A 57,671-nucleotide genomic window follows, 5' to 3' on the forward strand; every position below is an offset into this window, starting at 1 on the left:
GACGAACGCGCCTGAGCGTGCACGCCGGTCGCGTCAGGGCAGGCCGTGGCGGCGAGCCCGCAGCAGCAGGGCATCGGCGCGCTTCATGACTGGTGCTCGTAGCGCTGGCCCAAGGCCAGCAGTTCGGGCGTGCCGATCAGCGCGTTGAGCTGATCGAAGTCCAGCATGCTTTCGCGCCACGGCGCCGTGGTGCCGTGCTCGTGCAGGCTGCCGTAGTAGCGTTGCAGCATGTGAGAGACGGCGCGCGCCGTCCCGCCGGGGAAGATGACGATGGCGAACCCCTTGGCGGCCAATTCGCGCGCGCTCTTCACCGGCGTCATCCCGCCTTCCACCATGTTCGCCAGCAGCGGCACGCGGCCGGCGAAACGGCGGCAGGCCGTTTCCATTTGCGCGTCGGTGCGCAGGGCCTCGACGAAGATCGCATCCACGCCGCATTCCAGGTATTGCTCCGCGCGGTCCAGCGCGGCATCCAGGCCTTCCACGGCAAGCGCGTCGGTGCGCGCCAGGATCAAGGTGTCGGCGCTGCCGCGCGCGTCCAGCGCGGCGCGCAGCTTGCCGCACATCTCGGCGGCCGGAACCACGTTCTTGCCCGCGAGGTGCCCGCATCGTTTCGGAAAGCCCTGGTCCTCCAGCTGGATCATCGCCGCGCCCGCGCGCTCGAAGCCGCGCACCGTGCGCTGCACGTTCAGCGCGTTGCCGAAGCCGGTGTCGCCGTCCACAATGACCGGGCACGAGACGCGTTCGGTGATGCGGGCAAGCGTCTGCTCGACTTCGGTATAGGTGGTAAGGCCGACATCGGAGCGGCCCAGACGCGTGTACGCGATGGAGGCGCCGGACAGGTACAGCGCATCGAAGCCCGACTGCTCGGCGATCAGCGCGGACAAGGCGTCGTAGACACCGGGCGCGAGCACGGTATGGCCGGCGGCGAGCTTCTGTTTCAGGGAATTCGGCATCTCATGCTCTCATCGGATTGGGTTTCAGCGTGCCGTCGGCCAGACGGCGCTTGAGCAGATTCAACAAGCCGCCGGCGTCCACCATGTCGCGCAGGAAGCCGGGGATGGGTTCGCAGGGCAAGGCCGCGCCATCGCCCGTGATGATGCGGTCCCCCAATAGATCGATGCGGATGCGCTCGCCTTCCTGGATGCGTTCGGCCTGGGGGCAGGTCAGCAGCAGCAAGCCGACATTGAACGCGTTGCGAAAGTAGAGGCCGCTGAAGCTTGGCGCGATGACGGCGCGCAGGCCCAGCGTCACCAGGGCCTGCGCGGCCTGTTCGCGTGAAGAACCGATGCCGAAGTTGGGGCCGGCAACGATGACGTCCCCAGGCTGCACCCCACCGGCAAAGTCGGGCCGCACGCGTTCCAGGCAGTGGCGCGCGATCTCGTCGATGCCGTACTTCATGTAGGCGCCGGGGGCCAGTTGATCGGTATCGACGTCGGCGCCCAGCCGCCAGACCCGATGCGAGGTTTGCGGATCGCGCGTCATTGCAGCATCTCCCGAGGATCGACAATGTGGCCCGCCACCGCGGCGGCCGCGACGGTATAGGGCGAGGCCAGGTAGACCTCGGCGGTGCGCGGCCCCATGCGGCCTTTGAAGTTGCGCGCCGTTGTTGCGATGACGTTGGCGCCTTCCGGTATCGAACCGCCGTAGCCCGAACAGGCGCCGCAGGAATTCGGCAGTACGGTCGCCCCGGCCTCCACCAGCGCAGCCATGACCCCTTCGCTTTCGGCCTGGCGCTGGTCGCGCGCGCTCGCGGGCGCGACCATCAAAGACACGCCCGCGGCGACGCGGCGGCCCTTCAGCACCCGCGCGGCGGCGCGCAGGTCCTCCAGCTTGGCGCCGGTGCAGGCGCCGATGTACGCCACCTGCATGGCGGTGCGGCCGTAGTCGCCGACGGGGCGCGAATTGGCGGGGCTGTGCGGCGCCGCGACGTGCGGGGCCAGGGACGCCGCGTCGAAGCGATAGCGTTCGGCGCAGGCGCCGGCGTCCGAATGCCAGGGCGCGATATCGACGCCCGGAACGCCGGCCGCCTCCAGCCAGGCCACGGTTTTCTCGTCGGGCGCGACCAGGCCCACTTGCGAGCCGATTTCCGCCGACATGTTCGACAGCGTCATGCGTTCCTGCATGGACAGCGCGCGCACCGCTTCGCCGCAGAACTCCATGGCCTGGTAGCGGCCGCCGTTCATCCCGAACCGGCCGATCATGTGCAGCATCATGTCCTTGGCGGTGACGCCGGGCGACAGCACGCCATCCCACTGCATCATCAGCGTTTCGGGCACGCGCACCCAGATCTCGCCGCTGGCCACCACGCCCAGCATCTCGGTGCTGCCCACGCCGAACATGTAGGCGCCGAAGGCCCCGCCGGTCGGCGAGTGCGAGTCGCCGCCGACGCAGAGCATGCCGGGACGGATGTGGCCGTGCTCGGGCACGACCACGTGGCAGATCCCCATCGAGTCATAGACGTGCGGCAAGGCTTGTTCGGCCGCCCATTCCCGCGCGATGCGCACGATCCTGCGCGATTCGTCGTCTGCCTCCGGCACGTAGTGATCCATGACCAGCACGACCTTATCGCGGTCCCAGATGCCGGTGCCCAGCGCCTCGAGCATGGGCTTGAGGCGGCGCGGGCCGCTGGAATCGTGGAACATCGCGAGATCGACCCGGCACGTCACGATGTCGCCGGGCGCTACGCTGGCGCGGCCGCTGGCGGCGGCGAGCAGCTTCTGGGCCAAGGTTTGGGCAGGCATGGAAACCTCTACAGGGTTGCGGGGGGCGTTCCCGCCGGATCATGGCCGGCTCAGGAGGCGGCCCGGCCGGCTGGCAGCCACACCGGCGTGCCGGCCGTCTCGTGCGCCGCCATGTCCAGCCGATACTCGAAACGGTCCGGGCGATAGCGGGCATCCAGGAACTCCACCGGCTGGCCGGCGGCGTCCCGGACCAGGCGCTTGATGTTCAACAGCGCCGAGGCGATGGGCACGCCCAGCGCCTCGGCGGCGGGCGGGTCCGCCAGCACCGCGGTCATGCTCTGTTCGGCGCCCGACACGCGCACCCCCAGTTCGCCGAAGATCTGCAGCAGCGGCTTGCTCGCCAGCGCCTTGCGTGGAATGCGCCGGCCGATCGCGTCGGGCACATAAGTCTTCAGATAGGAGAACGGCTCGCCCTGATGGCTTCTGACGCGGATGGACCGGTGCACGGGCGCGCCGGGCGCCACGCCAAGGCGCTCGGCCACCGCGGCCGGCGCCGGCTCCACGGAAAGCTCCAGCAGCTGCACCTGCGTCTGCATCCCCATGCGCTCCAGATGCGCGACGAGCGCGTCGATGCCGGCGCCATGAGGGCCGCCGGATGCGTCCGCGCGGGCCTGGGCGAAGGTGCCGCGCCCCTGGCGCCGCCAGATCAGCCCCTCTTCCGTCAGTGTCTCGAGCGCGCGGCGGACGGTCAGGCGCGAGACGCCGAACTCTTCCGCCAGCCCGTGCTCGCCCGGCAAAGGGACGTCGGCGTCGTAAACGCCATCCAGCAGGCGCTGGCGCAAAAGCAGATAAACCTTGTGGTAAAGCGGCAGGGGACTGTTCATGCCATCGGAATGCGTGGACGTTGACGGGAAGGGATCACTCGACCGTGGCGCCAGTGAACTTCACCACTTCCGCGTAGCGGTCGATGTCCTCGCTGACGAATTTCTTCAATTCGTCCGGCGTGCTGCTGACCGCCTGCGCCGACTCCTGTTCGAGCAGTCTCCGGAACTCGGGGGCAGCCACCGCCTTGCGGGCGGCGTCGTTCAGCGTCGCCAGTGTATCCGCGGGCAGGTTGGCGGGGCCGAACAGCGCGAACCAGGCGTTGGATTCGAAGCCCTTGATCGTGTCGCCGATGGGCGGGACCCCGGGCAGAGATTCGAGCGGTCTGGCGCTCGTGACGCCCAGCGCTTTCAAGGCCCCGCTCTTGACGTGCGGCATCACGTTGAGCGTGCTGCCGAACATCATGTCGACCTGTCCGCCCAGCAGATCCGTCACCGCGGGCGTGGTGCCTTTGTACGGCACGTTGACGATCTCCAGGCCGGCCATCATCTTCATCCGTTCGCCGGCCATGTGCAGGGACGAGCCGATGCCGCCCAGCGCCATCGTGTACTTGCCGGGATTGGCCTTGGCAAGCTTGATGAAGTCCGCCATGTTGGACGCCGGAAAATCCTTGCGCGCGACCAGCACGCTGGGCACGCTGGCCAGCATGCTGATGGGCGTGAAGTCCTTGCGCGGATCGAACGGCAGGTTCTTGTACAGCGTGGCGTTGATCGAGAAGCTGTTGAAGCTGACCAGCAGGGTGTTGCCGTCCGCAGCGCTCTTGGCCACGTAATCCGCGGCGATATTGCCGCCCGCGCCCGGACGGTTTTCGACGATGACGCTGCGTTTGAGCCGCTTGCTCATGCTGGCGCCGATGTTGCGCGCGACCGTATCGGTCGTGCCGCCGGGCGGCGCACCCACGACGAGTTTGATGGGACCGGACTGGGAAAAGGCAGGCAAGGCCACGGCGCCCAGGGCGAGAGCGGCGGCCAGCGCAAAGGCGCGGCGGGTGGGCTGCATGATGTCTCCTGTGTACTTGTACGTAGAAGCATACAAGTGCCTCTCGCCTTTGTCGAGCGCATCAAAACGCCCCCACCTCAAACCCTCCAGCGCCGCGACCGACCCTCCTCTTTCATGCGAGGCAAGTCCCCCCGGGGCGCCGCGGATCCGGCTCCGCCGGTCCGCAGGCGCGCCCCCTCGAGGGGGAAGCGCGGAGCGCTTCGGGGGTGGGCTTTCCTGGCAGGAATTGACGGTTCGTTGTCACCCGCGCAGCGGGGCTTGCCGATACGCTGCGATGGCAGGGTCGCCATGGTGGCGGCCCGCCCATGCACCGACCCGCACGATGTCCGCATTTCTCGATCAAGGGCGCCGCAACGCCGCCGTCCTGGCCATCTGCCAGGGCCTGTACACCTGTGCAATCTCCATCGACCTGACGCTGACCGGACTGACCGGCTATCAGCTGGCGCCGGACAAGGCGCTTGCCACGCTGCCTTTCGCCTTGATCACGGTGTCGGGCGCCGTCACGACCTGGTTTGCTTCTTTCCTGCTGCAACGCTGGGGACGGCGCGCCGGATTCGTGCTGGGCGCGCTGACGGGCGCGATGGGCGGACTGGTTTCCGTGTGGGCGGTGTTCCACGCCAATTTCTGGGTCTTTTGCGCGGGCACCGCCGCGGTGGGCGTATTCCAGTCCTTCGCCCAGTACTACCGGCTGGCCGCCGCCGACGCCGTGCCCGACAACGCCAAGGGCCGGGCCATCTCGCTGGTGCTTGCCGGCGGCGTGATCGCGGCCGTTGCCGGCCCCGCCCTGGCGTCGTGGAGCAAGGACCTGTTCCAGCCGGTGCTGTTTGCGGGCGCCTACCTGATGGTGGCCGTGCTGGGAGGCCTGTCGGCGCTGATCCTGCTGGCGGGCCTGCGGGAAGCGCCCGCCGCCGCCCGGAAGGATGGGTCGTCGCAGGCCGCAATGCCGGAAACGGCGCGGCCGCTCGGCGAGATCGTGCGGCAGCCGGTCTTCGTCGCCGCCGCGGCCAACAATGTGGTGGGCTCGGTGTCCATGATGGCGGTGATGACGGCCGCGCCACTGGCGGCGGTGGCCTGTTCGCACAGCATGGAGCAGGGCGCCGGCATCATCCAATGGCATCTGGTGGGCATGTATGCGCCCTCTTTCTTCGCCGGCGCTCTGATTGCGCGCATCGGGCTGGCGCCGGTGCTCTATGCCGGCATGGCGCTGAACGTCCTGAGCGCCGTGGCGGCAATGGCATCCACCGGTCTGGCGGCGTTTCACGTATCGCTCTTCGCGCTGGGCGTGGGCTGGAATTTCATGTTCGTGGGCGGCACCACCCTGCTTGCGCGCGCTTACCGTCCGTCCGAGCGCGCCGCCACGCAAGGCTGCGCGGAGCTATTGCGCTATGTCGCCACCGCCTGCGCCACCCTGGCCGCCGGACCGGCGCTGGAGCGCCTGGGCTGGTTCGCGCTGAATGCCGCCATGCTGCCGGTCATTGCGCTGGCCGCGGTCATGACGCTATGGTGGCACCTCGACGCGAGGCGCTTGCAGGCGCCTTGCGCCGCAGCCTGATGCGGACCAAACAATGAAAAGCGAGGCCGACATGCAACCGCAAGAGCAAGGCGGGGAGGACGCCATATCGCCGCGCGCCGGCCGGCGGGTCGTCGTACTGAGCTACCCCGGCGGCAATCTTCTGGACGTCGCCGGTCCGGTACAGACGTTCGAAACCGCGAACCGGCAGGCACTGGCCTCCGGGCACTGGCGCGAGCGTCCGTATGAGGTAATCGTGGCTTCGGAACACGGCGGCGCCGTGGCGAGCGGCGCCGGTCTGTCAGTGTCGACGCGGCCCATTTCGGCCCTGGCCGCGGCTTCCATCGATACCCTGATCGTGCCCGGCGGCAGTCCCGACGATCGTCCGGCGGCATTGCCGGGGCTGGTGCGCTGGGTGAACCGGCACGCCGGCCGCGTGCGGCGCGTCTGCTCCGTCTGCACCGGCGCCTTCATTCTGGCCGAGGCCGGCGTGCTGGATGGTCTGCGAGTGACCACGCACTGGAAGTGGGCGGCGCGGCTGCAGGCCATGTATCCCGCCCTGACGGTGGATGCCGATCCTATTTTCATCCGGCAGGGCCGCGTATGGACGTCCGCGGGGGTAACGGCCGGCATCGATTTGACGCTGGCGCTTGTGGAGGCCGACCTGGGACACCGGATCGCCCTGGCCGTTGCGCGGGAATTGGTTGTATTCATCAAGCGCCCCGGCGGCCAGTCGCAGTTCAGCATTCCGCTGAATGCGCAGCACGATTGCGGCGCATCCGGCTTTGCCGAATTGCATGCCTGGATGGCGGCGCATCTGCGCGACGACCTGCGCGTGGCGCGCCTGGCCGAGCGTGCGGGCATGTCGGCGCGCACTTTCGCCCGGGCGTACGCGGCCGCGGTGGGCCGCACGCCGGCCAGGACGGTCGAATCCATGCGGTTCGAGGCGGCCTGCCGCGCGCTGGAGGAAAGCCACGCGCCGCTGAAACGCATTGCGGCCGATACCGGCCATGGCACCGAACAGAATCTGCGTCGGGTGTTTCTCAGGCGCCTGCGCATTACGCCGCAACAGTATCGCGCGCGTTTCGCGCCGCGCGACGGTGCGCTCGCCCCCTATGCCGCCGTCCCCGCCGGCGAGGACGCGGTCGCGCTGGAGGGGTAAGGCGCCGGCGCGGTGCGGGCGACCAGGTGGCGGCGGGCGTCCAGCTGCGTCAGGTCGGTAATGCCCAGCATGGCCATGTCGCGTGAGACTTCCCGCGTCAGCAAGCCGATGGCGTGTCGCAGCCCTTCCGGTCCCGCTGCCGCCGCGGCGTAGCCGAAGGGGCGCCCAACGAAAACCATTTTCGCGCCCAGCGCCATGGCCTTCAGAATGTCGGTGCCCCGGCGCACGCCGCCGTCCAGCATCACGGGAATGTCCGGGCATGCCTGCACGATGGCGGGCAAGGCGCGCAGCGGCGCGATCGCGCCGTCCAGCTGGCGGCCGCCATGGTTGGAAACGATGATGCCGTCGGCGCCCGCATCGCGCGCGGTGCGCGCGTCGTCGGCCCGCAGGATCCCCTTCACGATGAGGCGGCCGCGCCACTGGCGGCGAATGGCGCGCAGGTCATCCCAGTTCAGATGCCCGCGTTCCGAAAAATCGCGCAGCACGGAGGGCGACAGGATAGGCGCGCCGCGCGTCGCGTAGTTGTTCTCGAAGTGCGGCATGCCGTGCTGGGCCATCGTGCGCAGGAATGCGCCGAAGGTCCAGCGCGGATGCGTCAGGCCCTGCCACAGCAGGCCCAGGCTGGGGCGCAGGGGCGCGGAGAAACCGCTGCGCGCCGTGTTCTCGGTGTTGGGCGGCACCGGCGTATCGACCGTGACGACCATGGTCTCGAAATTCGTGCGCGCCACGCGATCGATCAGCTTGACGATGGCGGCGCGATCGCCCGGCAGATAAGCCTGGAACCAGGCGCCAGGATGCGCTTCGGCGACTTCCTCCAGCCGGATCAGGGACGATCCGCTCATGATCATCGGCAGGCGCGCCTGGGCGGCCGCACGCGCCATGACCAGGTCGCCGCGATACGTCGACAGCGCCGTCAGGCCCAGCGGCGCGAACCCGAAAGGCGCGGCGTAATCCTGGCCGAACAGGCGCACGGCGGTGCTGCGGCGGGAGACGTCGACCATGACCTGTGGAAGAAACGCGTAGTCGCCGAACGCCGCGCGATTGTCGTCGAAGGCGGCGCCGCTTTCGGCATAGCCGGCCATGTAGCCGTAGACGGGCCGGGGCAGGCGGCGCCGCGCGAGCGCCTCGAAGTCGTCCAGGCACAACACCCGCCGCAGGCGGCGCGGCACGGCGGGGCGTGCGGTGGGCGTTTGCGGGATGACGGGTGGCGCCAGGCGGGCCTGCGGATCGGGGGCATTCATGGTTGGGGGTGCTTCGTGTTGCATGGTGATTGCCGGAAAGGCGCCGGCTCGCTTATTCCGGCTTGATGCCGGCCTTTTGGATCAGGTCGCCCCATTTCCTGCTTTCCGCCACCATGTACTCGCGGAAGGCGCTGCTGCCGCTGCCAACCAGCGTCATGCCCTGGTCATGCAGTTTGGCGCGCAGGCCGGGATCCTGCAGGCCCGCGCGCACGCCCTGCTCCAGCCGCGCCACCGCGGCTTGCGGCGTCCCGGCGGGCCCGTACAGGCCGAACCAGGTCAGGGCTTCGAAACCGGGCAGGCCCGATTCGGCAACGGTGGGAATCTCCGGCGCGCTATCGGCGCGCTGCAGGCTCGATACGGCGATGGCGCGAAGCTTGCCGGCGCGAATGTGAGGCAGAAGCGTGGGCAGATTGCTGAACATCAGTGGAACCTGGTTGCCCAGTAGATCGGAGATGGCGTTCGCCTCGCCCTTGTACGGCACGTGCACCATCTTCACGCCTGCCATCGCGCAGAACAGTTCCATGGAGACATGCTGCGGTCCGCCCAGGCCTGACGAGGCGTAGACCAGATCGCCCTTTTTCTCGCGCGCGTACTGGATGACGTCTTTCACCGTCTTCAGGGGCAGCGCGGGGTTGACGACCAGCACCAGCGGGACGGAGGCGATCAGCGATATCGGAACGAAGTCCTTCAGCGGATCGAAGCGCAGGCCGGGATACAGGCTGGGCGCGACCACCATCGTCGATTGCGTGCCGAGCAGCAGCGTGTAGCCGTCCGGCTTGGCGCGGGCCACCGCTTCCGCCGCGATGGTGCCGGTGGCGCCGGGCCGGTTTTCGATGACATAGGTCTGTCCGAATTGCTTGCCCAGACTTTCGCCCATCTGCCGCGCCACCAGGTCGACCGCTCCGCCCGCCGAAAATCCAACCATCAGTGTCGTCGGACGGGATGGGTAGGCGTCTTCGGCGTGGACGGCGCGCGCCAGCGGCGCGAGGCCCGCAGCGATCAGGCCGGCCAGCGCCTGGCGGCGGGTCAGCGTCGGATGATGCATGGTTGTCTCCATAGGGTCTCGTTATGTTTGTCCGCACGGCGGGGACGCCATGCGCCGGCGCGTCAGGCCTTGCTCCCGCCGTTGCGCTGCGCGCGCCAGGCCTGATAGCGCGCCTGGTTTTCGGCGTTGGGCGGATAGAGGCCGGGCAGCTGCGCACCGCCTTCCACCTGTTCCATGATCCAGGCTTCCTGCTGCTCCTGTTCGACCGCGGCCTGCACCACTTCTTCCAGCATGGCGTCGGGAATCAGCACGGCGCCGTCCGCGTCCAGCACGATGACATCGTTGGGGAAGACGGCCACGCCGCCGCAGCTGACCGGTTCCTGCCAGCCCACGAAGGTCAGCCCGGCCACCGAGGGCGGCGCCGCCGCGCCGCGGCACCATACGGGCAGGCCCGTGCCCAGCACGCCGGCAAGATCTCGCACCACGCCATCGCTGACGAGCGCGGCTACGCCGCGCTTGCGCATGCGCGCGCACAGGATGTCGCCGAAGATGCCGGCGTCGGTCACGCCCAGGGCATCGACCACCGCCACACATCCTTGCGGCATGGCCTCGATGGCCGCGCGGGTTGAAATGGGCGAAGCCCAGGACGCCGGCGTGGCCAGATCTTCGCGCGCGGGCACGAAGCGCAGGGTAAAGGCGCGGCCGACGATGCGCGGGCTGTCGTCGCGCAGCGGGGCGGCGCCGCGGATCCAGACGTTGCGCAGCCCCTTTTTCAGCAGCACGGTTGTGAGCGTGGCGGTGGTCACCTGAGAAAGGGCCTGGACGATGCGCGGGTCCAGGGGGGCCGGTTGTGTGGTCATGTATCGCTCCGAATGGGCAGGAAAGGAGGCGGCGCACCCGCGGCGGGAGGCGGGCTGGCCTGAAAGGGGCCGGCGCCGCGCGCGTGACGGCGGGGCGTCCACGAGACAGGCGCCGTAAACGGGAATTGTTGTGCCCGCGACGCTCAAGCACAATTGGTTTTTTGAATATTGAAAATCAACAAAAAGTGGATTCTGGAGGCGCCAATGGACACCCGGTTCCTGGACAGTTTCGTGATGGTGGCCGAGTGCGGGTCGATGGCCGAAGCGGCCCGGCGCATGAACATCACGCCCACCGCGCTTGCGCAGCGCATCCGGTCGCTGGAACGGGAGTTCGGATTGCCGCTCTTCACGCGATCCGGGCGCTTCGTGCGCATTACCGAAGGCGGCGCGCGCCTGCTGGCGCGGGCCGGGCATTTCCAGCGGGAGCTGCGGCAACTGAAGGCCGCCACGCTGGCCGACGGCTTTCCAGGCGGATTGCGCATCGGGACCATCCGCACGGCATTGACCAACGTGCTGCCCGAATGGCTGACGCTGCTGGCCAAGCGGCATCCCGACCTGGATGCCAGCCTGGAGATCGGCGCCTCGCACGAGCTGTATCACCAAGTGGCCAGCGGCAAGCTGGACGCCGCGGTGCTGGTCGAACCGCCTTTCCGGGTGCCGAAATCCTTCCGCTGGCAGCCCATGCGCGTGGAACCGCTGATCCTGCTGGCGCCGGCGCGGCTGGTGAAAACCGAGCCCGACGCGCTGCTCGCCGCGCAACCCTTTCTGCGCTATGACCGCCGGACCTGGGGCGGCATGCTGGCGGACCAGTATCTGCGCCAGCGCGGCCTGACGCCGCGCGAGCGTTTCGAAATGGATTCTCCGGACGGCATCGCGATCCTGGTGGGACGCGGGCTGGGAGTGTCGCTGGTGCCGGACTGCTACCGGCCGGGGAGCCTGCCGCGCAGCGTCGCCGCGGTGCCCGTGGGCGGCAGCCGGCTGGCGCGCAGGCTCGGCATGCTGTGGCCGGCCAGGTCGCCATACGGACGCCTGTTCGAAGCGCTGATGGACGAGGCGCCGCGGGAAGCCGCGTGAAACAGCGGCCGCAGCGCCGCGCGATCAGCTCGTACCCTTCAGGCAGCTGCTCATGAACGTTTTGCGTTTTTCGCCGCTGAGCGACTGCTTGCCTGCCTGCGCGTTGCAGTCCTTCATGCGCTGCTGCTGCGGCGTCAGCGTTGCGGCGGGTTTTTCGCCCTTCAGGCAGGCGCTCATCGCCGACTTGTATTCATCGCCATGTTTGCCTTTGTTGGCGGCGCTGCATTCCGCCATGCGCTTCTGCTGGGGCGTTTGCGATTTGGCGGGCGGGTCTTGCGCCAGGGCGGCCGATGCGCAGAAGGCCAGGGTCGATGCGACGATCAAGGTGCGGGTACGAAAAAGCATGATGTCCTCCGGACAGGAGGGCCGGCGACCTGGCCGTCTTGCATGCCCGGCAACCGCTTCCGGCCCTGCATACGCCGGCGCGTTTCGCCGGTGCCGGGATGATCTGCCAAACCGGCGTGCACGGCAAGAGGCCGGGATTTCCCCGGTTGTGGCGATTCGAGCCGCGCCCGTAGCATTGAAAATTACAAGAACATGAAAATTTCACGGCCATGACTCTTGCCGCTTCCGCGCGCAAAGCCCGCACGACGCCCGACATCGACGCCTCGCCCCGCCGCGCGGGTGTGCCGGCGCGGCCGGCCGGACGGCCGGTGAAGCGGGCGCATTCCCTGGTGGATCTCTGGCTCGGCGAACAGTTGCGCCAATTGCGCAAGGAACAGGGCCGGTCGCTGACCGACGTCGCGCGGGCCTGCGGCATGTCGGTGGGCTTGTTGAGCCAGATCGAGCGCGGCATGAGTTCGATTTCCGTCAACATGCTACGCGCGGTTGCGCGCGAACTTCATGTGTCGCCCGATGCCCTGCTGCGCAACGCGGAACATGACGATGGCTCTTCCGGCGGCCATGTGGCGCGCGCCGGCACGCATCGCGTCATCCGCATAGACGAGAAGGGCATCGCCAAGGAGGTGGTCACGCCGCCGGCGGCGCGGGCCATGGATTTGTGCCGCATCACCATCGCGCCGGGCGGCTCCACGGGCGACGCGCTTTTCGTCACGGACAAGGGCGAGCAGGTGGGCATCGTCCTCACGGGTCAGCTGGAGCTGCGCATCGAAGACCGGGTCCTGCTGCTGCGGGCCGGCGACAGCTTCTGCTATGCCAGCCGCACGCCGCGGCGCTGGCGCAATCCCGGCGACACCGACACGGAAGTGGTATGGGCCATCAGCAACATCGCGGATGACGGCGTGGCTGCCGGTCCGGCGGCCGCGGCGCGGCCTGGGCGCCGGCCAAAGCAAGGTGGCGGTTGAAGGCGATGAAAGTAACGAAGCAGAATCCCGGCGCGAATCGCGGGTTGCGCCACACGCGTGTTTTCACATAGGAAGAGGACGACCATGAAACTCAGATCCATTGCCGTATCCGCATTCGCCGCCCTCTCGGTGGCGGCCGTTGGCGCCGCCGGCGCACAGACCGTGGTGAAGGTCGGATCCACGCCGACGGGCAGCCCGTTCACGTTCCTGGACACCAAGACCAACACCATCGAAGGCGTGATGGTCGACATCATGAAGGCGGTAGGAAAGGAAGCCGGCTTCCAGGTGCAAATCGAACCGATGGCGTTTTCCGCGCTGATCGGCTCGCTTACCTCCAAGCGCATCGATGCCATTTCCGCCGCCATGTTCATCACGCCCGAGCGGCAGAAGGTGGTCAGTTTCTCCGATCCGGTCTACACCTACGGCGAAGGGCTGATGGTGCCCAAGAGCGATACCAAGGAATACAAGAGCTTCGCCGACATGAAGGGGATGACGGTGGGCGTTCAGGTGGGCACGGCCTTCGTCAAGCCGATCCAGGAAAGCGGCGTGTTCAAGGAGGTGAAGCTGTATGACAACCCGCCGGATATGATGCGCGACGCCAATGCCGGGCGCATCCAGGGCGGTTTCATGGATTATCCGATTGCCGCCTACACCATCAGCCAGAACCGCAACGCCTACGGCAACCTGCGCATGGTGAGCAGCTATAAGCCCAGCGTGACAGGAAGCGTCGGCATCGCCACCCGCAAGGACGACGCCGAGCTGCTGAACAAAATCAACACCGCGCTCAAGAAGCTCAAGGGTGACGGCACCATCGACACCATCCTGAAGAAGTGGGGCCTGGATGGCGGTTGAGCGGCGCGGCAACCGTCGGGGGACGAAGCAATGAGGGAATTTCTTCAGGACGCGGCGGAGTACCTGCCCATCCTGCTGCAGGGGGCGAAGCTGACGATCCTGGTGACGGCGGGATCGCTGGCGCTATCGACCGTGCTGGGCCTGGTCTGGGCATTGATGCGGGTATCGGGCATCAAGCCCCTGGCCAAGTTCAGCGCGGGACTGATCAATGTCCTGCGCGGCATTCCCATCATCGTCCTGCTGTTCTACATCTACTTCGTGATGCCGGATATCGGCATTTCGCTGACCGCCGTGCAGGCCGGCATCATCGGCCTGGGCATCGCGTACTCGGCCTACCAAGCCGAGAATTTCCGCGCCGGCATCGAAGCCATCGATCGCGGCCAGATCGAGGCCGCCATGGCGATGGGCATGAGCTGGAGCCTGACCATGCGCCGCGTGGTGCTGCCGCAGGCGGTGCGCATCGTGCTGCCGCCGTATGGAAACATCATGATCATGATGCTCAAGGACTCGTCGCAAGCGTCGACGATCACGGTGGCGGAGCTTGCGCTGCAGGGCAAGCTCATCGCCGTGTCGACCTTCAAGAATGCGACGGTGTTCAGCCTGGTGGCTCTGATGTACCTGGTCATGTGCGTGCCGCTCATTCTCTTCGTGCGGCACCTGGAAAGAAAGAATGCCGCGAAGTGAAAGCGGCAGGCCATGCCGCCGCCCTTATGGTGCCGCGGCGGCGTTGGCAACACAGGGGAACCGATTGAATAGGAAGCTTGCCTCATGATTGTCATGCGCGGCGTGCACAAGCGCTTCGGCGCGCTGGAAGTTCTGAAAGGCATCGACGCCGAGATCAGCAAAGGCGAGGTGGTGTGCATCATCGGGCCGTCGGGATCCGGGAAGTCGACCATCCTGCGTTGCATCAACGGGCTTGAACGCTACGAGGAAGGAGACATCACCATCGACGGCCAGCGCGTCGATTGCGACGCCGATTCCATCGTGTCGATCCGCACGCAGGTGGCCATGGTGTTCCAGCGCTTCAACCTTTTCCCGCACCGTACCGCCCTGGAGAACGTGATCGAAGGGCCGATCTACGTCAAGGGCGAGCCGCGCAAGCAGGCCACGGAGCGCGGGCGCGAATTGCTGGCCAGCGTGGGGCTGGCGGACAAGGAAAACGCCCATCCGCCCCAGCTTTCGGGCGGGCAGCAACAGCGCGTGGCGATTGCCCGCGCCCTGGCCATGCAGCCCAAGGCCATTCTGTTCGACGAACCGACGTCGGCGCTGGATCCGGAGCTGGTGGGCGACGTCCTGGGCGTCATGCGCAAGCTCGCCGAAGCCGGAATGACCATGGTTGTGGTCACGCATGAAATGAGCTTCGCCCGCGAGGTGGCCGACCGCGTGCTGTTTTTCGACGGCGGCGTGGTGGTGGAACAGGGGCCTGCCCGGGAAGTGCTGAACCACCCCAATCATCCGCGCACGCAGGACTTCCTGCGGCGCGTGCTGCACCCGATGTAAGCGCGTATTCGAGCGCTCCCGTAAGCGCACGCGCGCGCCGACACGCCGGTTTCCAGAAGGACGAACGCCATGCCGCAAGAACCTTTTCCCCTGTCGCCATCGCTGTGGGCGGCCACCGCCGTGCCGCCCCCGCCGACGCAACCGCTGACGGAGTCGGTCCAAGCCGACGTGCTGGTCATTGGCGGCGGCTATGCCGGTCTGAGTACCGCGCTGCATCTGGCCGAACGCGGTGTCAACGTCGTGGTGCTGGAGGCCCGGGAAATCGGGTTCGGCGGCTCGGGCCGCAATGGCGGCCAGGTCATTCCGGGGTTGAAGTATGACCCGGACGAGCTGCTGCAGCGATATGGACCCGAACAGGGCGAGCGGGTCATCGATTTCGCGGGCGGCACCGCGGATGCGGTGTTCGACCTGATCGAGCGGCATGGCATGAATGTGCCGCGGGTGCGGGCGGGCTGGATACAGGGCGCCCATACACCCGAGGCGCTGGACGTGGCGCATCGCCGGGCGGCGCAGTGGGCGCGGCGCGGCGTGAACGCCCAGCCGCTGGACAAGGGCGAGGTCAGCGAGCTGCTCGGTACGGACAAATACCTGGGCGGCTGGGTGGACCGCCGCGCGGGCACGATACAGCCCTTGAGTTATGCGCGGGAATTGGCCCGTACGGCCATCGCCGCCGGCGCCCGGGTGCATACGGACAGTCCCGTCTCCGCTTTGCAGCGCCAGGGCGGACGTTGGGCGGCCGTTACCGCGGCCGGCGCCACCGTCACCGCCGATCGGGTGGTGATGTGCACCAATGCCTATGGCGCCGGCCTGTGGCCCGGCCTGAAGCCCACCATCATCGACGCGAATACCTTCCAGGTGGCGACGCGCCCGCTGCCCGCCGACGTGCGCGCCGCCATTCTCCCGCAGGGGCATGTCTCGTCGGATACCCGCAACCTGCTGCTGTACTTCCGCCAGGACCACGAGGGCCGCCTGCTGATGGGCGGACGCGGCCCGTTCCGCGAGCCGAAGGGGCCGGCGGACTGGCGCCATCTGGAACGCGTGATGGTGAAGATGTTTCCCGCGGTGGCGGGCATCCCCTTCGAGTACCGTTGGTGCGGGCGCGTCGCCATCACGCGCGATTTCCTGCCCCACCTGCACGAACCCGAACCGGGTCTTTTGATCGACATCGGCTGCCAGGGCCGGGGCGTGGGGCTGCAGACCGCCATGGGCAAGGCCATGGCCGCCTATACCGCCAACGGCGACCGCAACGCTTTGCCGGTGCCGCCGTCGCCCATCAAGCCGTTTCCACTTTATGGACTACGGCGCATCTACGTGAATGCCGTGGTCACCTGGTACCGCATGACCGACGGCGGCGTATAGAACCGGCTGCCGTAAAGGTTCGTCGCACTTAAATACATGTCCCCGGGTTAACGGAGGTTTGCCGCATCCGCCTGCGCGAGTAGAGTTTCATCGATCTTCCTTGGCTACCACCCCAGACGGCCGCGCGCCGGGGTAAAGGATCTTGGGATGGCGATGTCTCTGGCTCTCAATGGCGCATTGGAAAACCTGAGCCTGCTTTCCGGGACGCCGTTCGCGGTGCAGCTTCCGGGCGGCGCCAAGCACAAGATGGGTGGCGGGGACCCCGCCTTCACCCTTGTCTTCCACACCAAATCGGCGCTGGTCGCGACGGCGGCGCGAGGTCATATGGGCCTGCTTGAGTCGTTCTTCGACCAGGAGGTCGACGTCGATGACCTGGGCGCCGCGCTTGCCGCGGCGATGTCGGGCGGCTTCGAAAAGCGTTCTTCGCTGCTGAATGCGAGCGAGAATCGTCTTCACGAGTTGCGCTACTCCAACCACAGCATCGCGCAAGCCAAGGCCAACGCGCGCTTCCACTACGGCCTGGGCACACGCTTCTACAAGCTGTGGCTGGACGATCCGCTGATGATGTACACGTGCGGCTACTGGGACGAGAACACCCGTACGCTTGAAGAGGCGCAGCGCAACAAGGTCGAACATGTATGCCGCAAAATCCTGCTGTCCCCGGGCGACCGCTTCATCGACATTGGCTGCGGATTCGGCGGATTCATGTTTCACGCCGTCGAGCGCCACCAGGCGGTTGGCGTCGGCCTGAACAACACCACCGAGCAAGTGGATTGGCTGCGCGACGAAATCGGCCGCCGCGGCCTGGGCGACAAGCTGCAGGTGCGCGAGGCCGACTTCCGCGAGGTGGACGGCCAGTACGACAAGGTGGTGTCGATCGGCGTGCTCGAGCATGCCGGGCGCGACCAGCTTGCCGAGGTGGTTCGCGCGCACGCCGATTTCCTGAAGCCGGGCGGGCTGGGCATGCTGCATTTCATCGGGCATGTGGGGCGTTTCGAGACGGAGCTGTTCATACGCAAGCACGTTTTCCCCGGCGGATGGATCCCCAGCCTGGCGGACGTGATCGTGGAAATGGAGCGCAGCGGGCTGGAGGTCGTGGATATCGAGAACCTGCGCCGGCATTACGCGCCCACGCTCGACGCCTGGGCCAGCCGGTTCGACAGCCGCTGGGAGGAGATCCACGCCATCGATCCGAAGCGTTTTGACGAACGCTTCCGGCGCATCTGGCGCACCTATCTGCTGGGCTGCGCGGAGATGTTCCGGCTGGCGAATGGCTACACGCACCTGTTCCAGATCGTGTTCAGCAAGGGCAACATCACGCGGTCCAACTACCCGATGTCGCGGGCGCATCTGTATGCCCGGTGAACGCCTCCAAGATGCGGTCCGCGAACGGCCCGGCGCCGGCCAGTCCGGCGGCCATGCCGCCCGCGTGGACGCCTTGCGCGCGCAACTGCGCGCCATGGGCGCGGAAACACGGACGTCCGCCGCCGCGCCAGGCCCGCACGCGCAAAGCGAGTCCGGCCAGAGCCAGGCGCCGCTGGGCCTTGCCAAGCGCACGTCGAATCTGTTCCGCGACCGCACCGAAGGCGCCAAGCGCCGCCTGGACCTGAGCGACTTCACGCACGTCAATGGCGTGGACACGGAGGCGGGCACGGTCGACGTGGAAGGCCTGACGACGTACGAGGCCCTGGTCGATGCGACGCTGCCGCATGGGGTGATGCCGGCGGTGGTGCCGCAACTGAAAACGATCACGGTCGGCGGCGCGGTGGCCGGCGTGGGGATCGAGGCGACTTCGTTCCGTCACGGGCTGGTGCACGATACGGTGACATCCATCGATGTGCTGCTGCCGGATGGCGATATCGTGACGTGCGCGCCCGACAATGACTACCGGGATCTTTTCTACGGCTTTCCGAACTCGTACGGGACACTCGGGTACGCGCTGCGGCTGGTGATGCGGACGATCCCGGTCAAGCCCTTCGTACGGGTGACTCATGATCGCTATTCGTCGCCGCGCGCATTTTTCGATGCGGTGGCGTCGGCCTGCGATGGCGATGTGGATTTCGTCGATGGCGTGGTGTTCGACGGGAACACGATGGTGTTGAGCACCGGGCGTTTCACTGCGTCGGCGGAGGCGGCCAGCGACTATACCTACGAGCAGATCTACTACCGGTCCTTGCTGGCGAAGCCGCGGGATGTGTTGACCGCGAAGGGCTATATCTGGCGCTGGGATACCGACTGGTTCTGGTGTTCCCGCAATCTCGGGGCACAGCATCCGCTGTTGCGGCGGCTGTATGGCCGGTCGCGTCTGAACTCGCGCACCTATACCGGGCTGATGCGATGGAATTCGCGCTGGGGCCTGACCCGGAGGCTGGCGCGCTGGCGCGGGCTGCACCCGGAGTCGGTGATACAGGATGTGGATCTGCCGATCGAGGAAGCGCCGGCGTTTCTGGATTTCCTGCTGCGGGAGATCGGGGTGCTGCCGATCTGGATCTGCCCGATACGCGTGCCGGCGTCGCAGCCGTCGTTCACGCTGTATCCGGTCAGGCCGGGGAGGCTTTATGTGAATTTCGGGTTTTGGGATGTGGTGTATAGCCGTCAGGCGTTGCCGGCGGGGCATTACAACCGGCTGATCGAACTTGAAGTGATGCGGCGCGGGGGGATCAAGTCGCTGTATTCGGATTCCTATTTTTCGCGGGAGGAATTCGATGGGGCTTACAACATGGCGGCGTATGAGGCGTTGAAGCGGCGATACGATCCTAATGGGCGGATGTTGGGGGTGTATGAGAAGTGCGTGGGGAAGGGGTAGGCGGGTATTGTCGTGTTCGGTTTTTTTGGGAGTGGTTGTTTTGCGGGGGTGTTGTGTTTTGGGCCGTCCGGCGGGGTTGGCGTTCGCCTCGGACGGCCCGATCGCCCGGTCCGGCGCCCTGCGCGCCGGACACCGCTGCGCTGACCTCGTCCGGCGGCCGCTGTCTTGCCGTTTTCTGCTTGATACCCGTGCGGCTCGCCTCCCTACGGTGCCCGCTTGCTCGGGCTCAACGTGCCGTCCGAGGCGAACGCCAACCCCGGCGGACTCCGGGATGTCTCAACGACCGGCATCTGGGGCGGGTGGTGTTCTTGCGCTTCGTTGGCCGCACCGGTTTTGGGGGGAAGAGTTTGTGCTGCCCGACGAAAGCGGCCGCCCTGCGCGGCCGCTTTCGTCATACGCCTTGTGCATGGCGATGGGTGGGCGCTGCGCGCACCGCGGGCCGGGGTGTCACGACCAGAGAGGGTCGAGGGTGTCAGGAATTTCGTGTGCGGGCCGTTACCTCAATAGTCCAAGACAAAGCGCCCTTCGAATTGGATGGCAACCCGCCCTTCTGCGTTGGCCCAGCATACAAGCCGTCCAACGCCGATCACCGCCCTCTGCAAGCCGCTGCGGCGTAAGCCCATTGCGCCCGCGCAGGGCGGGCGCAATGGGCGGGCACTTCACTCTCTTCCACCCCCCCTGTCGGTCCCAACGAAGCGCAAAGAACCCCACCCGCCCCAGACGCCGGTCGTTGAGACATCCCGGAGTCCGCCGGGGTTGGCATTCGCACCGGACGGCACGTTGAGCCCGAGCAAGCGGGCACCGTAGGAAGGCGAGCCGCACGGGTATTCACAAGAACGCAACCACCCAGCGGCCGCCGGACGAGGTCAGCGCAGCGGTGTCCGGCGCGCTGGGCGCCGGACCGGGCGATCGGGCCGGCCGGGGCGAATGCCAACCCCGGCGGACGGACCAGGAAACCAACAACCCCGCGACCGACAACCCCCACCCCTTAAGCCCGCACTTCCTGCCGCTGAAACACCACGTACGTCACCGCGAACAGCAGGATCACCGCAGCGATAAGCCCGACAGCCTCCGGCCAGACGATTGCCAGGCTCTGGCTAAGGGCCAATGGCGTGCCCATCACCGCGCCTTCCAACTGATCCAGGAAGATCGGCCCGAGCGTTCGCGTCATCGGGCTCAGCACCGCGATCACCGACTCGTTGAACAGCTGTGTCGGCGACAGACGCTGCAGCGCCTGGGTCCACTGCAGCGTCTGCAGATCGGGCTGTCCGAGCAGCTGCGAGGCCAGGCTGGGCGGCGAGATGGCCTGAGCGATCGCCGGCGCCAGCATCGGCCACAGCAGCGCCATGAAGAGCCAGATGCCCAGCGCCACCAGCGCCGAGGTGGCGGCCGACCGGAAGGCCACCGACAGCAGCATCGAAACGGCCAGCCACACGCCGGCGTACAGCAGCGCGAACAGCAGGAAGACCAGCGACCGCGCGATCTCCTCGCCGCTTGGCGGGACGCCGAGCAACAGCAGGCCCAGGCCGATCACCAGCAGCCACAGGCACAGCAGGCAGATCGCCAGCGTCCCCATTCCCGCTGCGAACTTGCCGAGCAGCAGCGCGTCGCGGTAGATCGGCTGGGCCAGGATGCGGCTCATCGTGCGGCGGTTGTATTCGCCGTTGATCGCGTCGAAGCCCAGGCCGATTGCCACCAATGGGATCAGGAACCCCAGGATCGCGGCGAAGGACGGCATTGGCGGGCGCGACAGGGTGAACAGCCGCAGGAAAACGAACGGGTCTTCCGCGGTCGTGCTGCGTATCTGGGCAAAGGCGCCATACAACGCCGCTGCGGCCGTCAGGATGATGAGCCATTCCAGTACCCGCATGCGGGCGCTGGACAAGTGGTCCGACAGTTCCTTCAAGGCGACGGTGCCGACGCCCGTCCACGGTGAACCTTCACGCTGCCGCATGCGCGTTCTCCTTGGCTTGCGCCGCTTCCTGCTGGAAGAAGCGGTTGTAGATGGCATCCAGGCTGGGGATATCGACGGATAGCCGGCGCAGCGCCCCGCCCGCCTGCACCACGGCGCGCGCGGCATCGGGACGGACATCGCTTTGCGCCAACAGGCGGTAGCGGCCCGGGCCGGCGAGCTGCACGGATTGGACGCCCGGCACAGCCTGCAGGTGGCCTGCCAGGTCGTCACCCTGCGCCTCCACTTCCACGGTATAGCCGCCGCCCAGCACTTGCGTGGCAAGTTCCGGGACGGTGCCCATGAGCGCAATGCGGCCGCCGCGAAACAGCGCCACGCGATCGCAGATGCGCTGCATGTGATCGAGCAGGTGCGAGGACAGCAGGACGGTAACGCCGTCGGCCTTCAGGGATCGGATCAGCTCCAGGAATTCCTCGGTGGCCTGCGGATCCAGCCCGGACGTGGGTTCGTCCAGAATGGCGACGCGCGCCTGCTTGACGACGATCTCCGCCAACCCCAGCCGCTGCCGCATGCCGCGCGAGTACGTGGCGACACGGCGGTCCGCCACGTCGGAAAGCCGCATGCGGGCGAGCGCCGCGTCGATGCGGCGATGCCTTTCGGCGGGCGGCAATCCCAGCAGGCGGGCGGTGTAGGCAAGGTTGTCGCGCGCCGAAAGCTGGTCGTAGAAGCCGACGGCGTCGGGCAGATAGCCGAGTTCGCGTTTGACAGCCAGCGGCTCGCGCTGCGGGTCGCGGCCCATGACGCGCACCTGGCCCGCGCTGACCTCCGTCAGGCCGAGCAGCATGAGGATGGTGGTGGTCTTGCCGGCGCCGTTCGGCCCCAGCAGGCCGAAGATTTCGCCTTGTCCCACCGAGAAGGAGATGCCGTTGACGGCCGCCGCGGCGCCGTAGCGCTTGGTCAGCCCGGCGGCTTCGATGATTGCGCCGCTCATCGCCGTCCGAACCTCGCGACCGCCCCGACCAGGATCAGCACCGCAATGGCGACGATGACGGCGCCGGCAATGCCCCAAAGGCTGGACGTGGAAACCGTGATGCGGAAATCGCCCGACGCATTTTGCCCGCCGGCGCTGGCGTCCAGCGTGGCCATGTAGTCGCCGGCCAGCGAGCGCGCGGAAGGCGTGATGCGGGCCTGCGCTTCCACCTGTTGTCCGGCGGCGATATGGGGGATGGTCTTGGGCTCGAAATCGATGCGCCATCCGGAGGGCGCGGTGGCGCTCAGGTTGACCGCATCGGCGTCCGCGCCGCCGTCGTTCACGACGATGATCGGCAGGGTGGACGTCTTGCCGGCTTCGGCGGCGCCGCTCATCAGGCCGTCGCGTCCGGAGATCCGCAGCGAAGGCTGTCCGGTGATTTGCAATTGCAGCGCGGCGGAGGCTCGCACGCCTTCGGCGGAGGCCGTGACCTCGATCGGGTAGTCGCCCGGCTTGGCGTTGCCGGGCGGGCGCACGGTGAGTTTCACATCCTTCGACTGACCGGCCTTGATCGGCAAGGTGCTGATCTGCTGGGTGCCGTACCCTTCGGTGAAACTGGGTTCGAAGAACTTTGGCGTTTTCGCGTCGAAGCTGACAGTCAGGTCCTTGCCGCTGTCATTCTTGACGGTGAACTGGTAGTCGAAGGACGAGCGCGCACCGCCCTTGATCGACGGCAGTGGCGTCTCCAGCGTGAGCTTGGCCGGCAATTCCTTGGCGAGCATCACCTGCAGGGGCAGTACGGCACGCTGGCCATTGCCCTGCGCGACCACGTTCAGCATATGCGGCTGCGTGCCGGCGTCCGCGGGCACCTTCAGGCGCAACTGCAGGGATACGCTATCGTCGGTCGCCGCCATGGCGGCGCCTACCGGCTGGCCGCCCCCGAGCAGGGTCGCGGTCCACCCCTTCGGCACGTCTTCCACCTGCAGGTCCAGGCGCGCCGGCGGCAGGCCGAAATTGCGCAGCCGCATGTCGATGGTGGACGTCGTGCCGGGCTGCACGGTGACCGCGGGGTAGTCCGTCAGCAGGTACAAGCCCTTGACGTCGCGGGCGTTCTGCGCGGAAGCGGCGCAGGAGAACAACAACAGGGCGGCCATGCAGGCCAGACGGGATAACGTTTTTCGCATAGTGGTCTGGAGCACGAAAAGCCCGCGAACCCGGCCTGCGACAGGGGCATGGCGGCACGACGCACGGCATCGGCGGCGGGCGGGTCAACATAAGGCCCGCGTGGGAGCGCCCTGCCGGCCGTGCCCGAAGGCGCCTCCTTTGCCCGCCGGTGTCCCATCGCGCGATGTAAAAGTCCGTCTGTGTCCCCGAAAGTTCCCTGCGTAAATGCGACAAAAAGAAACTAGTTGAGACGGCGGCATGCGCGCCGGCCGGGTTGGCTGCGAGGCAGTCCGGCAGGCGGCGCCGGCGCCTCAAAGCGCCGCTGCGTTGCCCAGGACGACCGTGCTTTGGCTCGACAACGTGCCGCCGTTGCCATGAACCAGCGCCGTGCGGCAGCCGGCCACCTGGCGTGCGCCGCACTCGCCGCGCAGCTGCCGCACGGCTTCGATCAGCGCGAAGATGCCGTACATACCCGGATGGCAATACGACAGTCCGCCGCCACTGGTGTTGACCGCCAGCGCGCCGCCGGGCGCGATGCGGCCGCCCTGGACGAAGCGGCCGCCTTCCCCCTTGGGGCAAAAGCCCAGGTCTTCCAGGAACAGCAGCGTCGTAATGGTGAATGCGTCGTACAGCTGCAGCACGTCCATGTCCTGCGGCGCCAGTCCGGCCATGCGGTAAGCCAGTGCGCCGGACCGCGCCGCCGCGGTGGCCGTCAGATCGGGCATGGCGGAAATCGAATAGTGGCTCAGCGCTTCGCCGTGCCCCAGCACATAGGCGGGCGGCCGGCGCAGATCGCGCGCGCGGTCCGACCCCGTCAGGACGAGCGCGCCGCCGCCGTCGGTCACCAGGCAGCAATCGCGCAAGGTCAGCGGATCGCTGATCATGGGCGAGGCCAGGACTTCGGCTACGGTGAGCGGCTTTTTCTCCCAGGCCGCGGGATTGCGCAGCGCCCATTGCCGGGCCGCGACGGCGACTTCGGCAAGCTGTTCGCGCGTGGTGCCGTACACATGCATATGCCGCGACGCCGCCAGGGCATACGAACTGGCGGTGTAGAGCGGCCGGTAGGGCGCCTCGTGCGGATTCGGATCGGGCGCCGCCACGTTCGCGCGCCCCATGCTGCGCTGCGTGCTGCCGTAGGCGATTACCGCCACCTGGCACAGGCCTGCCTCGATGGCGGCGTGGGCGCGCGCCACCATGGAAAGAAACGATGCGCCGCCAATGTTCGTGCCGTCGTGATGGCGCGGCTGGATGCCAAGGGTCTCGCACAACGCCAGCGTCGGCATGCGGCTTTGCGAGGTCGTGGCGAAGACGCCGTCGACGTCGCCAAGCGTCAAGCCGCAGTCGTCCAGCGCGCGGCCGACGGCCTGGGCCATGAGGTCCAGCGGGCCGAGGCCGGGCGCGACCTTGCCCAGGTCCGATTCGGCGGCGCCGACAATGGCGACGGCGCCGCGGCGCAGCGGGAGCGGCGCGGTGCCGCGCGCCGCCTCGTGTTGCAGCGCTGCATGCGATGCCAGGCCGGGCCCGACCGCGATGGCCCGCGGCTGCGCCGGTGCGGGCGTGTCCGGCGCGGCCGCCGCAACGTCATGGCCAGTGGCGGCCTCGAAGACCGGAAAAGGGTCGCCATCCTCTTGGGCCGCCTGCGCTCTCAGGCGCACGCGCATGCCGATGACCGGCGCGGCCCCGCCGGCCGTTTCGACACGGCTCATCAGGCGAAAGCCTTCATCCATGTCCACCAGCACGACGTTGTAGGGCGCGCCGTCGCGCGGCCGCACGACGGTGACGGCATGAACGGCGCCCAGCCCCGCGCTGATGCGCCACTGCAGCGCGCCGTTGCCGGAACCGGGGCCGAGCACGCGCGGCGGAAATACGGGGCGCCGGGTCTGCGGATCGTATTGATAGGCGAGCTGGCCCTGCGCCAGATGACGGCGATAGATCGCCAGCGGCGATTCGTACATGTCGGTGTGCTCCGATAGGCGCTTGGAGGATCGGTGAACCGGAGGCGGCCCTGCTTACAGGATGCGCCGGTTGCGCAACCCGGCGATGCGGTCGGCGTCGTAGCCCAGCAGGCGGGCCAGGACCTCGTCGGTGCTGTCGCCCAGCCTGGGCGGCGGCCGGTCGTGGCACGGCGGCGTATCGCGCAGGCGCAGGGGGCTGGCGATGGTCGATACGACGCTTTGCGGATCGTCGGCGCGGGCGATGTCGACCCGCAGGCCGCGATGGCGCACCTGCGGATCCTCGAACACCTGCGCGTAATCGTTGATACGTCCGCACGGCACGCCATGGGCTTCCAGCAGCGCGATCCATGCCTGAGCGGGGCGGGTCAGCATCGTGCGCGCCAGCTCGGGGACCAGCGCATCGCGGCCCTGGATGCGGCCGGTCACCTTATGCCAGCGCGGATCCGCCGCCAGGTCGTGCCGGCCGATCGCGGCGCAATAGCGCTGCCACTGGTCGTCATTGCCCACCGCCACGACGATTTCGCCGTCGGCCACGGCAAACACCTGATAGGGCACCAGGCTGGCATGCGCGTTGCCATAGCGGTGCGGCGGCTTGCCGGTGACGAAGTAGCCGGTGACCTGATTGCCGCCGAGCGCGACGATGCAATCGAGCAGCGCCATGTCGATGTACTGTCCCTTGCCGGAGACCTGGCGGTGATTGAGCGCCGCGAGGATGGCGATGGTGGCGTACATGCCGGTGATGACGTCGGCGATGGCAATGCCTGCCTTCTGCGGACCGCCGCCGGGCAGGTCGTCGCGTTCGCCCGTAATGCTCATGAACCCGCCGATGGCCTGGAAGACGAAGTCGTACCCCGGCTTGTGCGCGCTGGGTCCGTCCTGGCCGTAGCCGGTGATGGAGCAATACACCAGCCGCGGATTGACGGCCTTCAGGCTCTCGTAGTCGAGCCCGTAGCGCTTCAGGTCGCCGATCTTGTAGTTCTCGATGACAACGTCGCTCTGCGCCGCCAATTCGCGGGCGATGCGTTGTCCCTCGGGCTTGGAAATGTCCAGGGTCAGGGACTTCTTGCCGCGGTTGGCGGCGGCGTAATAGGTGGAATCATGCGTGTCGGCGCCGTTGCCGTCGCGCACCCACGGCGGTCCCCAGGCCCGCGTATCGTCGCCGATTCCGGGACGTTCGATCTTGATGACTTCGGCGCCCATGTCGGCCAGGTTCTGGGTGCACCAGGGGCCGGCGAGGATGCGGGAAAGGTCCAGCACCCGGATGTGGGACAGCGCGCCGCGCCGGCCGTCGCCTGCCGCGGCCGGGTTTTCCAAACTTTCCGTCATGCCCGCCCCTATTGAATGACGACCTGGGCGTCGGCGATCACCTTGGCCCACTTGTCCATTTCCGCATTCACGAACCGCGCGAATTCCGGCTGCGTCATGGCGCCAGGCTCGGCGCCCTGTTCGGCGAACTGCTGCCTGATCGCCGGCGTGCGCAACGCGGCCAGCACGTCGCGCGATATTCTTTCGGACAGCGCCTGGGGCATATGGCCGGGCGCGTACATGCCGAACCAGGCGGTGGCCTCGAAGCCCTTCACGCCGGCCTCATCGAGCGTGGGCACGTCCGGCAGCGCGGGCGAGCGCTTGAGCGACGTGACCCCCAGCGCACGCAGCTTGCCGGCCTTGATGTGCTGCAGGACCCCCGGAACGGAATCGAACATCACCGGTATCTGTCCGCCGAGCAGATCGTTCAGCGCCGGCGCGGCGCCCTTGTACGGGATATGCACCATGCTGACGCCGGTCATGGACTTGAACAGCTCGCCCGACAGATGATTGGCGCCCCCGGTGCCCGCCGAGCCGAAGTTGACCTTGCCCGGATTGGCCTTGGCGTAGGCGATCAGGTCGCTTACCGAGCCGATGTGATTGCGCTGCGCGAAGTCGGCATTCACGACCAGCACGTTGGGCACCGCCGCCACTTGCGCGATGGGCGTGAAATCGGTCCTGCTGTCGTAGCGCAGGTTTTTGTACAGCGCGGGATTGATGACGTGATGGGTGGCGGTGACCATCAGCGTGTAGCCGTCGGGCGCGGTGCGGGCGAGCTGCTCGGAAAAGATCGTGCCGCTGGCGCCGGGCTTGTTTTCCACGACGACGGGCTGCTTCCATTCCGCACCGAGGGCGTTGGCCAGCATGCGCGCCAGGATGTCAGTCGTGCCGCCCGGCGGAAACGGCACCACCACGCGCACGGCGTGGTCGGGAAAGTTCTGCGCGTGCGCCGATAGCGGCGCCATGGTGGCGGCGCCTGCGAACAGGGCGGCCGCGATACGCAACCAGGTTCTCATGTCTTGTCTCCTTCGTTCTCTTCGCTCTGGCGGTTCAAGCCGCCCGATGCGGGGCAGGCGCCGGCCGGCGCGGCGCTCGTCACCGGGCCGGCGCGGCGCTCCTTTTGGCCTGACGCCGGCGCCCGGGCGTTGCCGGCCGCGGTTTCAGTGCGGAAATTCCACCATCGCTTCGCCGACGGCGACGGTTTCGCCGCGCTGGTTCAGCACCTGGACGTCCAGCGTGGCCCAGCGGCTCTTTTCCGTGCGGCGCGTCGCCGTGACGACGGCTTCCGGACGGATGGTGTCGCCCGGTTTGACCGGCGCCTTCCAGCGCGTCTCCAGCCTGCGCTGCACGCCGCCGTGCTCGTAGAGCCAGTCGGTGAGCATCTTCGTGATCACGCCGAAGTTGTTCATGCCGTGCATGATGATGCCGCCGAAGTTCGTCTTGCCGAAGTTCCCCTTCATGTAGTCGTCGTCCCAATGAAGAGGGTTGTAGTCCAGCGAAGCCTCGCAGAACGCGCGGATGGATTCCCGTGTGGGCGCGAACGGCGCGCCCTCGATTTTGTGGCCGGGCGCGAGGGTATCGAAAGCGTGGGTCATGATCGGTGCTCCTTACATCGGGCGGATCGTCCAGCCGCGGCCGGCGCAGATCACTTCATCGTTCTGGTTGAAAAACACGTTGTCGTGCACCACGAACAAGCGGTCCTTGCGGATGAACTTGTCCAGCGCGCGCGCCTGCAGCCGGATGACGTCGCCCGGCCGGGCGGGCACGTTGTACGTCCAGCACTGCCCGGCGTTGACCGTGCCGGGACTGCGCATCCAGTCGTCGGCGGGCGTGCAGGCGAACATCAGCAGGATGTGGATGGCCGGCGGCGCGATCAGGCCTTGGTACGGCGATTTGCGCGCGTATTCCTCGTCGAAGTACAGCGGGTGCATGTCGCCCACGACGCGGCAGTACTTCTGGATGGCTTCCAGCGTCAGGGTGTAGGGGATGGTCTTGCGGGGCTCGCCCGGAACGATGTCGTCCCAGATCTTGCGAGCCTGGGCGTCTTTCCAGAAGTCTGTCTCGAATGTCGTTTGTGTCATGGCCTTTCCAGGGGCGGTTGGAGGACGGGGGCGCGCGCCCGGGCCCGGACTTGCGCGCGGCGGCCGTTCTGTTTAGAATGTCCGCTAAGCGGTTATGAATAACCGCTGTATGGTCATTGTGGGGAGGGCTGGCGGGCGTGTCAAGCACGTTCCGCGGGAGTACGCATGGCAACACCGGAAAGCGAATCGTTTGTCCGCACCTTCGCGCGCGGCTTGAAGATCATCGAGGCCATGGGCCAGGGCGATGCGCGCCAGACTTTGGCGGACGTCGCATCCGCTGTGGATCTGCCGCGCACCGCCGTGCGGCGTTTCCTGCTGACGCTGATCGAGCTTTCCTTCGTGAAGACGGACGGCAAGCACTATTGGCTGACGCCGAAAGTGCTGCGGCTCGGGCTGTCCTATCTGTATACGCTGCCCTACTGGCGGCAATCCCAGCTGGCGCTGGAGGAGCTGGGCGCGCGCATCGGCCAGTCCTGCGCGGTGTCGGTGCTGGACGAAGAAGACATCGTGTACGTGCAGCGCCTGCACACGAAAAGGATCCTGCCCATGAGCCCTTCGCTGGGCAGCCGCCTGCCCGCGCACGCGATCTCGATGGGGCGAGTGTTGCTATCGGGGCTGGACGACGCGGCCTTGCAGGCCTATCTCGAAACGGCAAGGCTGAAGAAGCTGACCGCGGCCACGGTGGTGGACCGGGCGCAATTGCAGGCGCGGATTGCGCAAGTGCGCGAGCAGGGTTACGCGTGGGTCGATGGCGAGCTGGACGATTCCATCGCCGGGCTCGCGGTGCCGGTACGCGACCAGGACGGCGCCATCGTCGCGGCGGTCAATGTCAGCCTGACCGCCGGCGAATACGACGAAGCGCGGGCGACGGCGGAATTCCTGCAGCCGCTGCGGCAGACCGCGTCGCAACTGCGGGCGACGATGGTGGGCTACCGGTAAGCATGGCGCTCGGGGGCCTCATGCCTGGACGTCGTCGCCGATTTCGCGACGAACGCCGCACGGCACCCGCAAAAAAGCCGGCGCGATGGCCGGCTCGGTTCGCATCGCTGACCGCGGGTCCTCGCCCTGCGCGCAGGGCGAGGACGACCACGCGGTTCAGGATCAGGCGTTCAGCTGCTTCAGCGCTTCGTTGAAGGTGGCGCTCGGGCGCATGGCCTGGCTGGTCTTCTCCGGGTTCGGGCGATAGTAGCCGCCGATGTCGGCCGGCTTGCCCTGCACCGCGCCCAGCTCCTGCACGATCTTGGACTCGTTTTCGGTCAAGGTCTTGGCCAGGCCGGCGAACTTGGCCTGCAGGGCCTTGTCCTCGGTCTGCGCGGCCAGGGCCTGGGCCCAGTACAGCGCCAGATAGAAATGGCTGCCCCGGTTGTCCAGGCCGCCCACCTTGCGCGCGGGCGACTTGTCGTTGTCCAGGAACTTGCCGGTGGCTTCGTCCAGCGTCTTGGCCAGCACGCGCGCGCCCGGATTCTTGTACACGTCGGCCAGGTGCTCCAGCGACGCGGCCAGGGCCAGGAATTCGCCGAGGGAATCCCAGCGCAGGAAGTTCTCTTCCACGAACTGCTGCACGTGCTTGGGCGCCGAACCGCCCGCGCCCGTTTCGAACAGGCCGCCGCCCGCCATCAGCGGAACGATGGAGAGCATCTTGGCGCTGGTGCCCAGTTCCATGATGGGGAAAAGGTCGGTCAGGTAGTCCCGCAGCACGTTGCCGGTCACCGAAATGGTGTCCTTGCCGGCGCGGATACGCTCCAGCGAGAAGCGGGTGGCGTCGGTCGGCTTCATGATGCGGATGTCCAGCCCGCTGGTGTCGTGGTCCTTCAGGTAGCGCTCGACCTTGGCGATGATCTGGGCATCGTGCGCGCGATCCTTGTCCAGCCAGAACACGGCAGGCGCGCCGGTGGCGCGGGCGCGGTTGACGGCCAGTTTGACCCAGTCCTGGATGGGCGCGTCCTTGGTCTGGCACATGCGCCAGATGTCGCCCGCCTGCACCGGCTGCTCCAGCAGCACCTTGCCGCCTTCGTCCACGACACGCACCACGCCGTCGGCGGGCACCTGGAAGGTCTTGTCGTGCGAACCGTATTCCTCGGCAGCCTGCGCCATCAGGCCCACGTTCGGCACGCTGCCCATGGTCACGGGGTCGAAGGGACCGTTCTTCTTGCAGTCGTCGATCACGACCTGGTAGACGTCGGCATAGCAGCGGTCCGGGATCACGGCCTTGGTGTCGTACAGCTGGCCGTCCGGGCCCCACATCTTGCCGCCTTCGCGGATCATGGCCGGCATGGACGCGTCCACGATCACGTCGCTGGGCACGTGCAGATTGGTGATGCCCTTGTCCGAGTTGACCATCGCCAGCTGCGGGCGCTTCTCGTATTCGGCCTTGATGTCGGCCTCGATCTCGGCGCGCTTGTCGGCGGGCAGGCTGCCCAGCTTGGCGTACAGGTCCCCGATACCGTTGTTGGGGTCGAAGCCGATCTGCTTCAGCGTATCGGCATGCTTGGCCAGCACGTCCTTGTAGTACACGGACACCACGTGGCCGAAGATGATGGGGTCCGAGACCTTCATCATGGTGGCCTTCACGTGCACGGAGAACAGCACGCCCTGCTTCTTGGCGTCTTCGATCTGCGCATCCAGGAAGGTGCGCAGCTTGTTCTTGCTGAGGACGGCGGCGTCGATGATCTCGCCGGCCTTGACGTTGGTCTTTTCCTTCAGCACCTTGGTCGTGCCGTCCGCGGCGGCCAGCTCGATGCGCAGGGTGCCGGCATTGGCGACCACCGTGGATTTTTCGCTGCCGTAGAAGTCGCCGCCGTCCATATGCGCGACGTGGGTCTTCGAGTCCGCTGCCCAGGCGCCCATCTTGTGGGGATGCTTGCGAGCGTAGTTCTTGACCGACAGGGGCGCGCGGCGGTCGGAGTTGCCTTCGCGCAGGACGGGGTTCACGGCGCTGCCCTTGATCTTGTCGTAGCGCGCCTTGACGTCCTTTTCCTTGTCGTTGGTGACTTCATCGGGATAGTCGGGCAGGTTGTAGCCCTGCTGCTGCAGTTCCTTGATGGCCGCCTTCAATTGCGGAATCGAGGCGCTGATGTTGGGCAGCTTGATGATGTTGGCTTCCGGCGTGGTCGCCAGGCGGCCGAGTTCCGCCAGATCGTCGGAAATCTTCTGGGCGTCGGTCAGGTAGTCGGGGAAGGCGGCGATGATGCGGCCGGACAGCGAGATATCGCGAGTCTCGACGGCGACGCCCGACGAACGGGTAAAGGCCTGGACGATGGGCAACAGCGAATACGTGGCCAGGGCCGGCGCTTCGTCGGTCAGCGTGTAGATGATCTTCGACGTGTTGGACATTTGCTCGTGAACCTCACTCTAGCTATCGGGTATGGCGGAAATCGTCGTGCGTGCCGGCGCGCCGATCCGTGGCGCGGGCAGCCGCATCGCGATCTCGAGCGGGTCGAGGGCGATATGCGCGCGGGCCGCGCGCCGTTGCCGGTGTCGGGCGGGGAAGGTTACAGAGTTTAGCACCGCGTTGTGGGCCGGGTTTCGCGTGGCGCCGGCCCCGCCAGCCGGCGCGCGGCGCTCCACGCCTGGGCCGTCGGCGGTTGGCGCAGCAGCGCCGGCCGCTATTCCGTGGCGGCTCCTTTGGAATTGCGTCCGGCGCCGGAGCGCCCGGCTGCCCGGCGATGACCGCGCCACTGCAGCGCCAGCGCGATCAGCACCAGCACGAGGCCAAGAATTCTGGACAGCGGATCCGGGTACACCAGCGCGATCCCCGCAACAATCAGCATGATGCGTTGCGCGACGGACGCGCGCACCAGCAGCCATCCCTGAAAGCCGGCTGCCAGCGCGAAGATGCTGGCGGCCGCGATGACCGTGACCTCCGCGATCTGCCAAAGGTCGGCGGACGCGAGCGCCTTGGTCGAACCCATGAGGAGCAGGCTTTCGCCGCTCGGCGCCAGCACGAAGATGAAAGGCACTAGGAATGCCGGGATGGTGTATTTCCAGCATTGCATGGTGGTCTTGTAGGGGTCCGCCCCGGTGATGGCCGCGGCCGCGAATGGCGACAGCGCGGTCGGCGGCGAGACCTCCGACAGCACGGCGTAATAGAAGATGAACATGTGCGCGGCGAAATCCGGCACGCCCAGCTTGATCAAGGCCGGCGCCGCGATGACGGCGCAGATGATGTACGAGGCGGTCACCGGGACGGCCAGGCCGATGATCCATACGACCAGCGCCGTATAGATGGCGGTGAGCAGCAGCGAGCCGGCCGCGTAGTCGATGACGATGCCGCTGAACTTCAAGCCCAGGCCGGTCAGCGTCACCGTGCCGACGATGATGCCGGCGCCCGCGCAGGTCGTTCCCACCCCCAGCATGCCGATCGACCCGGTGCGCAAGGCCTCCACCAGCGGCGATTGCGCCAGCAGGCGCCACGGCGAGCCGCGGCCGCGGAACAGGTCATAGGAAATCATGGCGGTGTCCGGCCGCAGGAAACTGGCCAGGAAGGAAACGACGATGGCCCAGAACACCGACAGCACCGGCGAAAACCCCCACAGCATGAAAACCACGATCGAGATCAGCGAGAGGAAATGAAAGCCGTAATGCCGGGTCAGGTTCCATACCGTATCCACGCGCGCGAAAACCGTCTGGCTCATGCCGTACTTGCGCACGTCGATTTCCACCATCAGGAACAGCGCCAGGTAAAAGAGCAGCGTCGGGATGACCGCCATCAGCAGCACGTCCAGATACGAGATCTTCAGGAACTCCGCGATGATGAAGGCGGCCGCCCCCATGACGGGCGGCGAGATGATGGCCCCGAGCCCCCCTGCGGCCAGCAGTCCGCCCGCCGCGTCGCGCGCATAGCCGACCTTGGCGAGCATGGGCCAGGCGACCGTGCCCAGCGTGACGGTGGTCGCCACGCCGGAACCCGAGGGTCCGCCCAATAGGAAGGACGCCAGCACGACCGTACGGCCGGCGCCGGCGGGCTTGCCGCCCATGGCCGAGAACGAAAAATCGATGTAGAAGCGCCCCGCGCCGGACAGCTGCAGAAAGGCGCCGAAGATGGTGAACAGAATGATGAGCGACGACGACACATCCACCGCCACGCCGAAGATGCCTTCCAGCGTCATGTACATGAAGCCGACCAGCCGGGCGATGCTGTAGCCCCGATGGGTCCAGGGGTGCGGCAGGTAGGGGCCCAGGAAGGCATAGAGCAGGAAGCAGATGCAGATGGCGGGCAGGATCCAGCCTATGGTGCGGCGCATCGCTTCCATCACCAGCAGGATCAGCGCGGCGCCGAAGAAGATGTCCCACGGGTCGGGACGGGTATTGCGGTCGGTGAAATCGTCGCCGCCAAGGATTTGGTAGACCACGATCGCGATGGCCAGCAGCGCCAGCGCCCAGTCCCAGGGCATGATGCGGTGGCGCCAGCGGGGAGCGGCGGGAAAGACCAGGAAGCAAAGGAACAGCACGAAGGCGACGTGCACCGGCCGCAGGATTTGCGTCGGCACGATGGCGTAGGCGGCGTACAAGTGGAACAGCGACATGGCCACGGCCGTGATGGCGACGAAGGCGCCGAGCCGGCCGGTGAGCCGGTTGGCCGCGCCTTCTTCCTGCTCGATGTATTCCTCGGCCTTGCGCAGGGCCGCGTCATCGACGGCGGCGGGCGCCTCCGTGGGTGCTGCATCAGTCATGCGATGCTCCATGTGGTAATGGTAAGCGCCGGGCGGGAGGCCGGCCTGGCGGCGTCCCCCTGCGCGCGATGAGGGCCGCGCCCGCGCGCATGCGCACGCCGGACGTGGCGCTCCTGTCCCCTGCCATGTCGGGCGGTGCGGGCGGCGCCCGCGCTGCCCGGCTTATTCGAGGCTGACGCCCCGCTCCTTGTAGTACTTGACGGCGCCCGGGTGGAAAGGAATCGGAGTCGCCGACGCTTTCTGGTTCTCCAGCTTGAACTCCGCCGTGTCCTTGTGCACGGCGATCAGCTCGTCGCGGCTTTCGAAAATCGTCTTGACGATGTTGTAGGCGGTCTGCTCGGACATCTTTTCGTTGGCCACCAGGATGTTCATCACGGTGGCCTGCCGGTTGTCCTTGTCCATGCCGCGGTACGTGCCCTTGGGGATGGTGTCCGCCACGTACAGATTGCCGTACTTCTTGTTCATCGCCGGCACCAGGTCGGCGTTGTCGATCATCTTGATCGTGGTGCCCGGGGTATTCGCCAGATCCGTCACGGCGGCGGTGGGCAGCCCGCCCACCCAGAAGAAGGCGTCGATCTTGTTGTCCTTGATGGCGTTGACCGATTCGGCCACGCTCAGCCGTTCGCGCGTGACGTCCTTGTCCTTGTCCAGTCCGGCGGCTTCCAGCATGCGGAAGGCCATGACCTCGGTCGCGCTGCCGGGCGCGCCGGTGGAGACGCGCTTGCCCTTCAGGTCCGCCACCGTTTCGATGCCCTTGCCCTGCACGGTCACCACGTGCATACGGTTGGGGTAGAGGATCATCAGCGTGCGCAAGGGAACCTTGTTGCCCTTGAACTTGTCCTGGCCGCGATAGGCGTCCTGCGCGGCATCCGACATCGTCAAGCCGATGTAGGAGGCATCGCCGTCGATGAGTTTCAGGTTGTCCACCGAGCCGCCCGTCACTTCCGCCGTGGCTTCCATGCCCGGCACCTTCTTGGACAGCACGGCCGCGATGCCGCCGCCGATGGGGTAGTAGACCCCGCCGGTGCCGCCGGTGGCGATGGAAATGTTTTCGGCGGAGGCACAGGGGGAAGCGGCAAAGCCGGCGAAGGCAAGGCACAGCAGCGCGGCAAACCGCGCGAACGGCGTTCTCATCGTCTGTCTCCTCATGAACGGTGCCGCGAGGGCGCCGCGTTGGACTGCCTTTTATCGCCGCCTGTCCCGCGAGCGCCATGAAGCGCGATCGGCAAGGTCCGCGGCGCGGGTCCTTCTGTTTTTGGTCCGGCGCGAACCGGACCGCCAAGGTTTACCCCCCGTCCCCTGCGGCGTCAATCGGGGTTTTGCGGGACAGGCGGTTCGGTGGCGCAACTGCGAGGCCGTGCGGCGGCCGGGACATGTCCAGGTGCCGACGCCCTTGCGATGCCGGCAAGTGCGGATCCGCGTTATCGTTTCGCCTGCAATCCACTCTGGCTTTGAACCCGGTGCTCCTATCGTCTCCGCCGCCCCTGCCCCCTGGCCTGATCGTCGTCCATAGCAATCTGTCCGAGTCGCTGCGCGACGTGCTGGTGGCATGGATGCGCGAGCATCCGCTCGGCCCGCTGGAACAGGAAGTCGTTCTGGTGCAAAGCAGCGGTATCGCGCAGTGGCTCAAGCTTGCGCTGGCCGCCGACCCGCGCGCGGATGGCCCGGGCGGCGGGGCCGGCATCGCCGCCGCCCTGGATTTCCTGCTGCCATCCCGGTTCCTATGGCGCGCCTATCGGGCGGTACTGGGCGCCGCCGCCGTGCCGGAGGTCTCGCCCTTCGACAAGCCGCGCCTGATGTGGCGCTTGCTGCGGCTGCTGCCGGAAGTCATGGACCAACCCGTCTACGCGCCCTTGCGCCGCTTCCTGCGCAACGACGCGGATTGCCGCAAGCGGTACCAGCTGGCCGAACGGCTGGCCGACGTCTTCGACCAGTACCAGGTCTACCGGGCGGACTGGCTGGCGGCCTGGGCCGCTGGCCACGACACCCTGCCGCGCGACGGCGGCGCCGATCTGCCGCTGCCCGAGGCCCAGCGCTGGCAGGCCGCGCTGTGGCGCGCGGTGCTGGATGACGTCAAGGCCATGGAGGCGCCGATCGGCGCGGCCCCCTCGTCCGATGGCCGCGCGGCCGTGCATGCGGCCTTCCTGCGGCGGGCCGCGTCTCTGCCCGACGATGCCCGCATTCCCGGGCTGCCGCGCCGGCTGGTGGTTTTCGGCATCTCGACCTTGCCGCGGCAGTCCCTGGAAGTGCTGGGCGTGCTGTCGCGGTGGACGCAGATTCTGATGTGCGTCCACAACCCCTGCGAGCACTATTGGGCCGACATCATCGAAGGCAAGGACCTGCTGCGCGCCGCGCAATCGCGCCAGCGGCGCCGGCGCGGCAGCCCGGAAAGCATCGCCGAGGACGCGCTGCATCTGCATGCGCATCCGCTGCTGGCGGCGTGGGGCAAGCAGGGCCGGGATTTCATCGGCCTGCTGGACGAACATGACAGTCCCGAGGCGCGGGAGCGTCTGACCCGGACGCTCGGCTTGCCGCCGCAGCGCCTGGACCTGTTCGCGCCGGCCGGAGACGACACCCTGCTGCGGCAGCTGCAGGACGATATCCGCGATTTGCGGCCGCTGCGTGAAAGCCGCCAGCGCTGGCCGGCGGTCGATCCGCTGGCCGATGCGTCCATCCGCTTTCATGTGGCGCACAGCCGGCAGCGCGAGACGGAAATCCTGCACGACCAGCTGCTGGCGGCTTTCGACGCCGACCCGACGCTGCGGCCGCGCGACGTCATCGTCATGGTGCCGGATATCGAGGCCTACGCGCCGCATATCCAGGCCGTGTTCGGTCTGCACGACAAGGACGACCCGCGCGCCATCCCATACACCATCGCGGACCGCGTCAAGCGGCACGCCGATCCGCTGCTGCATGCGCTGGAGCAATTGCTGCAGCTGGACCGCGCGCGGTTTTCCGTCAGCGAGTTCATGGACCTGCTGGACGTGCCCGCGGTGCGGGCGCGCTTCGGCATCGCACAGGACCAGTTGAGCCTGCTGCATGGCTGGATACGCGGCGCCAATATCCGCTGGGGCCTGCACGATGCGCAGCGCCAGGCGCTGGGTCTGCCGGGCAGCGGCACGCCGGCCGCGCAGAACACCTGGCTGTTCGGCTTGCGCCGCATCCTGCTCGGCTATGCGGTGGGCGGCCAGGGGGAGAACTGGAATGGCATCGAACCCTACGATGACGTCGGCGGGCTGGACGCCGCCCTGCTCGGGCCCTTGATCGACATCGTCGAGAGCCTGGAGCGCAGCTGGCTGGAGCTGGCCGAGCCGGCGCCGCCCGCGGTCTGGGGCGAACGGCTGGCGGCGCTGCTGACACGCTTTTTCCTGCCCGGCGACAGCGCCGACGCCTATACGGTGCAGCAATTGAACGCCGCGCTGCAGGAGTGGCTGGACGTTTGTGCGGAAGCCAGCGTCACCGAGCCGCTGCCTTTGTGCGTGGTCGCGGAACACTGGTTGTCGCGCCTGGACGAAGGCGGCTTGTCGCAGCGGTTCTTCGGCGGCGCGGTCACCTTCGCCACTCTGATGCCGATGCGCGCGATTCCGTTTCGCATTGTCTGCCTGCTCGGCATGAACGACGGCGAATATCCCCGCATCCGCATGCCGATGGATTTCGACCTGATGGCCTATGACTATCGCCCGGGGGACCGTTCGCGGCGCGAGGACGACCGCTACCTGTTTCTGGAAGCGCTGCTGTCGGCCCGCGATCGGCTGTATATATCCTGGGTCGGGCGCAGCGTGCGCGACAACACGCCCCGGCCGCCTTCCGTGCTGGTGAGTCAGTTGCGCGACCATCTGGCCGCCGGTTGGCGGCTGGCGCGCCCCGATGCGCCGGCGGCCCACGAGACGTTGGCCCTTGAACTCGATACGGACCGGCCGGCCGCGCCCGACGAAGCCTTGCTGGCCGCGCTGACCACCGAACACCGGCTCCAGCCTTTCAGCCCGGCGTACTTCCCCAACGATCCCGAGTCATCCCCGCTGTTCACCTATGCGAAGGAATGGCGCGGCGCGCCGCAGATTGCGCCGGCCAGCGCCCGGGCGCTGCCGCCGCTGTCGCGCGAAGACCCGTTGACGCTGCGTGAACTCGCGGATTTCGTGCGAGCGCCGGTGGACGCGTTTTTCAAGCAGCGCCTGCAGGTCAGCTTCGTACTGGACGACGCCGCGACGGAAGACGTCGAGCCTTTCGTGCCGGATGCGCTGGAGCAATGGCAATTGCAGGATGCGCTGATCCGCGCGCAGACGCGCGCCCTGGAGACCGGCGCCGACCCCTTTGCCAGCCGCGAGGCCGAACTGGCCCGCCTGGGACGCGCGGGCGTGCTGCCCGACGGCGCCTTCGGCGCGCTGACGGCCAGCGATCTGGCAGTGCCGCTGGACGACATGGCCGACCGCTATGCCAAGGCGCTGGCGCGCTGGCCGCACGCGATTCCCGGCGACATGCCGGTCGCCGTGGCCCCCGCCGGCGACGTGCCGGCGCTGGAAGACAGCATCGCGGGCCTGCGCCGCAACGACGAAGGCGAACGCTGCCGCGTGCTGGTGGACAGCAGCAGCCTTATCCCCAAGGGCAAGTACCGCGCGGCGCGCGTCATCCCGCATTGGGTCGCCCACGTGGCCGCGCAACTGGCGGCCGGCGAGGTTTCCACCGTCGTCGTCAGCAAGGCGGGCGATGTGATCTTCCCGCCGCTGCCGCCGGATGACGCGCTGCGTTGCCTGCGGCAGTGGCTGCAGGCCTGGCGCACGGGCATGTGCCGCCCCTTGCCACTGGCGCCGGCCACGGCGTTCGAATGGCTGACCCGCCATCCCGATGCGCCCGAAACGCGCGCCGGCAGCGACGGCCTGGCGGTGGAATCGCTGCTCGCCGCGCCAGCCGCGCAGGCCGCGCGCCGGGTCTACGAAGGCGCGGGCGACGCGGGAGGCGAGGTGGACGGCAGCCCATATCTGCAGGCGGTCTATCCGGACTTCGCCTCGCTGGCGGGCGACGGCGAATTTTTCACCCTGGCGCAATCCTGGTTGCGGCCGATGCGGGCGGCGCTTTACGCTGACCGCAACAAGGGCGCCGCCGCGCCGAACGGACAGGAGCCGGCCGATGCCTGAGTCCCTGGATGTGCTGCGCTTCCCGCTGCATGGAAGCCGCCTGATCGAGGCCAGCGCCGGCACCGGCAAAACGTTCACGATCGCTACGCTCTATGTCAGGCTGGTGCTGGGGCATGGCGGCGATGCCGGATTCGAGCGCCCGCTGACGCCCCCGCAAATCCTGGTCGTCACCTTCACCGAAGCCGCGACGCAGGAGCTGCGCGATCGCATCCGGGCGCGGCTGGCGCAGGCCGCCGCGTATTTTCTGACCGGCCCGGAAGATGTGCAGGACCGGCCGCCCGGCGAGGATCCCTTGCACGACCTGCGCGCGGAATATGTTCCCGCGGACTGGCCGGCCTGCGCCCGCAGGCTGCAATTGGCGGGGGAGTGGATGGACGAGGCCGCGGTGTCCACCATTCACGGCTGGTGCAACCGCATGCTGCGCGAACACGCGTTCGACAGCAACAGCCTGTTCCAGCAGACCCTGGAACAGAACACCGCCCCGCTGCTGGCCGAGGTCGTGCGGGATTACTGGCGAACGTTCATCGCGCCGCTCGATGCGGCATGCGCGGCCGAGGTCCGCTCATGGTGGCAGGGCCCCGAAGCCTTGCAGCGCCAGCTCTTGCCCGTGCTTCGCGTCGCGCACGAATTGACGGCGCCCGGCGAAGGCGTGGACGAGGGGTCCGGCGATACGCCGCAGGCTGTGCTGCGCGTCACGCGCGAACGCCGGCAGGCTGCGCTGAACGATCTGAAGCAGCCGTGGCCACAATGGCTGCCGCAATTGCGTCAACTTTTCGACGAAGGCGTGGCGGGCAAGCGTGTGAACGGCCGCCAGATCCAGGCGCGCTATTACACGTCATGGCTGGACAGCCTGTGCGCCTGGTGCGAAGACCCCGAGGCGCGCGTGCCGGCCCTGACGGATACGGCGTGGCAGCGGCTGGGGCCCGGCCTGAGCGAGGCATGGAAAGGCGATCCGCCCGATCACCCGGCATTCCAGGCGCTGGCCGGACTTCGCGCGCGAACGCAGGCGCTGCCCGAGGCGCGCCAGGACGTCCTGCGTCATGCGGCCGCCTGGGTGAGCCGCCGTTTCGCGCGCGAGCAGGCGCAGCGCGCGCAAATGAGCTTCGACGCCCTGCTGGATCAACTGGACGCCGCCCTGTCCGCGCCGGGCGGCGACACGCTGGCCGATACCTTGCGCAAGCAGTTTCCCGTGGCGTTGATCGACGAGTTCCAGGACACGGACCCCGTGCAGTACCGCATTTTCGATGCGGTGTACCGCGTGGCCCGCAACGACCGCCAGAGCGCGCTGATCCTGATCGGCGATCCCAAGCAGGCCATCTATGGTTTCCGCGGCGCGGACATCTACACCTACCTGCGCGCGCGGGCGGCTGTCGACGGCCGCCTGTATGTACTGAGCAGGAATTTCCGCTCCACCCGTCCCATGGTGGAGGCGGTGAATCATGTGTTCGATGCCGCCGAACGCCGCGAGCAGGGCGAAGGCGCGTTCCTGTTCCGGCGTCCCGAAGGCAACCCCGTGCCGTTCCTGCCGGCGCAGGCGCACGACCGTCCCGACCGGCTGACGCTGGACGATGCCGTCGTGCCGGCGCTGACGATGTGGTGGCTGCCCGGCCCCGAGGATGGCAAACCGCTGGGCGCGGGCGCGTATCTGGACGCGATGGCCGATGCGTGCGCCGGCGAAATTGCGCGGCTGCTGGCCTTGAGCCAGCAGGGCCGGGCCGGCTTTGCGGGCGGTATGTTCGTCCCCTTGCGCCCCGCCGATATCGCGGTGCTCGTGGATACCGGGCGGCAGGCGCGCGCGGTGCGCCGCGCGCTGGCCCGGCGCGGGGTGCGCAGCGTCTATCTTTCGGAACGGCAATCCGTCTTCGCCGGCGCGCAGGCCGCCGAGATCGAATTCTGGCTCCGCGCCTGCGCCGATCCTGACGACCCGCGCAACCTGCGCGCCGCGCTGGCAACGCCGACACTGGGCGTGCCATGGCACGACCTGGATCGGATGGGCCAGGACGAACTGGAATGGGAAGCGCGCGTGCAGCAGTTTCGCGGCTACGCGCGATGCTGGCGCGAAAAGGGCGTGCTCCCCATGCTGCGCCAGCTATTGGACGACTTCGGCGTGCCGGCGCGACAGTTGGCGGGCGACGCGGCGAAGGGGCAGGCGCCCAACGATGGCGAGCGCGTCATGACCGATATCCTGCATATCGCCGAGGCGCTCCAACAGGCCAGCGCGCGTATCGACGGCGAGCATGCGCTGCTGCGCTATCTGGCGGAAATGCGCCAGACCGCCGCTCAGGGCGAGGAAAACGACGCCCTGACGATACGCCTGGAAAGCGATGCCGATCTGGTGCGCGTGATTACGGTGCACAAGTCCAAGGGTTTGGAGTACCCGCTGGTGTTCCTGCCTTTCGCCGCGGCATTCCGGCCCGTACCGCCGGACGCGCTGCCGCTGTCCTGGCATGACGCCCAGGGCCGGCTGCGCGTATCGCTGGCGCCTGACGCCGATGGCCATGCGCAGGCCGACCGGGAGCGCCTGGGGGAAGATCTGCGCAAGCTGTACGTCGCGCTTACGCGGGCACGCTATGCCACCTGGGTGGGCGCTGCGCCCATCGCGAATCTGGAATGCGGGGCCCTGGGATACCTGATCGGGCAAGGCCAGGCGCCCGCCGGCGCGCCGCTGGCCGACGTGCTGGAAGCCTGGCGCGACGGGCATCCCGATATCGCGGTGCGGCAGGCGCCCGATGCCGGCGATGTTTTCTATCGGCCCGATGCGCTTGCCATGCAGGCCGGCAAGGCGCGAACCATGCGTCGCGCCGTGCGCGATCACTGGTGGGTCGCCAGCTATTCGTCCCTGCGCACGGCGCAGGAGGACGGGCAGTTGCCGTCGGCGCCCGATACGGCGCGCGAGGCGGTGTTCCTGGAAGCGCTGGATGCGGCAGCCGGCCCGGATGCCGCGGCCGGCACGGACGCCCTTGCCGGCATGGCGGCGGGCGCGCCGGTATCGCGAGGCGGCCTGCTCGCCCGCATGCACGATTTTCCGGCGGGCGCGCACGCCGGCACCTTCTTCCATGAGCTGCTGGAATGGGCGGCGGCGGAGGGCTTTGCCAACATCGCCGGCCAGCCCGACGCCGTCCGGGAAGCCGTGGCCCGCCGCTGCAACGTGCGGGGCTGGGCCGAATGGGCCGAGCCCGTGTCGGCCTGGCTGCTGGACATCGTGGGCCGCCCCATGCGCCTGCCCGCCATGCCGGACGGCCCGGTCCCGTCCGTCGCGCTGGACGGCATGGGCGCATACGTCGCCGAAATGGAGTTCTGGCTGGGCGCCGACGATGTGGACGTCCATCGGCTGGACCGCATCGTGCGCGCGCATACCCTGGGCAATGCGCCGCGGCCGGCGTTGCAGCCGGCCCGCATCAACGGCATGCTGAAGGGCTTCATCGACCTGGTGTTCGAACACCAGGGACGCTATTACGTCGCGGACTACAAGTCCAATCGCCTGGGCGGCGATGACGCCGCGTACACGGACGCGGCGATGCGCGCCGCAATCCTCAAGCACCGCTACGAGCTGCAGTACGCGCTGTATGTATTCGCGCTGCACCGGCTGCTGCGCGCGCGCCTGCCCGACTACGATTACGACCGCCACGTCGGCGGCGCGGCCTATCTGTTCCTGCGCGGCACGGGCGCCGCGACGGGCGGCGTTTTCGCGGAACGGCCGCCGGCCGCCATGGTGCGGGAGCTGGATGCGCTGTTCGCGGCGGCGTCCATTCGCGCGGAGGCAAACGGATGTTCCTGACGACTCCCATCGATACGAGAGCCGCCGCCCGCGCCGAAACCGGCATCCCGCGCGCGCGATTGCTGGCGTTGATGGACGACTGGGTGGAGCACGGCTGGATACGGCAGCTCGATGCCGTCTTTGCCCGCTTCCTGTGGTCGGAAGCGCCCGACGCGCCGCCGCTTCTGATCCTGGCCGCTTTGCTTGCCAGCCACCAGCTGGGTCACGGCCATGCCTGCCTGGACATCGGGGCGGCGCTGGCCGACCCCGAGACGACGCTGGCGCTGCCGCCGGAGGGCGCCGATGCAACGTCGCCCGACGTCCTGGGGCGTACGCCGGCCGCGCTGCTGGCCCATGTCACGCCCGCCCAGTGGCTGGCGGCGCTGGACGTGCCGGCCCTGGTCGGACGCGGCCCGGGCGGCACGCCGCTGGTCCTGGTGGAACAGCGCCTGTACCTGCGCCGCTGCTGGCAATACGAGCAGGACATCAACGCCGGCATCGTGGCCCGCATGTCCCGCCTGGCCGCGCTGCAAGCCGATATCGACGCGGCGCGCCTGCGCGGCATGCTGGCCGCGCTGTTTCCGCCGATGCCCGCGGGCAGCGCGGTGTCGCCGGCCAATTGGCAGAAGATCGCCTGCGCGGCCGCGGCGCGCAGCGCCTTCACCATCATCACGGGTGGCCCCGGCACGGGAAAGACGACCACGGTGGTGAAGGTGCTGGCCATCCTCCAGGCTTTGGCGCTGGACGGGCGTACGGCCGGGGGCCGCGCGCCCGCGGCCCCCGGCGCCGCCCCGCGCCCGCTGCGTATCCGTCTGGCCGCGCCCACCGGCAAGGCCGCGGCGCGTTTGAGCGAATCCATTGCGGGCGCGGTGTCGCGGCTACCCATGGAAGGAATACCCGCCGGCGACGCTATCCGGCAAGCCATTCCCACGCGGGTGTCCACCCTGCACCGTCTTTTGGGCAGCCGTCCCGGCTCGCGCAAATTCCGGCACGACGCCTCGCGGCCGCTCGCCCTGGACGTGCTGGTGGTGGACGAGGCGTCGATGATCGATCTGGAAACCATGGCGGCGCTGCTGCAGGCCATGCCGCCCGGCGGCCGCCTGATCCTGCTGGGCGACAAAGACCAGCTGGCATCCGTGGAAGCGGGCGCCGTCCTGGCCGATCTTTGCCGCGAGGCGCACGCGGGACGCTATACGCCCGCCACGCGCGACTGGTTGGAGCAGGTCACCGGCGAACGGCTGCCCGATGCGCTGGTGGACCCGGATGGCACCGCGCTGGACCAGGCCATCGTCATGTTGCGCCATAGTCACCGCTTCGCCGCGGACAGCGGCATCGGCCGTTTGGCCACGGCGGTGAATGCGGGCGACCGCGCCGCCGTCAGCCGCTTCTGGCGTCAAAACCATGCCGGCGTGACACGCCTGACCGGCGCCGACTGCGGCCGCGATCTGCCGGCGCTGGCACTCAACGGCCAGGCCCGCATGGAACTGGAGCTGGCAGCCGGTGTGGATGCGGAGGATCTGGCCGACGGTTCGCACGACGCTCAAGGCCCGCATGGATATGCCTACTATCTGCGGACCATGCGCGCCCGCATGCCCGCGCCTGGCGCCGACGCGTCGGCGCTGGACGAATGGGCGCGCGCGGTGTTGCGCGCGCATGGCGCCTTCCAGCTGCTTACCACGCTGCGCCACGGCGATTGGGGCGTGGCGGGCCTGAACCGCCGCATCGCGCGCCTGCTGCACGATCGCGGCCTGATCGAAGCGACCGAAGGCTGGTACGCGGGGCGCCCTGTCCTGGTCACGCGCAACGACTATGCGCTGGGCCTGATGAACGGCGATATCGGCATTACGCTGGCCTTGCCGCAATCCGATGACCGGCCGCCCGTGCTGCGCGTGGCCTTTCCGATGACGGACGGCAGCGGGCGCATCAAGTGGGTCTTGCCCAGCAGGCTGCAGTCGGTGGAAACCGTTTTTGCCCTGACCGTGCACAAGTCGCAGGGATCGGAATTCGATCATGCGGCGGTGGTGCTGCCCGAGCGCCTCAGTCCCATCCTGACGCGGGAGCTGCTTTACACCGGCATTACGCGCGCGCGGACCTTCCTGACCCTGCTCAGTCCCGGTGGGGAGCATGTATTGGAGCAGGCCGTGGCGCGCCAGGTGCGCCGCGCCAGCGGGCTGCTGGCGTAGGCGCGCACGCAGTCCCCGCATCAGTCCTGCGGCAGCGTGCTGGCTCCGGCCATCCGCTCGCAGGCGTCCGCGCAGCGGCGGCACATGGCGGCGCAGTCGTCCATATCGCTCAGGCTGTCGCAGCTATCGGCGCATTGCCGGCATATCGACGCGCAATCCGCGCAGGTATGCCGGTGATGCGGGACGCCAAGCAGCATGAAATGGGCGGCTGTACGGCACATCTCGGCGCAGGCCAGCATCAAGCGCAAATGTTCCGGTTCCAGGTGCGGGCCGCCCGCTTCCAGGCAATGGCGCGAAGCGCCGCCCAGGCAGCTTTGGTAGCAGTTCAGGCATTCGTCGATGCAGCGTTGCATTTCGGGGTCGATGGGCTTCATGACGTCCTCCAGGCTGATGAAAGCGAGTGCATTCATCGACTGGCGGAGCAAAACCCGTACCCCTTGCCGCGTCCGGGCAGTCGCCCCCGCGCCGGCAGGTCCTAGGCAGCGCTGCGGGTGCCCTGCGGACCGTCGCCCGCGTCCGGCGGCGTATCGGCCCTGGCGTTCTCGCCCTGATACCCGGCCCGTTTCAGGATCCTGACCAGACCCTCCGCCGAGTAAGGCTTCTCGAGGAAGTCGAATCCGTGCGTGCCCTGCTCCGCCAGAACGTGGCTGTAGCCGCTGGTGAGCACGACCTGCACGCCGGGCCAGCGGCGCCGCACCGTGGATGCGAGCTCGATGCCGTTCATGCCCGGCATGACGACGTCGGAGAACACCAGGTCGAAACGCCCCTGGCGCGCTTCCAGCAGTTCCAGCGCGGATTGGCCGTCGGTCGCCCAATTCGTGGCGAGCCCCAGTTCCTGCAACAGCCCCAGGGCGAAGCGCCCGACGGTCTCATTGTCCTCGACCAGCAGCACCGACAGCGGCTTGCCCTCCGGCGCGATGGCGGCCGGCGGCGCGGGCGGCTTTTCGGTCTTGTGGGTCGTCTTGGCACAGGGCAGGTACAGCGTGAAGGTCGTGCCTTCTCCGATGCGCGTGCTGACGTCGATTTCGCCGCCGGATTGCTTGGCGAAGCCGTAGGCCTGGCTCAGCCCCAGGCCCGTGCCCTTGTTGACCGCCTTGGTGGTGAAGAAGGGCTCGAAGATGCGCCGCAGCGTGGCGGGCTCGATTCCGGTCCCCGTGTCGGTGACGGACACCGCCACGAAGTCGCCGGCCGCGCCGGCATGGTTGCGCACGGGCGGTATGCGGTCCACCTGGCGCGCCGACACGGTCAGATGCCCGCCGCGCGGCATCGCGTCGCGGGCGTTGATGACCATGTTGAGGATGGCGGTCTCGAACTGATTGGGGTCCGCCTCGACCGGCTGGATGCCGTCCGGCAGGTCGAAGTGCAGGCGGATCGGCGAGCCGATGGAGGTGCGGATGATGTGCTCCATGCCGCGCAGCCGCTCGCCGACCAGGAAGGCTTCCGGCTGCAGCGGCTGTTTGCGCGAAAAGGCCAGCAGTTGACGCGTCAGTTGTGCCGCCTTGTTCGCGGTGTCGGCGATGGCATTGATGTAACGGGTGCGCTTCTCGTCTGACAGTCCGGGGCGGCGCAACAGTTCCGCCGAAGAGCGGATGATGGTCAGCAGGTTGTTGAAATCATGCGCGACGCCGCCGGTGATGCGGCCGATGGCTTCCATCTTCTGCGCCTGGTTCAGCGCGTCGCGGCTGCGATCCAGGGCTAATTGGGCTTCGCGCCGTTCCGTCACGTCCCGCGTGATCTTTGCAAAGCCGATGAATCGTCCGTGCTCATCGCGTATCGGGTCCAGCACGACGCTGGCCCAGAAGCGCGTGCCGTCCTTGCGCATGCGCCAGCCCTCGCCCAGGAAGCGGCCTTCGCGCATGGCGGTGGCCAGGGCGCGCGCGGGTTCACCGCGTTCCCGGTCTTCCGGCGTATAGAAGCGCGAGAAATGTTCGCCGACGATTTCCTGCGCGGTGTACCCCTTGATGGCCTGGGCGCCGGCATTCCAGTTGGTGATGCGGCCGTCCGGGTCCAGCATGAAGATGGCGTAGTCGCGCACGCCCTGCACGAGCAGGCGGAAGCGCTGCTCGGCGGCGAACAGTTCTTCCTGCACGCGCTTTTTTTCGCTGATGTCCCGGGTGATCTTGGCGAATCCGATCAATTCGCCCTCGTCGTCATGAACCGGGTCGATGACGATACTGGTCCAGAACCGCGTGCCGTCCTTGCGCACCCGCCAGCCTTCGGCTTCGTAGATGCCTTCGGTGGCGGCGATGTTCAACGCCCGCTGGGGCAGGCCGTTCTCCCGGTCCTCCGGGGTGTAAAAACGTGAAAAGTGCTGCCCGATGATTTCATCGGCGGTGTAGCCCTTGAAGCGCTGAGCGCCCGTATTCCAACTGACGATGTACCCGTCCCGGTCGATCAGATAAATCGCGTAGTCCTTGATGGCGCGCAGCATCAGTTCGAAGCGGCGGTCCGCGCCAAGAGCCAGCAATCGGGAAGTCGGGGGGCGTTGATCGTTCATGAGGTATGCGCTGCCAGGGCGGGCGGCGTGCGGCCGTTCGAGTTATAGACCTGCGCCACAGCAGGGCGTTCACGGCACAGTAGAGAATCTCAAGGGGCAAGTCTATCCTTTATGCCGAAAAAAAACAGCCACGGCGCGGCCGTGGCTGAATCGCCGGTGCAGGCCCGCCGCCATGGAGCGCGGATACGGAGCCTGCCTTCCGGGCGGCGGAGACAAACGCAAAAGCTGTGGTCGCGCAGGAAATGCGGCTCATTCGCAAGCATCGTGCCGCTCTGGGCGGCGCCCGGCCTTTGTGTGCCCAAGGCCAAGGGCGCACGCCGCTTCAGGGCCGTATGACGCGTTCGGCGATGTATTGGCGCAGCCAGGCGTGACCGGGATCGTCCTGATGGCGCTCGTGCCAATACAGGGACACGGACAGCGCAGGCAGCTTCAAAGGCACGTCCAGCAGCATCAATCTTGCCGTACGGGATGCCGCCCTGGCGACGCTGAGCGGGAGCGTGGCGATCAGATCCGAATTCGCGATCACGTAGGGGCACACCATATAGCTCGACAGCGTCGCGGCGACCTGGCGCTGCCGGTTCATGGCCTGCAGCAGACGGTCGATGGCGCCGCTGTAGTACCCCGTGTGCGCGGCCAGATCCACGTGCGCATAACGCAGATAGGCATCCAGATTCCAGCGGCGCCGCAGACAGGGATGGTGCTCGCGCACGATGCAGACCGCGGGCTCCTCATACAGGAATCGCGCCCGCAGGCTCTGCGCGGGATCCGGAAAATAGCCGGCCAGCAGTTCGACGTGGTTGGTGTCCAGCATGCTCAAGCCATGCAGCAGCCGTGCTGGCATGACGCGCAGATGCAGGTGCGGCGCGTCCTTGGCGAGGCCGGGAAGGACGCGCGGCAGCAGCGTGAACTGCATGTAGTCCGTGGCGTACAGCGAGAAGGTGCGGGCGGTGGCGCGGGGATCGAAATCCTGGCGCGGACCGGTGGCGCGCTGCCAGCGCGCAAGCAAGGGCTGCAATTCCAGGTGCAGCGCCGTGGCATGGGCGGTGGGCTGCCACTGACCGCCTTCACGGATGAGCAGCGGATCGTTGAAAAGTTTGCGCAGCCTGCTCAGCGCGGCGCTCATGGCGGGCTGGCTGACGCCGACCTGTTCGGCCGCGCGCGACACCGCGCGGCAGGTCATCAGGGCATCGAAATGCACGAGCAGATTCAGGTCCGGCGATTTCATCGGCATCCATGACGTTTATATGACTATAAATGCAAACGACTGCCGCGATGCGGCCGCGGACCCTAGGATTTCCCCTGCAATGCACCGCCCGAGGCGACGGACGAAGGAGCCGCGCCCGGGACTTCATAGACAAGGGGAATGAGTCATGAAAGCACGCATGTTGCGCCGCGCCTGCGGCGTCCTGGCCGGGGTTGCGCTTGCCCTATCGGGCACGGCGGCCTCGGCGGCCTGGCCCAACGACAAGATCATCCGCATGGTGGTGCCGTTTGCCGCCGGCGGGTCCACCGACCTGATCGCGCGCAAGCTGGCCGAGGGACTTGGCAAGACGCTGGGCGCGAACGTGATCGTCGAAAACCGTCCCGGCGCGGGCGGGACCGTGGGCACCGACTACGTGGCGCGGCAACCGGCCGACGGCTATACGATCCTGATGGGGTCGGTGAGCACGCATGGCAGCGCGCCATGTATCTACCAGCACCTGCCTTATGACGCCAACAAGGACTTCACGCCGCTGGCCGTGGTAGCGACCATCCCCAACGTGATCGTCCTGAACAAAGAGGTGCCGGCCAAGGACGTGCAGTCCTTCGTGAAGCTGGCGAAACAGGATCCCGGCCGCTATACCTACGCGTCGAACGGGCCCGGCACGTCGAATCACCTGGCGTCGGCGTTCTTCACCAGCGTAGCGGGCATCTCCATGACGCACGTGCCCTATCGCGGCTCGGGCCCCGCCCTGATCGACCTGCTGGGCGGCCAGGTCAACATGATGATGGACGTCATCATGACGTCGTATCCCTACATCAAGGAAGGCAAGCTGCACGCGCTGGCCGTTACGTCAGCGCAGCGCAGCCCGATGCTGCCCGATGTGCCCACGGTCGCGGAATCCGGCTACCCGGGGTTCGAGGCGATTGTCTGGTTCGGCATGTTCGCGCCCGCCAACCTGCCCGCCCCCATCGCGGACCGTCTGGCCAAGGCGATCGTCGATGTGCAGAACGGGCCGGAGATGAAGCGGTACCTGGAAAGCACGGGCTCGCAGGTTTCATCCGTGACGGGCCAGGCCTTCGCCGCGATGATCAAGGACGACAACGCGAAGTGGTGCAAGGTGGTGCAGCAGGCCAAGATCCGCCTGGACTGACGGCCGGGGCCCTGCCCGGCCGCCGTCGCGGCCGGGCGCGAGCGAACATTTTTTTCTTCAGGAAGACAACGATATGTACCGTATCGGCATAGACGTCGGGGGCACGTTTACCGACTTCACCATGATCGACGAGACCGCCGGCGTGGTGCACTTTCACAAGGTGCCGTCCACGCCGGACGATCCGTCGCGCGCCATCGCCTCGGGCATCGAAGGGCTGCTGGACATGCATGGGGTGGACCCGTCGCAAGTCTCGCACGTGGGCCACGGCACCACAGTGGCGACCAACCTGATCATCGAGCGCAAGGGCGCGCAGGTCGGGCTGATCACGACGCGGGGCTTTCGCGATGTGCTGGAGATCGGCCGGCAGACGCGTCCGCATCTGTACGACTACAGCGTCGGCAAGCCGCCGGTGGCGGTGCCGCGCCAGTTCCGCATCGAAGTGGCCGAGCGGGTGCAGGCCACCGGCGAAGTGCGCGAACCGCTGGACGAGCAGGCCGTGCGCGAGGCCGCGCGCCATTTCGCGAGGCACGGTATTTCGGCGGTGACGATCTGCTTCCTGCATTCCTATCGCAACCCGGTGCACGAACAACGTGCGCGCGACATCGTCGCCGAAGAAATGCTGGGCGCGTACATCAGCCTGTCCAGCGAGGTGCTGCCGGAATTCCGGGAGTACGAGCGGCTGTCCACGACCGTGCTGAATGCCGCGGTGGGCCCGCGCATGGCGAGCTACCTGGAGCGCTTCCTGTTGCGCGTGCGCGAACTGGGCATTGCGCACGAGCCGCACACGGTGCATTCCAACGGCGGCCTGATGTCGATTGCCAGCGTGCGGCAGTTTCCCGTGCGCACCTGCCTGTCCGGCCCCGCCGCCGGCGTGGTGGGGGCGGCGGCGGTGGGCCGCGTCATCGGCAGCCCGAATCTGGTCACGTTCGACGTGGGCGGCACCAGCACCGATGTGTCGCTCATCTGCGACGGCAAGCCGCTGTTCACCTCGCACCGCCATGTCGCGGGCTATCCGGTGAAGACGCCCATGGTCGATATACACGTGATCGGCGCGGGCGGCGGCAGTATCGCGTGGATGGACGACGCGGGCGCGCTGAAGGTCGGCCCGCACAGCGCCGGCGCGGTGCCCGGGCCGGTGGGCTACGGACGCGGCGGCGTCGAGCCCACCATCACGGACGCCGAGATCGTCCTGCAACGGCTCAACCCCGTTTCGCTGCTGAGCGGCCGCATGCCGGTGTACGCGGAGCAGGCGCGCCAGGTCATCCAGGAGAAGGTGGCCCGGCCGCTGAATCTCGGCATCGAGGCGGCCGCCGAAGGCATCCTGCGCATCGCCACGGCCAATATGAGCCGCGCCATTCGCGCGGTATCGACCGAGCGCGGGTATGACCTGTCGGAGTTCGCGCTGTTCGCCTTCGGCGGCGCCGGGCCGCTGCATGCCGTCGAGGTGGCCGAGGAATGCGGCATTCCGCGCGTCATCGTGCCGCAGGAGCCGGGCACGATGTGCGCCCGCGGCATTCTGTTGAGCGACATCTCCTTCGATTTCGTACGCAGCGAGATCGCGCTGGCCACGCCGCAGAACTGGACGCGCGTGGCCGCGATCTTCGAGTCATTGCGGCGCCAGGCCGACGAATGGCTGGCCTCCGAAGGCGTGGCGACCGGACTGCGCGCAGCCCATTGCGCGATCGACGCACGCTACGAAGGACAGAACTTCGAGGTGCAGGTGCCCCTGGACGATACGGCCGAAAGCGGATTCCAGGCCTTTCTGGATCGTTTCGCGCAGGCGCATATGCGGGAATACGGCTACGACGTGGACGACCGCGCCATCCAGATCATCAACTGCCGCGTGCAGGCGACGGGGCAGGTGATCAAGGCCCCGCTGTCGCCGCGCAAAGTGGAAGGCACGATGGCGCAGGCGCGCATCGGCCAGCGCGACGCCTACTTCGGCGCCACGAATGGCTGGCTCGAAACCCCGGTCTACGACCGCGGCCGGCTGCCCACGGGCGTCGCGTTCCAGGGCCCCGCCCTGGTCGAGGAAATGAGTTCGACCACGGTGATCGGCGTCGGTCACAGCGCCGTGGTCGACGACTACGGCAATCTCATCATCACCCTGCAAGGCAACGCAAATGGCTGAACTTTCCCGCACGGACGACGGTCTGGCCGATCCGATCGGCATGGAGGTCTTCTGCAATCGGCTGCTGTCGATCACGGAAGACATGAACAATACGCTGGTGCGCGCATCGTTCTCCACCAACATCAAGGAGCGCAAGGACTGCTCGGTGGCGCTGTTCGACGCGGCTGGCCGCCTGGTGGCGCAGGGCACGCAGATTCCGCTGCATCTGGGATCGTTGGACGGCGCGATGCGCGCCATCCTGGACCGCCATGCCATCGAAACGATCGAGGACGGCGACGTTTTCATCTGCAACGACCCCTATCTGGCCAACGGCAGCCATCTGCCGGACATCAACATCGTCACGCCGGTATTCTGGGAGGGCCGGCTGCGCTTCTTCGCGGCGAACATCGCGCACCATTCCGACGTGGGCGGCCCCGTGCCGGGCTCCATCGCCGGCGGGCTGAATTCGATCTTCGCCGAAGGCATCCGCATCCCGGTGGCGCGTCTCGCACGCGCCGGCAAGGTCGATGAGGACTTGTTGAACCTGATCTGCGCAAACACGCGCGATCCGGAAGAGCGCCTGCTGGACCTGCGCGTGCAGATGGCGACCAACCGTCGCGGCGCGGCGGCCATGCAGGGCCTGATACGCCAGATGGGACTGGACGCGGTGCTGCAATCCGTGGAGGACGTAATCCGCTATACCCGGCGCCGCCTGCTGAACCGCATCTCGGAGCTCAAGCAGGGCAGCTACACCTTCCATTCCGATCTGGACGATGACGGACTGGGCGGCGATCCGGTGCGGATACAGGTGACGTTGACGGTGCACCCGGACCGCCTGCATTTCGATTTCGCCGGTTCCGGCCCGCAGGCGCGCGGCGCCATGAATCTGCCCGTGAATGCGCTGCGGGCATCCGTGTACTACGCGGTGAAGGCGCTGCTGGACCCGGACATCGCTCCCAACGCAGGCCTGTTCGAACCGATCGAGATCGACGCCCCGTTGGGGACCATCACGAATCCGGAACATCCGGCCGCCGTCGGCGCGCGGTCGATCACGGCGCAGAAAGTTGCCGGCGCCATCTTCGGCGCCTTCCGGGGCTTGCTGCCGCCGGAAAAAATCATGGCGTCGGGCAACGACTGCTGCCCCGCCATCGTGTTTTCCGGCAAATGGGCGACGCGGCCGGGTCAGTTCGTCTATCTGGAAACGCTGGGCGGCGGCGCCGGTGCACGCTACGACAGCGACGGCATGGATGCGATCCACGTGCATATGACCAATACGTCCAACCTGCCCGTGGAGGCTTTGGAAAACGAGTATCCGCTGCTGATGGACGAATACGCGATGATTCCGGATTCGGGCGGTCCCGGCCGCATGCGCGGCGGTTTGTCCATCGCCAAGCAGATACGCGCACTTGGGCCGGGCATCGTGTTCTCGGCGCGTTCGGACAGCCATACGGTAGGCGTGGCGACGGGCGTGGACGGCGGCATGGACGGCCGCCGCGCCCGGCTGATCCGCAATTACGGCACGCCGAAACAGCAGGAGATGTTTTCCAAGACGGCGAATATCGTGCTGGAACCCGGCGAGAGCGTGCGCATCGAAACGCCCGGCGGGGGCGGCTACGGCGCGCCGGCGCAACGCGCGCCCGAACGCCTGCAACGCGATCTGCTGGACGGCAAGGTGAGCGAAGCGGCCGCGCGCGAACACTACGGTTTCGTGCCGGAACGCGGGTAGGCGGCCATGCTGGCGGCCAGTCGGAGTTGAATTTGTTTGTTCCCGCCGTCTGGCGCCGCCGGTCAGTCCACGATGAAAAGCGTGGCGCCGGTCGGCGTGGACGAGCGGTGCGCTTCGGCGCCGTCCGCGACCTGGTAGCTCATGCCGGGCCGTAACGTGAACCGGCGGCCGTCTTCCAGCTCGGTATCCAGCGAGCCGGCCAGGCACAACAGGATGTGCCCTTTGCTGCACCAGTGGTCGGCGAGGTAGCCGGCGGTGTATTCGACCATGCGCACGCGGATGTCGCCGAAATGGCGGGTGCGCCAGATGGCCTTGCCGGTGGTGCCGGCGTGTTCGGTCGGCGCGATGGCGGACCAGTCGGTCGTGCCGAAGGGAATGTCGGTGAGTTTCATGGCGCAGGCTGAGGGCGGTCGCCGTGGCGCCGCCAGTGGCAATGTCGGGGCAGCGCGAGGGGCAGGGAAACGAGAAGGGTAAAGAATCGATATTCTAGGGGCCTTCCCGCCGCGGGCTTCTTACCGGACGTGCCGGCGCGCCCGGTACGGTCAGGCGCCATCCGGCGGCGTGCCGGGCGATGGGCCCTCGTCGAAGCGATAGCGGATGTCGACCTGCGCCGCCAGGCCGTCGGGGACGCCGGCGGCGGTCGCCGCCAGCGCGTACGTGGCCTTTACCCAGGCGGGCGATGGGAGCGCCTGCGTCCGGTCCTGCGGCTGTGCCGCCGCTGGCGCCGGCTTGCCCGCGCAATCCCGATAAACCAGGGTGGTTTCGATGCGATAGCTGCCTTCGGGCAGGCGCTGCACCAGAAAATGCGCGGCGCCCATCGCCCCCGGGCCCAGCAGCGCACGCGTCCCATCCGGCCGCCGCAGCGGCGGCCCGCCGGGCTCGGCCTCGAGCGCCTGCCGAAACGCGTGAAGCGCGCCGCCATTCAACAACGCCGTCAGCGCGGGCGCCGCGTCGCGGGCCAAGCTGCGCAGGGCGTGCAAGGCGCCCCCGACCGCGTCGCGGCGCGCTTCGCCTTGCAGGGATGCGTCGAAACCGCGGTAGCGCACGCGGCGCCCGCGCGCATCGACCCCGTCGACCGCGATGGAGGTACCGGGGCCATGCACCACATCGCGTGCGAAGGCCGCGCTCACGTAAAACCACGATGGTTCGCCATCGGGCAGGGGCAGCATGACGGGCAGCATGCGCAAGGCCTCTGCATCGGGCGGGCCGGCCAGCCGGCGCGCGAATTCGGCATGATGCTCCGCCTGCAGGCAGGGATGCGCCGCTTGTGCGGCCGGATCCCAGGCCACCCCGAACTCCCCTGCGATGGCCGCGGGCAAGCGCGCATCGGTGCGCGTGGGCGCCGTACCGGTCCGTGCAACACCCAAGCCGTTGGAGGAACAGGCATGGCGCAGGAAAGCCGCAATGCGCATGGCGAAGCCCAGGATCACCATGGGACGCACCAGGCGGGCCATGCCGTCCCGTCTCTGCTCGCCCGCGTACTGCTGCAGCGCCGCCCAGGCATCCTGCAAGGCATCGTCCACCGGCGGCTCCCCGGCCAGGCCGCACAGCACGCGAACGCGCGCGCCGGCATCGCGGCGGTCCAGCCGTTCCAGCGCCTCAGTCACGAGGCCATAGGTGAGGTCCGCGACTTCGTCGGCATTCATCTCGTCGCCGCATTGGACGCGGCGATCTCCCAAGCGCGCGAGCATGTCCGCGATGTCGCGCAGCCTGGCAAGGACGCGCTGCGGGGTGACGTCCTCGCGCATCATGTCCACGAGCAGCGCGTCCATCGCGGCTCCCAGGCCCTTGGGCGGCGTCGCACGCGCCGCGATTTCCGCTTTGAGCGCGGCCTTGTCAATGATGAGGCCGAAGGGCCGCAGCGGCGCGATGGCGGCGCGCAGGTAGCCCAGTTCCCGGTCGGAGAGCGCGCGCAGCGGTGTCTGTCCGGCCGAAGGACACACCAGCGTGCGCATCAGCTCGACGGCTCGGCCGACGGAGTAGCTCAGGGTTGCCGGCGCACGCGTGCCCATGGCGGCATGGCTTTCGTTCAGCGCCTGCACCGCTTCGGCCAGCGCCACCAGGCGGAATGCCGCCGCGGGACGGTCCTCGCGGGCGATCGCTTCGTACACCGCGGCCAGGGCGTCTTCGGTGCGCTGGTGGACGGCATGCAGCATCTCGTCGCATACCGCTTCGAGCGCCGCCCCCACGGTGGGCCGCAGGGGCGACATATCGGGCGCCACGTCCAGATGCGTCCTGAGCGAGGACAGCTCACTGACCGGCAGGGCCAGCAGGCTGGTCCGCCGCTGCGGCAAGGGCAGATGATGCAGCATGATGGCCAGTACCTCGTAACGCAGGCGCATGTGCAGCTCGGTCACCGTAGGCAGCCGGCCAGCCAGGGCATGCACCCTGGCGTCGATGCCTGCGTAGATGTCGCGGATGTCCTGCATCATCCTGCCCAGCGTTATGGCCCGCCCGCCGCCGCCGCCGACACCGCCGTTGCGGCCCGCCCCGCGCACCGTCTGGACGGCAATGCGGTCCTCGCGCTCGCGCAACTGCGCGCGCAGGGCCTGGCGCCAGATCTCGCGGCCGGCCTCGTCCAACCTGCTGTTGCCGGAAGCTGCGGACGAACTGGCATCGTCTTCGCACCGTTCGCCCGGCGGCGCGCCTTTCAACAGGCCGGGCGGACGATGGGCATCGCCGATCGACGCGTCGGGCCAGGCCTGCGCAGCCAGCACGCCCAGCTCGTCGTCGGTCAGGCTGTCCAGCATCAGGCTCAACACGTGTGCCGGCGTCCGGCATGGCGACGTCAGCGACAGCCCGATCCCGTAAAGCTGGTCCAATGCCTCGTCGAGTGTGTGCGGATCCGCCTTTGCGCCGGCGGCCGCCTCGAGCAGCGTGTCCAGCAATGCGCGTCCGCCGCGTGTGGCGAGCTCCCGGACCAGGGCTTGTTCCATCGTGTCCAGGAAGTCCGCCGCGACGGGGCGCAGGGCTTTTTCCTGGCGTCTGATCAGGTCGCGGCTGATATCGGGTTGGGACGCCAGGTCGTCATACAGCAGATGAAGCTGGGAGGCGTCCAGGCGGCCCAGGCATTGCGCCAGCACGGCGTCCAGGGTGGGAAGAGGGGCGCCGCCGCACGCATCGCCGGCGGGCGAAGCGGCGCCCCCGGCGGCCATCGAAGCGCGGGCGCGCGTTTCGAACTGGCGGATATCGCCGCACACCGCTTTCAGCAGCCGAGCGCCTTCTTTCGGCGTCAGGTCGTCGATGCGCCGCATGCTCTGCCGGTCAACGAAGCGTTCCAGCGACGCCTGCAGTTTTTCCTGGGCACGCAGAGCCCTTGCGGCGGCGCGGCGCGGACCGCCAGAGAAAAAGCGCAGCAGCCGCGGACGCGTGTTCCGGCTGGGCAATTCGTCCCTGCGGGCCAGGGCGGCACGCGGCGGGGAATTGACGCTTGCGCCCAGCAGCGGCGCGCCGGCGCCGCCCGGCGTCCGTGCCGCGGCCGGCGGCGATCCGGGCGGTGTGTTGCCATGTCCACTGACCTGCATGACCCGCGCTCCGTAGGAAAATTGGACGAAGCGTGTGGGTGTCAGTCCTACATGGAGTGTTCCGGTCTTAGCCCGGAACGGAAACCGGTCCGACCCCGCAGCCGACCCGGGTGG

General features: G+C 67.9%; 43 protein-coding genes and 1 pseudogene (1 of these 44 cut by a window edge). 18 read left to right on the forward strand and 26 right to left on the reverse strand.

Translation table 11 applies throughout. The annotated features are described in order from the left end of the window. On the forward strand, window positions 1-15 hold the 3' end of the coding sequence (locus tag CAL13_RS00785; protein WP_086071211.1) for a DUF427 domain-containing protein. The gene continues 357 nt to the left of window position 1, outside the view; 15 of the gene's 372 nt are visible here — the last part of the coding sequence; the start codon falls outside the window, past its left edge; its stop codon occupies window positions 13-15. Between the two features lie 68 nt (window positions 16-83). On the opposite strand, the gene CAL13_RS00790 is transcribed toward CAL13_RS00785, so the two are convergent. The 5 genes from CAL13_RS00790 to CAL13_RS00810 are packed head-to-tail and all read right to left on the reverse strand — an operon-like array spanning window position 84 to window position 4,562. Then, on the reverse strand, window positions 84-953 hold the full coding sequence (locus CAL13_RS00790; protein ID WP_086071212.1) for an isocitrate lyase/PEP mutase family protein: 870 nt from the start codon (window positions 951-953) through the stop codon (window positions 84-86). 1 nt (window position 954) lies between these two features. Then, the gene (locus tag CAL13_RS00795; RefSeq protein WP_086071213.1) at window positions 955-1,482 is read right to left on the reverse strand and encodes a LeuD/DmdB family oxidoreductase small subunit; all 528 of its coding nucleotides are present in this window, start codon (window positions 1,480-1,482) and stop codon (window positions 955-957) included. After that, entirely contained in the window at window positions 1,479-2,741 is a 1,263-nt protein-coding gene (locus CAL13_RS00800) for a 3-isopropylmalate dehydratase large subunit (RefSeq protein ID WP_086055805.1), read from the reverse strand. Before CAL13_RS00800 ends, CAL13_RS00795 begins: the two co-directional genes overlap by 4 nt. A gap of 50 nt (window positions 2,742-2,791) precedes the next feature. Beyond that, window positions 2,792-3,565, reverse strand: a complete 774-nt coding sequence (locus CAL13_RS00805; RefSeq protein ID WP_086055806.1) for a GntR family transcriptional regulator — start codon at window positions 3,563-3,565, stop codon at window positions 2,792-2,794. 34 nt (window positions 3,566-3,599) lie between these two features. Next, window positions 3,600-4,562 carry a tripartite tricarboxylate transporter substrate binding protein gene (locus CAL13_RS00810; protein ID WP_086071214.1) on the reverse strand — a complete coding sequence of 321 codons (963 nt, stop codon included), beginning with the start codon at window positions 4,560-4,562 and terminating at the stop codon, window positions 3,600-3,602. Window positions 4,563-4,884: 322 nt separating this feature from the next. Between CAL13_RS00810 and CAL13_RS00815 the strand changes: the two genes are divergently transcribed. Together CAL13_RS00815 and CAL13_RS00820 are read left to right on the forward strand one after the other, a co-directional pair. Further along, window positions 4,885-6,114, forward strand: coding sequence for an MFS transporter (locus CAL13_RS00815; protein ID WP_086071215.1), 1,230 nt, complete (start codon window positions 4,885-4,887; stop codon window positions 6,112-6,114). 31 nt (window positions 6,115-6,145) lie between these two features. Continuing rightward, window positions 6,146-7,234 (forward strand): GlxA family transcriptional regulator, encoded by a 1,089-nt coding sequence (locus CAL13_RS00820; RefSeq protein ID WP_086073451.1) that lies wholly within the window; start codon window positions 6,146-6,148, stop codon window positions 7,232-7,234. On the opposite strand, the gene CAL13_RS00825 is transcribed toward CAL13_RS00820, so the two are convergent. The 3 genes from CAL13_RS00825 to CAL13_RS00835 form a co-directional block, all read right to left on the reverse strand. Then, entirely contained in the window at window positions 7,186-8,475 is a 1,290-nt protein-coding gene (locus tag CAL13_RS00825) for an alpha-hydroxy acid oxidase (RefSeq protein ID WP_198297697.1), read from the reverse strand. The genes CAL13_RS00820 and CAL13_RS00825 overlap by 49 nt on opposite strands. A gap of 52 nt (window positions 8,476-8,527) precedes the next feature. Then, the gene (locus CAL13_RS00830; protein ID WP_086071216.1) at window positions 8,528-9,520 is read right to left on the reverse strand and encodes a Bug family tripartite tricarboxylate transporter substrate binding protein; all 993 of its coding nucleotides are present in this window, start codon (window positions 9,518-9,520) and stop codon (window positions 8,528-8,530) included. Window positions 9,521-9,582: 62 nt separating this feature from the next. Continuing rightward, window positions 9,583-10,320 (reverse strand): ribonuclease activity regulator RraA, encoded by a 738-nt coding sequence (locus CAL13_RS00835; protein ID WP_086055811.1) that lies wholly within the window; start codon window positions 10,318-10,320, stop codon window positions 9,583-9,585. Between the two features lie 204 nt (window positions 10,321-10,524). On the opposite strand from CAL13_RS00835, the gene CAL13_RS00840 reads away from it, so the two are divergent. After that, window positions 10,525-11,394 (forward strand): LysR family transcriptional regulator, encoded by an 870-nt coding sequence (locus CAL13_RS00840; RefSeq protein ID WP_086071217.1) that lies wholly within the window; start codon window positions 10,525-10,527, stop codon window positions 11,392-11,394. Between the two features lie 24 nt (window positions 11,395-11,418). Here the strand turns inward: CAL13_RS00840 and CAL13_RS00845 are convergent, their stop codons facing one another. Continuing rightward, on the reverse strand, window positions 11,419-11,739 hold the full coding sequence (locus CAL13_RS00845) for a PsiF family protein (RefSeq protein ID WP_086055812.1): 321 nt from the start codon (window positions 11,737-11,739) through the stop codon (window positions 11,419-11,421). A 209-nt stretch (window positions 11,740-11,948) separates the two neighbouring features. Here CAL13_RS00845 and CAL13_RS00850 point away from each other — a divergent pair, with 209 nt between their 5' ends. The 7 genes from CAL13_RS00850 to CAL13_RS00880 all read left to right on the forward strand — a co-directional run bounded on the left by CAL13_RS00850 (window position 11,949) and on the right by CAL13_RS00880 (window position 19,215). Continuing rightward, the gene (locus CAL13_RS00850; protein WP_086055813.1) at window positions 11,949-12,698 is read left to right on the forward strand and encodes a helix-turn-helix domain-containing protein; all 750 of its coding nucleotides are present in this window, start codon (window positions 11,949-11,951) and stop codon (window positions 12,696-12,698) included. 84 nt (window positions 12,699-12,782) lie between these two features. Then, on the forward strand, window positions 12,783-13,550 hold the full coding sequence (locus tag CAL13_RS00855) for an ABC transporter substrate-binding protein (RefSeq protein WP_086055814.1): 768 nt from the start codon (window positions 12,783-12,785) through the stop codon (window positions 13,548-13,550). A gap of 30 nt (window positions 13,551-13,580) precedes the next feature. Next, on the forward strand, window positions 13,581-14,234 hold the full coding sequence (locus CAL13_RS00860) for an amino acid ABC transporter permease (protein WP_086071218.1): 654 nt from the start codon (window positions 13,581-13,583) through the stop codon (window positions 14,232-14,234). 84 nt (window positions 14,235-14,318) lie between these two features. Next, window positions 14,319-15,050 carry an amino acid ABC transporter ATP-binding protein gene (locus CAL13_RS00865; protein ID WP_086055816.1) on the forward strand — a complete coding sequence of 244 codons (732 nt, stop codon included), beginning with the start codon at window positions 14,319-14,321 and terminating at the stop codon, window positions 15,048-15,050. Window positions 15,051-15,119: 69 nt separating this feature from the next. Further along, window positions 15,120-16,409: an NAD(P)/FAD-dependent oxidoreductase gene (locus tag CAL13_RS00870; RefSeq protein WP_086071219.1), complete on the forward strand. Its 1,290-nt coding sequence runs from the start codon at window positions 15,120-15,122 to the stop codon at window positions 16,407-16,409. 147 nt (window positions 16,410-16,556) lie between these two features. Then, window positions 16,557-17,774 carry an SAM-dependent methyltransferase gene (locus CAL13_RS00875; RefSeq protein WP_232462472.1) on the forward strand — a complete coding sequence of 406 codons (1,218 nt, stop codon included), beginning with the start codon at window positions 16,557-16,559 and terminating at the stop codon, window positions 17,772-17,774. Continuing rightward, a complete protein-coding gene (locus CAL13_RS00880) occupies window positions 17,764-19,215 on the forward strand; it encodes an FAD-binding oxidoreductase (protein WP_232467726.1) in 1,452 nt (483 codons plus the stop codon). Before CAL13_RS00875 ends, CAL13_RS00880 begins: the two co-directional genes overlap by 11 nt. Window positions 19,216-20,203: 988 nt before the next feature. On the opposite strand, the gene CAL13_RS00885 is transcribed toward CAL13_RS00880, so the two are convergent. The 9 genes and pseudogenes from CAL13_RS00885 to CAL13_RS00920 all read right to left on the reverse strand — a co-directional run bounded on the left by CAL13_RS00885 (window position 20,204) and on the right by CAL13_RS00920 (window position 28,602). Further along, window positions 20,204-21,169 carry an ABC transporter permease gene (locus tag CAL13_RS00885; RefSeq protein WP_086071220.1) on the reverse strand — a complete coding sequence of 322 codons (966 nt, stop codon included), beginning with the start codon at window positions 21,167-21,169 and terminating at the stop codon, window positions 20,204-20,206. Continuing rightward, entirely contained in the window at window positions 21,156-22,118 is a 963-nt protein-coding gene (locus CAL13_RS21400) for an ABC transporter ATP-binding protein (RefSeq protein ID WP_086071221.1), read from the reverse strand. The genes CAL13_RS00885 and CAL13_RS21400 overlap by 14 nt, the downstream gene beginning before the upstream one ends. Further along, window positions 22,115-23,281, reverse strand: coding sequence for a COG1470 family protein (locus tag CAL13_RS00895; RefSeq protein ID WP_086071222.1), 1,167 nt, complete (start codon window positions 23,279-23,281; stop codon window positions 22,115-22,117). Before CAL13_RS00895 ends, CAL13_RS21400 begins: the two co-directional genes overlap by 4 nt. A 291-nt stretch (window positions 23,282-23,572) precedes the next feature. Beyond that, entirely contained in the window at window positions 23,573-24,757 is a 1,185-nt protein-coding gene (locus CAL13_RS00900) for an acetyl-CoA acetyltransferase (RefSeq protein WP_420042432.1), read from the reverse strand. Window positions 24,758-24,961: 204 nt separating this feature from the next. After that, a pseudogene (locus tag CAL13_RS21405) lies at window positions 24,962-25,216 on the reverse strand (Zn-ribbon domain-containing OB-fold protein); the annotation flags it as partial. 54 nt (window positions 25,217-25,270) lie between these two features. Continuing rightward, a complete protein-coding gene (locus CAL13_RS00905; RefSeq protein WP_086071223.1) occupies window positions 25,271-26,542 on the reverse strand; it encodes a CaiB/BaiF CoA transferase family protein in 1,272 nt (423 codons plus the stop codon). 8 nt (window positions 26,543-26,550) lie between these two features. Continuing rightward, a complete protein-coding gene (locus CAL13_RS00910) occupies window positions 26,551-27,537 on the reverse strand; it encodes a tripartite tricarboxylate transporter substrate binding protein (protein ID WP_086071224.1) in 987 nt (328 codons plus the stop codon). Between the two features lie 144 nt (window positions 27,538-27,681). Beyond that, window positions 27,682-28,116 (reverse strand): MaoC family dehydratase, encoded by a 435-nt coding sequence (locus tag CAL13_RS00915; protein ID WP_086055823.1) that lies wholly within the window; start codon window positions 28,114-28,116, stop codon window positions 27,682-27,684. Window positions 28,117-28,128: 12 nt separating this feature from the next. Further along, window positions 28,129-28,602, reverse strand: coding sequence for a MaoC family dehydratase (locus CAL13_RS00920; RefSeq protein WP_086055824.1), 474 nt, complete (start codon window positions 28,600-28,602; stop codon window positions 28,129-28,131). Window positions 28,603-28,767: 165 nt separating this feature from the next. Between CAL13_RS00920 and CAL13_RS00925 the strand changes: the two genes are divergently transcribed. Beyond that, window positions 28,768-29,541, forward strand: a complete 774-nt coding sequence (locus tag CAL13_RS00925) for an IclR family transcriptional regulator domain-containing protein (RefSeq protein WP_086055825.1) — start codon at window positions 28,768-28,770, stop codon at window positions 29,539-29,541. Between the two features lie 162 nt (window positions 29,542-29,703). Here CAL13_RS00925 and CAL13_RS00930 read toward each other — a convergent pair whose 3' ends face one another. From CAL13_RS00930 to CAL13_RS00940, 3 genes are all read right to left on the reverse strand, one after another. Further along, on the reverse strand, window positions 29,704-31,935 hold the full coding sequence (locus CAL13_RS00930; protein WP_086055826.1) for an NADP-dependent isocitrate dehydrogenase: 2,232 nt from the start codon (window positions 31,933-31,935) through the stop codon (window positions 29,704-29,706). Between the two features lie 272 nt (window positions 31,936-32,207). Further along, the gene (locus tag CAL13_RS00935) at window positions 32,208-34,274 is read right to left on the reverse strand and encodes a TRAP transporter permease (RefSeq protein WP_086071225.1); all 2,067 of its coding nucleotides are present in this window, start codon (window positions 34,272-34,274) and stop codon (window positions 32,208-32,210) included. A gap of 162 nt (window positions 34,275-34,436) precedes the next feature. Then, window positions 34,437-35,408: a TAXI family TRAP transporter solute-binding subunit gene (locus CAL13_RS00940; protein WP_086071226.1), complete on the reverse strand. Its 972-nt coding sequence runs from the start codon at window positions 35,406-35,408 to the stop codon at window positions 34,437-34,439. A gap of 326 nt (window positions 35,409-35,734) precedes the next feature. Here CAL13_RS00940 and recC point away from each other — a divergent pair, with 326 nt between their 5' ends. Genes recC through recD form a run of 3 tightly spaced genes read left to right on the forward strand, consistent with a single transcriptional unit; the run spans window position 35,735 to window position 45,346 of the window. Next, a complete protein-coding gene (gene recC, locus CAL13_RS00945; protein ID WP_232467727.1) occupies window positions 35,735-39,406 on the forward strand; it encodes an exodeoxyribonuclease V subunit gamma in 3,672 nt (1,223 codons plus the stop codon). Continuing rightward, a complete protein-coding gene (gene recB, locus CAL13_RS00950) occupies window positions 39,399-43,184 on the forward strand; it encodes an exodeoxyribonuclease V subunit beta (RefSeq protein ID WP_086071228.1) in 3,786 nt (1,261 codons plus the stop codon). Before recC ends, recB begins: the two co-directional genes overlap by 8 nt. Continuing rightward, on the forward strand, window positions 43,175-45,346 hold the full coding sequence (gene recD / locus CAL13_RS00955) for an exodeoxyribonuclease V subunit alpha (RefSeq protein WP_086071229.1): 2,172 nt from the start codon (window positions 43,175-43,177) through the stop codon (window positions 45,344-45,346). Before recB ends, recD begins: the two co-directional genes overlap by 10 nt. A gap of 20 nt (window positions 45,347-45,366) precedes the next feature. On the opposite strand, the gene CAL13_RS00960 is transcribed toward recD, so the two are convergent. The 3 genes from CAL13_RS00960 to CAL13_RS00970 all read right to left on the reverse strand — a co-directional run bounded on the left by CAL13_RS00960 (window position 45,367) and on the right by CAL13_RS00970 (window position 49,068). Continuing rightward, on the reverse strand, window positions 45,367-45,756 hold the full coding sequence (locus CAL13_RS00960; protein ID WP_232467728.1) for a four-helix bundle copper-binding protein: 390 nt from the start codon (window positions 45,754-45,756) through the stop codon (window positions 45,367-45,369). A 65-nt stretch (window positions 45,757-45,821) separates the two neighbouring features. Next, complete coding sequence (locus CAL13_RS00965; protein ID WP_086071230.1) at window positions 45,822-47,843, reverse strand: hybrid sensor histidine kinase/response regulator; 2,022 nt, start codon at window positions 47,841-47,843, stop codon at window positions 45,822-45,824. 322 nt (window positions 47,844-48,165) lie between these two features. Next, window positions 48,166-49,068 (reverse strand): LysR family transcriptional regulator, encoded by a 903-nt coding sequence (locus tag CAL13_RS00970; RefSeq protein ID WP_198297884.1) that lies wholly within the window; start codon window positions 49,066-49,068, stop codon window positions 48,166-48,168. A gap of 145 nt (window positions 49,069-49,213) precedes the next feature. Here CAL13_RS00970 and CAL13_RS00975 point away from each other — a divergent pair, with 145 nt between their 5' ends. From CAL13_RS00975 to CAL13_RS00985, 3 genes are all read left to right on the forward strand, one after another. After that, window positions 49,214-50,197, forward strand: a complete 984-nt coding sequence (locus CAL13_RS00975) for a Bug family tripartite tricarboxylate transporter substrate binding protein (protein ID WP_086071231.1) — start codon at window positions 49,214-49,216, stop codon at window positions 50,195-50,197. Between the two features lie 73 nt (window positions 50,198-50,270). Further along, entirely contained in the window at window positions 50,271-52,328 is a 2,058-nt protein-coding gene (locus CAL13_RS00980; protein ID WP_086071232.1) for a hydantoinase/oxoprolinase family protein, read from the forward strand. Continuing rightward, a complete protein-coding gene (locus CAL13_RS00985; RefSeq protein WP_086071233.1) occupies window positions 52,321-54,033 on the forward strand; it encodes a hydantoinase B/oxoprolinase family protein in 1,713 nt (570 codons plus the stop codon). Before CAL13_RS00980 ends, CAL13_RS00985 begins: the two co-directional genes overlap by 8 nt. A 62-nt stretch (window positions 54,034-54,095) precedes the next feature. Here CAL13_RS00985 and CAL13_RS00990 read toward each other — a convergent pair whose 3' ends face one another. Both CAL13_RS00990 and CAL13_RS00995 read right to left on the reverse strand, forming a co-directional pair. Next, on the reverse strand, window positions 54,096-54,425 hold the full coding sequence (locus CAL13_RS00990) for a DHCW motif cupin fold protein (RefSeq protein WP_086055836.1): 330 nt from the start codon (window positions 54,423-54,425) through the stop codon (window positions 54,096-54,098). Window positions 54,426-54,575: 150 nt separating this feature from the next. Continuing rightward, window positions 54,576-57,557, reverse strand: a complete 2,982-nt coding sequence (locus CAL13_RS00995) for a hypothetical protein (RefSeq protein ID WP_086071234.1) — start codon at window positions 57,555-57,557, stop codon at window positions 54,576-54,578. Between the last annotated feature and the right edge of the window lie 114 nt (window positions 57,558-57,671).

The organism is Bordetella genomosp. 9 (genome assembly GCF_002119725.1).
Classification (GTDB): Bacteria; Pseudomonadota; Gammaproteobacteria; order Burkholderiales; family Burkholderiaceae_B; genus Bordetella_C.

Coding starts and splice junctions, on each gene's coding strand:
- CAL13_RS00805 (WP_086055806.1), bottom strand. CDS start 3,565: ATGAACAGTCCCCTGCCGCTTTACCACAAGGTTTATCTGCTTTTGCGC.
- CAL13_RS00985 (WP_086071233.1), top strand. CDS start 52,321: ATGGCTGAACTTTCCCGCACGGACGACGGTCTGGCCGATCCGATCGGC.
- CAL13_RS00905 (WP_086071223.1), bottom strand. CDS start 26,542: ATGACGGAAAGTTTGGAAAACCCGGCCGCGGCAGGCGACGGCCGGCGC.
- CAL13_RS00815 (WP_086071215.1), top strand. CDS start 4,885: ATGTCCGCATTTCTCGATCAAGGGCGCCGCAACGCCGCCGTCCTGGCC.
- CAL13_RS00910 (WP_086071224.1), bottom strand. CDS start 27,537: ATGAGAACCTGGTTGCGTATCGCGGCCGCCCTGTTCGCAGGCGCCGCC.
- CAL13_RS00790 (WP_086071212.1), bottom strand. CDS start 953: ATGCCGAATTCCCTGAAACAGAAGCTCGCCGCCGGCCATACCGTGCTC.
- CAL13_RS00880 (WP_232467726.1), top strand. CDS start 17,764: ATGCCCGGTGAACGCCTCCAAGATGCGGTCCGCGAACGGCCCGGCGCC.
- CAL13_RS00850 (WP_086055813.1), top strand. CDS start 11,949: ATGACTCTTGCCGCTTCCGCGCGCAAAGCCCGCACGACGCCCGACATC.
- CAL13_RS00820 (WP_086073451.1), top strand. CDS start 6,146: ATGCAACCGCAAGAGCAAGGCGGGGAGGACGCCATATCGCCGCGCGCC.
- CAL13_RS00935 (WP_086071225.1), bottom strand. CDS start 34,274: ATGACTGATGCAGCACCCACGGAGGCGCCCGCCGCCGTCGATGACGCG.
- CAL13_RS00980 (WP_086071232.1), top strand. CDS start 50,271: ATGTACCGTATCGGCATAGACGTCGGGGGCACGTTTACCGACTTCACC.
- CAL13_RS00855 (WP_086055814.1), top strand. CDS start 12,783: ATGAAACTCAGATCCATTGCCGTATCCGCATTCGCCGCCCTCTCGGTG.
- CAL13_RS00975 (WP_086071231.1), top strand. CDS start 49,214: ATGAAAGCACGCATGTTGCGCCGCGCCTGCGGCGTCCTGGCCGGGGTT.
- CAL13_RS00875 (WP_232462472.1), top strand. CDS start 16,557: ATGGCGATGTCTCTGGCTCTCAATGGCGCATTGGAAAACCTGAGCCTG.
- CAL13_RS00800 (WP_086055805.1), bottom strand. CDS start 2,741: ATGCCTGCCCAAACCTTGGCCCAGAAGCTGCTCGCCGCCGCCAGCGGC.
- CAL13_RS00915 (WP_086055823.1), bottom strand. CDS start 28,116: ATGACCCACGCTTTCGATACCCTCGCGCCCGGCCACAAAATCGAGGGC.
- CAL13_RS00885 (WP_086071220.1), bottom strand. CDS start 21,169: ATGCGGCAGCGTGAAGGTTCACCGTGGACGGGCGTCGGCACCGTCGCC.
- CAL13_RS00810 (WP_086071214.1), bottom strand. CDS start 4,562: ATGCAGCCCACCCGCCGCGCCTTTGCGCTGGCCGCCGCTCTCGCCCTG.
- CAL13_RS00930 (WP_086055826.1), bottom strand. CDS start 31,935: ATGTCCAACACGTCGAAGATCATCTACACGCTGACCGACGAAGCGCCG.
- CAL13_RS00940 (WP_086071226.1), bottom strand. CDS start 35,408: ATGAGAACGCCGTTCGCGCGGTTTGCCGCGCTGCTGTGCCTTGCCTTC.
- CAL13_RS00925 (WP_086055825.1), top strand. CDS start 28,768: ATGGCAACACCGGAAAGCGAATCGTTTGTCCGCACCTTCGCGCGCGGC.
- CAL13_RS00965 (WP_086071230.1), bottom strand. CDS start 47,843: ATGAACGATCAACGCCCCCCGACTTCCCGATTGCTGGCTCTTGGCGCG.
- CAL13_RS00970 (WP_198297884.1), bottom strand. CDS start 49,068: ATGAAATCGCCGGACCTGAATCTGCTCGTGCATTTCGATGCCCTGATG.
- CAL13_RS00835 (WP_086055811.1), bottom strand. CDS start 10,320: ATGACCACACAACCGGCCCCCCTGGACCCGCGCATCGTCCAGGCCCTT.
- recD (WP_086071229.1), top strand. CDS start 43,175: ATGTTCCTGACGACTCCCATCGATACGAGAGCCGCCGCCCGCGCCGAA.
- CAL13_RS00870 (WP_086071219.1), top strand. CDS start 15,120: ATGCCGCAAGAACCTTTTCCCCTGTCGCCATCGCTGTGGGCGGCCACC.
- CAL13_RS00995 (WP_086071234.1), bottom strand. CDS start 57,557: ATGCAGGTCAGTGGACATGGCAACACACCGCCCGGATCGCCGCCGGCC.
- CAL13_RS00895 (WP_086071222.1), bottom strand. CDS start 23,281: ATGCGAAAAACGTTATCCCGTCTGGCCTGCATGGCCGCCCTGTTGTTG.
- CAL13_RS00830 (WP_086071216.1), bottom strand. CDS start 9,520: ATGCATCATCCGACGCTGACCCGCCGCCAGGCGCTGGCCGGCCTGATC.
- CAL13_RS00840 (WP_086071217.1), top strand. CDS start 10,525: ATGGACACCCGGTTCCTGGACAGTTTCGTGATGGTGGCCGAGTGCGGG.
- CAL13_RS00990 (WP_086055836.1), bottom strand. CDS start 54,425: ATGAAACTCACCGACATTCCCTTCGGCACGACCGACTGGTCCGCCATC.
- CAL13_RS21400 (WP_086071221.1), bottom strand. CDS start 22,118: ATGAGCGGCGCAATCATCGAAGCCGCCGGGCTGACCAAGCGCTACGGC.
- CAL13_RS00845 (WP_086055812.1), bottom strand. CDS start 11,739: ATGCTTTTTCGTACCCGCACCTTGATCGTCGCATCGACCCTGGCCTTC.
- CAL13_RS00865 (WP_086055816.1), top strand. CDS start 14,319: ATGATTGTCATGCGCGGCGTGCACAAGCGCTTCGGCGCGCTGGAAGTT.
- CAL13_RS00920 (WP_086055824.1), bottom strand. CDS start 28,602: ATGACACAAACGACATTCGAGACAGACTTCTGGAAAGACGCCCAGGCT.
- CAL13_RS00860 (WP_086071218.1), top strand. CDS start 13,581: ATGAGGGAATTTCTTCAGGACGCGGCGGAGTACCTGCCCATCCTGCTG.
- CAL13_RS00795 (WP_086071213.1), bottom strand. CDS start 1,482: ATGACGCGCGATCCGCAAACCTCGCATCGGGTCTGGCGGCTGGGCGCC.
- recB (WP_086071228.1), top strand. CDS start 39,399: ATGCCTGAGTCCCTGGATGTGCTGCGCTTCCCGCTGCATGGAAGCCGC.
- CAL13_RS00825 (WP_198297697.1), bottom strand. CDS start 8,475: ATGAATGCCCCCGATCCGCAGGCCCGCCTGGCGCCACCCGTCATCCCG.
- CAL13_RS00960 (WP_232467728.1), bottom strand. CDS start 45,756: ATGAATGCACTCGCTTTCATCAGCCTGGAGGACGTCATGAAGCCCATC.